The organism is Brevundimonas sp. KH_025 (assembly GCF_057839885.1).
Genome location: NZ_CM174501.1, coordinates 2,776,992 through 2,831,824, shown reverse-complemented (window position 1 = coordinate 2,831,824; position 54,833 = coordinate 2,776,992). Strand labels below are relative to the sequence as shown.

General features: G+C 68.9%; 53 protein-coding genes and 2 pseudogenes (2 of these 55 cut by a window edge). 33 read left to right on the top strand and 22 right to left on the bottom strand.

The genetic code is table 11. The features are described 5' to 3' along the window. Positions 1-545 carry the 5' portion of a signal recognition particle-docking protein FtsY gene (ftsY, locus tag AC3IS2_RS13985; RefSeq protein WP_489198389.1) on the bottom strand. The gene continues 391 nt to the left of window position 1, outside the view, so only the first 545 of its 936 coding nucleotides appear in the window; the start codon lies at positions 543-545; its stop codon lies off the left edge, out of view. A gap of 134 nt (positions 546-679) precedes the next feature. Here ftsY and AC3IS2_RS13980 point away from each other — a divergent pair, with 134 nt between their 5' ends. Beyond that, positions 680-2,731: an NAD(+) synthase gene (locus tag AC3IS2_RS13980; RefSeq protein ID WP_489198388.1), complete on the top strand. Its 2,052-nt coding sequence runs from the start codon at positions 680-682 to the stop codon at positions 2,729-2,731. Between the two features lie 99 nt (positions 2,732-2,830). Continuing rightward, entirely contained in the window at positions 2,831-3,055 is a 225-nt protein-coding gene (locus AC3IS2_RS13975; protein WP_441455129.1) for an alkylphosphonate utilization protein, read from the top strand. A 121-nt stretch (positions 3,056-3,176) separates the two neighbouring features. Here the strand turns inward: AC3IS2_RS13975 and AC3IS2_RS13970 are convergent, their stop codons facing one another. The 3 genes from AC3IS2_RS13970 to AC3IS2_RS13960 form a co-directional block, all read right to left on the bottom strand. Continuing rightward, on the bottom strand, positions 3,177-4,052 hold the full coding sequence (locus AC3IS2_RS13970; RefSeq protein WP_489198387.1) for an alpha/beta fold hydrolase: 876 nt from the start codon (positions 4,050-4,052) through the stop codon (positions 3,177-3,179). A gap of 67 nt (positions 4,053-4,119) precedes the next feature. Beyond that, positions 4,120-4,626, bottom strand: coding sequence for a D-glycero-alpha-D-manno-heptose-1,7-bisphosphate 7-phosphatase (locus AC3IS2_RS13965; RefSeq protein WP_489198386.1), 507 nt, complete (start codon positions 4,624-4,626; stop codon positions 4,120-4,122). Then, complete coding sequence (locus AC3IS2_RS13960; protein WP_489198385.1) at positions 4,623-5,729, bottom strand: AGE family epimerase/isomerase; 1,107 nt, start codon at positions 5,727-5,729, stop codon at positions 4,623-4,625. Before AC3IS2_RS13960 ends, AC3IS2_RS13965 begins: the two co-directional genes overlap by 4 nt. Before the next feature lie 200 nt (positions 5,730-5,929). On the opposite strand from AC3IS2_RS13960, the gene AC3IS2_RS13955 reads away from it, so the two are divergent. After that, entirely contained in the window at positions 5,930-7,090 is a 1,161-nt protein-coding gene (locus tag AC3IS2_RS13955) for a DegT/DnrJ/EryC1/StrS family aminotransferase (protein ID WP_489198384.1), read from the top strand. 5 nt (positions 7,091-7,095) lie between these two features. Then, positions 7,096-8,028 (top strand): Gfo/Idh/MocA family oxidoreductase, encoded by a 933-nt coding sequence (locus AC3IS2_RS13950; RefSeq protein ID WP_489198383.1) that lies wholly within the window; start codon positions 7,096-7,098, stop codon positions 8,026-8,028. On the opposite strand, the gene AC3IS2_RS13945 is transcribed toward AC3IS2_RS13950, so the two are convergent. The 3 genes from AC3IS2_RS13945 to AC3IS2_RS13935 form a co-directional block, all read right to left on the bottom strand. Then, positions 8,029-9,699, bottom strand: coding sequence for an MHYT domain-containing protein (locus AC3IS2_RS13945; RefSeq protein ID WP_489198381.1), 1,671 nt, complete (start codon positions 9,697-9,699; stop codon positions 8,029-8,031). It abuts the gene before it with no gap. A 103-nt stretch (positions 9,700-9,802) separates the two neighbouring features. Beyond that, positions 9,803-10,270, bottom strand: coding sequence for a MaoC family dehydratase (locus AC3IS2_RS13940; RefSeq protein ID WP_489198379.1), 468 nt, complete (start codon positions 10,268-10,270; stop codon positions 9,803-9,805). Between the two features lie 60 nt (positions 10,271-10,330). Further along, the gene (locus AC3IS2_RS13935) at positions 10,331-11,305 is read right to left on the bottom strand and encodes a threonine ammonia-lyase (RefSeq protein WP_489198378.1); all 975 of its coding nucleotides are present in this window, start codon (positions 11,303-11,305) and stop codon (positions 10,331-10,333) included. A 57-nt stretch (positions 11,306-11,362) separates the two neighbouring features. On the opposite strand from AC3IS2_RS13935, the gene glpK reads away from it, so the two are divergent. From glpK to AC3IS2_RS13915, 4 genes are all read left to right on the top strand, one after another. Continuing rightward, positions 11,363-12,871: a glycerol kinase GlpK gene (gene glpK, locus AC3IS2_RS13930; RefSeq protein WP_489198377.1), complete on the top strand. Its 1,509-nt coding sequence runs from the start codon at positions 11,363-11,365 to the stop codon at positions 12,869-12,871. Beyond that, positions 12,868-13,956, top strand: a complete 1,089-nt coding sequence (locus tag AC3IS2_RS13925) for a phosphotransferase family protein (protein WP_489198376.1) — start codon at positions 12,868-12,870, stop codon at positions 13,954-13,956. The genes glpK and AC3IS2_RS13925 overlap by 4 nt, the downstream gene beginning before the upstream one ends. A gap of 91 nt (positions 13,957-14,047) precedes the next feature. Beyond that, the gene (locus tag AC3IS2_RS13920) at positions 14,048-14,521 is read left to right on the top strand and encodes an Rrf2 family transcriptional regulator (protein ID WP_489198375.1); all 474 of its coding nucleotides are present in this window, start codon (positions 14,048-14,050) and stop codon (positions 14,519-14,521) included. A 10-nt stretch (positions 14,522-14,531) separates the two neighbouring features. Continuing rightward, entirely contained in the window at positions 14,532-15,332 is an 801-nt protein-coding gene (locus tag AC3IS2_RS13915; protein ID WP_489198374.1) for an SDR family NAD(P)-dependent oxidoreductase, read from the top strand. A 15-nt stretch (positions 15,333-15,347) separates the two neighbouring features. Here the strand turns inward: AC3IS2_RS13915 and AC3IS2_RS13910 are convergent, their stop codons facing one another. Beyond that, a complete protein-coding gene (locus AC3IS2_RS13910) occupies positions 15,348-16,046 on the bottom strand; it encodes a MarC family protein (RefSeq protein WP_489198373.1) in 699 nt (232 codons plus the stop codon). A gap of 97 nt (positions 16,047-16,143) precedes the next feature. Here AC3IS2_RS13910 and pyrF point away from each other — a divergent pair, with 97 nt between their 5' ends. Further along, the gene (gene pyrF, locus AC3IS2_RS13905; protein WP_489198372.1) at positions 16,144-16,878 is read left to right on the top strand and encodes an orotidine-5'-phosphate decarboxylase; all 735 of its coding nucleotides are present in this window, start codon (positions 16,144-16,146) and stop codon (positions 16,876-16,878) included. A 104-nt stretch (positions 16,879-16,982) separates the two neighbouring features. Here pyrF and AC3IS2_RS13900 read toward each other — a convergent pair whose 3' ends face one another. Together AC3IS2_RS13900 and AC3IS2_RS13895 are read right to left on the bottom strand one after the other, a co-directional pair. Continuing rightward, entirely contained in the window at positions 16,983-17,810 is an 828-nt protein-coding gene (locus tag AC3IS2_RS13900; protein WP_489198371.1) for a hypothetical protein, read from the bottom strand. Between the two features lie 84 nt (positions 17,811-17,894). Next, positions 17,895-18,155, bottom strand: coding sequence for a DUF1674 domain-containing protein (locus AC3IS2_RS13895; RefSeq protein WP_489198370.1), 261 nt, complete (start codon positions 18,153-18,155; stop codon positions 17,895-17,897). A gap of 86 nt (positions 18,156-18,241) precedes the next feature. Between AC3IS2_RS13895 and htpX the strand changes: the two genes are divergently transcribed. The 14 genes and pseudogenes from htpX (at position 18,242) to pnp (ending at position 34,249) form a co-directional block, all read left to right on the top strand. Next, entirely contained in the window at positions 18,242-19,228 is a 987-nt protein-coding gene (gene htpX / locus AC3IS2_RS13890; protein WP_489198369.1) for a zinc metalloprotease HtpX, read from the top strand. A 42-nt stretch (positions 19,229-19,270) separates the two neighbouring features. Next, a complete protein-coding gene (gene trmB / locus AC3IS2_RS13885; protein WP_489198368.1) occupies positions 19,271-20,035 on the top strand; it encodes a tRNA (guanosine(46)-N7)-methyltransferase TrmB in 765 nt (254 codons plus the stop codon). 266 nt (positions 20,036-20,301) lie between these two features. Further along, positions 20,302-20,775: pseudogene (locus AC3IS2_RS13880) on the top strand (Tar ligand binding domain-containing protein); the annotation flags it as partial. Between the two features lie 93 nt (positions 20,776-20,868). After that, positions 20,869-22,233: pseudogene (locus AC3IS2_RS13875) on the top strand (methyl-accepting chemotaxis protein); the annotation flags it as partial. Between the two features lie 139 nt (positions 22,234-22,372). Continuing rightward, a complete protein-coding gene (gene rimP / locus AC3IS2_RS13870) occupies positions 22,373-22,975 on the top strand; it encodes a ribosome maturation factor RimP (protein WP_489198367.1) in 603 nt (200 codons plus the stop codon). Next, positions 22,975-24,705: a transcription termination factor NusA gene (gene nusA / locus AC3IS2_RS13865; protein WP_489198366.1), complete on the top strand. Its 1,731-nt coding sequence runs from the start codon at positions 22,975-22,977 to the stop codon at positions 24,703-24,705. Before rimP ends, nusA begins: the two co-directional genes overlap by 1 nt. Before the next feature lie 18 nt (positions 24,706-24,723). Next, positions 24,724-25,428 (top strand): RNA-binding protein, encoded by a 705-nt coding sequence (locus AC3IS2_RS13860; protein ID WP_489198365.1) that lies wholly within the window; start codon positions 24,724-24,726, stop codon positions 25,426-25,428. A gap of 79 nt (positions 25,429-25,507) precedes the next feature. Continuing rightward, the gene (infB, locus tag AC3IS2_RS13855) at positions 25,508-28,549 is read left to right on the top strand and encodes a translation initiation factor IF-2 (RefSeq protein WP_489198364.1); all 3,042 of its coding nucleotides are present in this window, start codon (positions 25,508-25,510) and stop codon (positions 28,547-28,549) included. A gap of 146 nt (positions 28,550-28,695) precedes the next feature. Continuing rightward, positions 28,696-29,232, top strand: a complete 537-nt coding sequence (locus AC3IS2_RS13850) for a hypothetical protein (protein WP_489198363.1) — start codon at positions 28,696-28,698, stop codon at positions 29,230-29,232. Positions 29,233-29,239: 7 nt separating this feature from the next. Then, positions 29,240-29,944, top strand: a complete 705-nt coding sequence (locus AC3IS2_RS13845; protein WP_489198362.1) for a DUF2459 domain-containing protein — start codon at positions 29,240-29,242, stop codon at positions 29,942-29,944. A 63-nt stretch (positions 29,945-30,007) separates the two neighbouring features. Continuing rightward, positions 30,008-30,469, top strand: a complete 462-nt coding sequence (gene rbfA, locus AC3IS2_RS13840; protein WP_489198361.1) for a 30S ribosome-binding factor RbfA — start codon at positions 30,008-30,010, stop codon at positions 30,467-30,469. Then, the gene (truB, locus tag AC3IS2_RS13835) at positions 30,469-31,401 is read left to right on the top strand and encodes a tRNA pseudouridine(55) synthase TruB (protein WP_489198360.1); all 933 of its coding nucleotides are present in this window, start codon (positions 30,469-30,471) and stop codon (positions 31,399-31,401) included. Before rbfA ends, truB begins: the two co-directional genes overlap by 1 nt. A 47-nt stretch (positions 31,402-31,448) precedes the next feature. Then, positions 31,449-31,718, top strand: a complete 270-nt coding sequence (gene rpsO, locus AC3IS2_RS13830) for a 30S ribosomal protein S15 (protein ID WP_207824097.1) — start codon at positions 31,449-31,451, stop codon at positions 31,716-31,718. A gap of 296 nt (positions 31,719-32,014) precedes the next feature. Next, on the top strand, positions 32,015-34,249 hold the full coding sequence (pnp, locus tag AC3IS2_RS13825; RefSeq protein ID WP_489198359.1) for a polyribonucleotide nucleotidyltransferase: 2,235 nt from the start codon (positions 32,015-32,017) through the stop codon (positions 34,247-34,249). 305 nt (positions 34,250-34,554) lie between these two features. Here pnp and AC3IS2_RS13820 read toward each other — a convergent pair whose 3' ends face one another. Beyond that, the gene (locus tag AC3IS2_RS13820; protein WP_489198358.1) at positions 34,555-35,004 is read right to left on the bottom strand and encodes a hypothetical protein; all 450 of its coding nucleotides are present in this window, start codon (positions 35,002-35,004) and stop codon (positions 34,555-34,557) included. A 68-nt stretch (positions 35,005-35,072) separates the two neighbouring features. Beyond that, positions 35,073-35,789, bottom strand: a complete 717-nt coding sequence (rph, locus tag AC3IS2_RS13815; protein WP_489198357.1) for a ribonuclease PH — start codon at positions 35,787-35,789, stop codon at positions 35,073-35,075. Positions 35,790-35,839: 50 nt separating this feature from the next. Between rph and hrcA the strand changes: the two genes are divergently transcribed. Continuing rightward, positions 35,840-36,928, top strand: coding sequence for a heat-inducible transcriptional repressor HrcA (gene hrcA, locus AC3IS2_RS13810; RefSeq protein WP_431566285.1), 1,089 nt, complete (start codon positions 35,840-35,842; stop codon positions 36,926-36,928). Next, positions 36,925-37,569 (top strand): nucleotide exchange factor GrpE, encoded by a 645-nt coding sequence (grpE, locus tag AC3IS2_RS13805; protein WP_489198356.1) that lies wholly within the window; start codon positions 36,925-36,927, stop codon positions 37,567-37,569. Before hrcA ends, grpE begins: the two co-directional genes overlap by 4 nt. Before the next feature lie 91 nt (positions 37,570-37,660). Here the strand turns inward: grpE and AC3IS2_RS13800 are convergent, their stop codons facing one another. Further along, positions 37,661-38,563, bottom strand: a complete 903-nt coding sequence (locus AC3IS2_RS13800) for a dienelactone hydrolase family protein (RefSeq protein WP_489198355.1) — start codon at positions 38,561-38,563, stop codon at positions 37,661-37,663. A gap of 74 nt (positions 38,564-38,637) precedes the next feature. Beyond that, positions 38,638-39,255 carry an alpha-ketoglutarate-dependent dioxygenase AlkB gene (locus AC3IS2_RS13795; protein WP_489198354.1) on the bottom strand — a complete coding sequence of 206 codons (618 nt, stop codon included), beginning with the start codon at positions 39,253-39,255 and terminating at the stop codon, positions 38,638-38,640. Positions 39,256-39,698: 443 nt separating this feature from the next. Here AC3IS2_RS13795 and dnaK point away from each other — a divergent pair, with 443 nt between their 5' ends. The 3 genes from dnaK to dapB all read left to right on the top strand — a co-directional run bounded on the left by dnaK (position 39,699) and on the right by dapB (position 43,860). Then, positions 39,699-41,612 (top strand): molecular chaperone DnaK, encoded by a 1,914-nt coding sequence (dnaK, locus tag AC3IS2_RS13790; RefSeq protein ID WP_489198353.1) that lies wholly within the window; start codon positions 39,699-39,701, stop codon positions 41,610-41,612. A gap of 293 nt (positions 41,613-41,905) precedes the next feature. Continuing rightward, positions 41,906-43,114 (top strand): molecular chaperone DnaJ, encoded by a 1,209-nt coding sequence (gene dnaJ / locus AC3IS2_RS13785; protein ID WP_489198352.1) that lies wholly within the window; start codon positions 41,906-41,908, stop codon positions 43,112-43,114. Next, positions 43,111-43,860, top strand: a complete 750-nt coding sequence (gene dapB / locus AC3IS2_RS13780) for a 4-hydroxy-tetrahydrodipicolinate reductase (RefSeq protein WP_489198351.1) — start codon at positions 43,111-43,113, stop codon at positions 43,858-43,860. Before dnaJ ends, dapB begins: the two co-directional genes overlap by 4 nt. 80 nt (positions 43,861-43,940) lie before the next feature. Here dapB and mmcB read toward each other — a convergent pair whose 3' ends face one another. The 3 genes from mmcB to thpR are packed head-to-tail and all read right to left on the bottom strand — an operon-like array spanning position 43,941 to position 45,516. Next, positions 43,941-44,387: a DNA repair putative endonuclease MmcB gene (mmcB, locus tag AC3IS2_RS13775; RefSeq protein ID WP_489198350.1), complete on the bottom strand. Its 447-nt coding sequence runs from the start codon at positions 44,385-44,387 to the stop codon at positions 43,941-43,943. Positions 44,388-44,413: 26 nt separating this feature from the next. Next, a complete protein-coding gene (locus tag AC3IS2_RS13770) occupies positions 44,414-44,980 on the bottom strand; it encodes a GNAT family N-acetyltransferase (RefSeq protein WP_489198349.1) in 567 nt (188 codons plus the stop codon). Then, on the bottom strand, positions 44,977-45,516 hold the full coding sequence (gene thpR / locus AC3IS2_RS13765; protein WP_489198348.1) for an RNA 2',3'-cyclic phosphodiesterase: 540 nt from the start codon (positions 45,514-45,516) through the stop codon (positions 44,977-44,979). Before thpR ends, AC3IS2_RS13770 begins: the two co-directional genes overlap by 4 nt. 125 nt (positions 45,517-45,641) lie before the next feature. On the opposite strand from thpR, the gene AC3IS2_RS13760 reads away from it, so the two are divergent. Further along, the gene (locus AC3IS2_RS13760; RefSeq protein WP_489198346.1) at positions 45,642-46,391 is read left to right on the top strand and encodes a Bax inhibitor-1/YccA family protein; all 750 of its coding nucleotides are present in this window, start codon (positions 45,642-45,644) and stop codon (positions 46,389-46,391) included. 241 nt (positions 46,392-46,632) lie between these two features. Here AC3IS2_RS13760 and AC3IS2_RS13755 read toward each other — a convergent pair whose 3' ends face one another. Continuing rightward, positions 46,633-46,971, bottom strand: coding sequence for a DUF2794 domain-containing protein (locus tag AC3IS2_RS13755; protein ID WP_489198345.1), 339 nt, complete (start codon positions 46,969-46,971; stop codon positions 46,633-46,635). A 133-nt stretch (positions 46,972-47,104) separates the two neighbouring features. Here AC3IS2_RS13755 and AC3IS2_RS13750 point away from each other — a divergent pair, with 133 nt between their 5' ends. From AC3IS2_RS13750 to AC3IS2_RS13740, 3 genes are all read left to right on the top strand, one after another. Beyond that, the gene (locus AC3IS2_RS13750; RefSeq protein WP_489200158.1) at positions 47,105-47,902 is read left to right on the top strand and encodes an enoyl-ACP reductase FabI; all 798 of its coding nucleotides are present in this window, start codon (positions 47,105-47,107) and stop codon (positions 47,900-47,902) included. 94 nt (positions 47,903-47,996) lie between these two features. Then, a complete protein-coding gene (locus tag AC3IS2_RS13745) occupies positions 47,997-49,172 on the top strand; it encodes a benzoate/H(+) symporter BenE family transporter (RefSeq protein ID WP_489198344.1) in 1,176 nt (391 codons plus the stop codon). 99 nt (positions 49,173-49,271) lie between these two features. Then, the gene (locus tag AC3IS2_RS13740; protein WP_114817138.1) at positions 49,272-49,445 is read left to right on the top strand and encodes a YegP family protein; all 174 of its coding nucleotides are present in this window, start codon (positions 49,272-49,274) and stop codon (positions 49,443-49,445) included. Positions 49,446-49,484: 39 nt separating this feature from the next. On the opposite strand, the gene AC3IS2_RS13735 is transcribed toward AC3IS2_RS13740, so the two are convergent. The 4 genes from AC3IS2_RS13735 to ffh all read right to left on the bottom strand — a co-directional run bounded on the left by AC3IS2_RS13735 (position 49,485) and on the right by ffh (position 53,023). Beyond that, positions 49,485-50,189 carry a glutathione S-transferase C-terminal domain-containing protein gene (locus tag AC3IS2_RS13735; RefSeq protein ID WP_489198343.1) on the bottom strand — a complete coding sequence of 235 codons (705 nt, stop codon included), beginning with the start codon at positions 50,187-50,189 and terminating at the stop codon, positions 49,485-49,487. Between the two features lie 81 nt (positions 50,190-50,270). Then, positions 50,271-50,798: a ribosome maturation factor RimM gene (gene rimM, locus AC3IS2_RS13730; RefSeq protein WP_489198342.1), complete on the bottom strand. Its 528-nt coding sequence runs from the start codon at positions 50,796-50,798 to the stop codon at positions 50,271-50,273. A gap of 110 nt (positions 50,799-50,908) precedes the next feature. Continuing rightward, positions 50,909-51,448 (bottom strand): 30S ribosomal protein S16, encoded by a 540-nt coding sequence (gene rpsP, locus AC3IS2_RS13725; RefSeq protein ID WP_489198341.1) that lies wholly within the window; start codon positions 51,446-51,448, stop codon positions 50,909-50,911. A 27-nt stretch (positions 51,449-51,475) separates the two neighbouring features. Beyond that, positions 51,476-53,023 (bottom strand): signal recognition particle protein, encoded by a 1,548-nt coding sequence (gene ffh / locus AC3IS2_RS13720; RefSeq protein ID WP_489198340.1) that lies wholly within the window; start codon positions 53,021-53,023, stop codon positions 51,476-51,478. Positions 53,024-53,320: 297 nt separating this feature from the next. Here ffh and ppc point away from each other — a divergent pair, with 297 nt between their 5' ends. Further along, on the top strand, positions 53,321-54,833 hold the 5' portion of the coding sequence (gene ppc, locus AC3IS2_RS13715) for a phosphoenolpyruvate carboxylase (RefSeq protein WP_489198339.1). Its footprint extends 1,184 nt past the window's final position; 1,513 of the gene's 2,697 nt are visible here — the first part of the coding sequence; its start codon is at positions 53,321-53,323; its stop codon lies beyond the right edge, outside the window.

Here is a 54,833-nt window from a genome sequence, read left to right as displayed (position 1 = left end):
TAGGCGTCGAAGGCCAGGCCGGCGGCGTCGGCGCCGTCGCGGCGGCTCTCGAAATCGGCTCCGGCGCGTTCGGCCCAGACCTTGAGCTGTTCGCGGGCGGCGGCGCGGAAGGTGTCGCCGGCGACGATCATCACCTTGGCGCCCTTGGCGGTCAGGTCCGAGGCGATCTTGCCGAGCGTCGTGGTCTTGCCCGAGCCGTTCACGCCGACGAACAGGACGACATAGGGCTTGGGTCCGCCGAGGGGGTCAAACGTCGCCTGACGCGGCAGCAGTTCGGCGGCCACGGCCTCGGCCAGGGCCTCCTTGATCTCGCGCTCGTCGGACGACTTGCCGAAGCGCAGCTCGCGGAAGCGCTCGACGATGCGGGCCGAGGCGGCGGGGCCCAGGTCGCTCTCGATCAGGTGCTCTTCCAGACGCTCCAGCGCCTCGTCGGACAGAGGCTCCTTCACGAAGGTCGAGACGACCTGTTCGGTCATCTGTTTGGAGGAGCGGGACAGACCCGCGCTCAGTCGCTGGAACCAGCCTTTTTTGGGCGTATCGCTCATGGCCTGAGCCTTAGCCGACGCCGGTTCGCAGGTCACTACAAACCGCTAGTCCTTTGGCTTCACCGCGCAACCCTATATTGATCCATCAGCCCTAGGGTTCTGGAGCCCGCATCGCGGGATGAGCGGAAAGATTGATGGCGAAGTCCGAGACGCATCCCTTCCACGCCCCGCGCGCCCACGGCTTCGTCCGCGTCGCCGCCGCGACCCCGGTGGTCCATGTCGCCGACCCGGCCGCCAATGCGGACGAGCATAAGCGGCTGATCCGTCAGGCGGGCGAAGCGGGCGTGGACCTGCTGGTCTTCCCCGAGCTGTCGCTGAGCGCCTATGCCATCGACGACCTGCTGATGCAGGCGGCGCTGCTGGAAGAGGTCGAGCGTCGCATCGCCGAGCTGGCCGAGGTCGCGGACCAGGCGGGCGTGATCGCCGTGGTCGGCGCGCCGATCCGCAACGGCGACGCCCTGTTCAACTGCGCCGTGGTGCTGGGCGGCGGCGAGGTTCTGGGCGTCGTGCCCAAGACCTACCTGCCCAACTACCGTGAGTATTACGAGAAGCGCTGGTTTGCGCCGGCCGCCAGTCGGTCCGAGGACAGTGTGGTCCTGAACGGTGAGAGCGTCGATTTCGCTCCGGGTCTGGTCTTCGAGGCGACCAACCGGCCGGGCTTTGTCTTCGCCGTCGAGATCTGCGAGGACTTCTGGGCGCCGCAGCCGCCCTCGACGCGGGCGGCGCTGGCCGGGGCGCGCATTCTTTGCAACCTGTCGGCCTCCAACATCGTCATCGGCAAGGCCGACGAGCGCGCCTTGCTGTGCGCCAGCCAGTCCAGCCGGACCCTGTCGGCCTATGTCTTCGCCGCCTCGGGTTGGGGCGAAAGCACGACCGACCTGGCCTGGGACGGTCAGGCGACCATTCATGAATTGGGCGCGAAACTGGCCGAGGGCGAGCGGTTCGCGCTTGAAAGCCATCTGACGGTGGCCGACGTGGACGTCGAGCGGATCGGGCTGGACCGGCTGCGTAACGGCACCTTCGCCGACTGCGCCCGGCTGGAAGGCGAGGCCGCGACCGTGGTCCCGTTCGAGACCGGGGAGGGGCCCGCCGGCGCCCTGATCCGACCGCTGGACCGCTTCCCCTTCGTGCCGGACGATCCGGCGCGTCTGGATCAGGACTGCTTCGAGGCCTTCAACATTCAGGTGCAGGGCCTGATGCGTCGGATGACGGCGACGGGGTCCAAGACCCTGGTGATCGGCGTCTCGGGCGGGCTGGATTCGACGCAGGCGCTGCTGGTGGCGTGCCGTGCTTTCGATCGGCTGAAGCTGCCGCGCACCGGGATTCTGGGCTTCACCCTGCCGGGCTTCGCGACGTCTGACGGCACCAAGTCCAACGCCTGGGCGCTGATGCAGGCCCTGGGCGTCACGGGGGCCGAGATCGACATCCGTCCCGCCGCCGAACAGATGCTGCGCGACATCGGCCACGCCTTCGCCGACGGCCAGCCGGTCCACGACATCACCTTCGAGAACGTCCAGGCGGGTCTGCGCACCGATTATCTGTTCCGCCTGGCCAGTCAGAACCAGGGCTTCGTGCTCGGCACCGGCGACCTGTCGGAGCTGGCGCTCGGCTGGTGCACCTACGGCGTCGGCGACCACATGAGCCACTACAACGTCAACGGCGGGGTGGCGAAGACCCTGATCCAGCACCTGATCCGCTGGGTCGCCGACGGCGAACTGATCGGGGCTGAGGCCGCGCCCATCCTGCACGCCATCCTGGCCACCGAGATTTCGCCCGAGCTGGTGCCGGCGGGCGCCGACGGGGCGATCCAGTCGACGCAGAGCATCGTCGGCCCCTATGCGCTGAACGACTTCTTCCTGTTCTACATCAGCCGGTTCGGCCTGAAGCCGTCCAAGGTCGCCTTCCTCGTCCATCAGGCCTGGGGCGACGCGGCGACCGGGCATTGGCCGGTCGGTCTGCCGGAGGCCGAGCGGGTCGCCTATGATCTGCCGACCATCAAGGCCTGGCTGAGGAAGTTCCTGATCCGCTTCTTCCAGACCAGCCAGTTCAAGCGCTCGGCCGTGCCGAACGGGCCGAAGGTGGTGACCGGCGGCTCGCTGTCGCCGCGCGGCGACTGGAGGGCGCCGTCGGACTCCTCGGCCCGCGTCTGGCTGGATGAACTGGGCAACAATGTTCCCGACGCCTGACGGCGCCGGATTTGAGGCCTATCGCGCTTCGCGCTACTTGAGGCCGATTCTATTTCTGCGGGTTCGCCGTCGTGCGCGCCCGGCTACTGCGAGACGACCATGACCGACGACGTGACCAAGGACTCCAACGGCAACATCCTGGCCGACGGCGACAGCGTGACCCTGATCAAGGACCTGAAGGTCAAGGGCTCGGGCGGGGTGACGCTGAAGCGTGGGACCATGGTCAAGAACATCCGCCTGACCGGCGACACCGACGAGATCGAGGCCAATGTCGAGAAGGTGCGCGGCCTCGTGCTGCGGACGGAGTTCGTCAAGAAGGCCTAAGCCACGCCGTCATCCCGGAAGCGGCGTCAGCCGCTATCCGGGACCGCAACAGGCTCGACCTTCAAACGACTGCGCTTCCGGCGGTCCCGGCTCTTCGCTGCGCTGCGGCCGGGATGACGGGCTAGGCGACCCCCGCCAGGAACTCGAAGATGGCCGCTCTGGCCTCCGCCTCGTCCAGCATCGGGGCGTGGCCGATGCCCGGGACCTCGGCGTAGGCCATGGTCGGCGCGGCTTTGCGCATCTTGGCGACGATGGCCGGGCTGAGCAGGTCCGAGGTTCCGCCGCGCAGCAGCAGGGTCGGCTTCTTGCGCGCCAGGGCCCGGAAACAGGACCAGAGATTGGGGATCAGGGCCTTGGCCCCCGCCGCCTTGATCGGCGCCGAGATGTCGGGGTCGTAGTCCAGCACCGGCGCGCCTTCGGTGCCCTCGCGGAAGATGCGGCGGGCGAAGGCGGCCCAGTCGGCGTCGGTATAGTGGGGCAGGGCCGTCTCGTTGATGCGTTTGGCGTAGGCGGCGGCGTCGTCCCAGGTTTCGATGACGACCGGCTGGCCGGCATAGGCGGCGATGCGGGCCAGGCCCTCGGCGGCCAGCTCCGGCCCCACGTCGTTGATGACGGCGGCGGCGATGGCCTTGGGCTTGATCGCCGTCAGCGCCATGGTGATCAGCCCGCCCATCGAGGTGCCGAGGAAGACGGCCTTCTCGATCCCCAGCTGTTCCATCAGGGCGACGACGTCCTTGGCGTAGACGTCGGGCGTATAGGTCATGGGGTCGGGCGCGCGGTCGGACCGGCCGCGGCCGCGCACGTCCACCGCCAGGACGCGGCGGCCGCTCTGGGCGATCAGGGCGGCGATGACCTCGAAGTCGGCGCTGTTGCGGGTCAGGCCGTGGATGGCGATGACGGGCAGTTTCGCCGGGCCGTCGGCGGGGGCGTAGTCGCGGGCGTACAGGCTCAGCCCGTCCGGCGAGGTCCAGCGGCGTTCAGCATATCCGGCGGTCATCAGGCGTTTCTCCCGGCTGCGTGTCCAGCTTGGCGGCTAGCCTAATTCACCAGATGCAGAATTGCGATCAGGACGACAGGGCGGCGGCGACCAGATCGTCCAGATTGCCGCCCTCGAAGCGATAGCCGGCCACGCCCGCGCGCCGCGCCGCCTCCATGTCCGAGGGCTGGTCGCCGATCATCAGCGAGCGCGCCGGGTCGAGGTCGTGCTCGGCGACGGCCTTCAGCAGCATGCCCGGATTGGGCTTGCGGTCGGGGTGATCGGGATGGCGATAGCGTTCGTCCACGGCCTCGGCGTGGAAGGGGCAGGCGTAGACCGCGTCGATGCGGGCGCCGGCCTCGGCCAGACGTTCGACCAGCAGGGCGTTGAAGCCGTGCATGGTGGCCTCATCGAACATGCCGCGCGCCACGCCCGACTGGTTGGTGACGATGACCGTGACGTAGCCGGCCTCGTTCAGTCGCTTCACCGCCTCGGCGGCGCCGGGGATCAGGACCAACTGGTCGGGGCGGTGCGGATAGCCGCTGTCGACGATCAGCACGCCGTCGCGGTCGAGAAAAGCAGCAGGCCGGCTCATGCAGGCTCCGTCAGCAGGGCCGAGAAGGCGGTCATCAGGTGGTAGAGGGTCGAGGCGGGAACCGAGGCGTCCTGCGGGCGCCCTTGCGCGTCGTAGCTGTCGATCCACAGGCCGGGCGTGGGGGCGGCCAGATGGGTGGCGAAGACGCCGTCGATAAGGGCGAGGGCGCGGGGGGTCTGGTCGCGCAGCAGAAGGGTGCGAATAGCCTCGGTCTGGCCCCACAGGCGACGCCCGCCGTCGCGGACAACGCCGATGCGGTCGACCTCGCGGATCATCATGCCCTGGCGGTCGAAGCCGTTGGTCAGGGCTGAGGCGAAGAGCGCCTGGGCCTGCCGGTCATGCCCGTCGAGGCCAAGGCGGCGGGCCTGGTCCAGCAGCCAGATCCACTCCATGTGATGGCCGGGTTCGACCACCTGCCCGGCGCCGCCGGGCGCGATCGCCCAGTCGGCGGCGAAATATTCGCCCAGCACGGCGGCGCTCGGGTCGAAGAAGCGGGCGGCGAACAGGTCCAGCACGCGCCGCGCCGCCGCCTCGAAGGCCGGATCGGGCGCGACGGCCCGCCAGGCCAGAAGGGCCTCCAGCATGTGCATGTGCGGGTTCTGGCGGCGCGGCAGGACGGGCGGCAGGGCTTCCTGCCAGCCGCCGTGGACCGGGTCGGCCATCTGCGCCTCGACGGCGGCCAGGGTCGACAGGGCCAGAGGCAGGGCGCGTTCGTCCTTCAGCACCCGATGGGCGGCGGCCAGGGCGAACAGGACGAAGGCCAGGTCGTAGAGGTCGGGCGTGGCGTCGATGACGGCGCCCGCGTCGTCGGTCGCGCGCACCCACAGGCCGTCGTCTCGGCGGTGGTCTCGGATCAGGGCGTCCAGCCCGCGCTGCGCCACGGATGCGCCTTCGGCCCAGCCCAGGGCGGCGGCTTCGGCGAAGACATAGATCTGGCGCGCCTGCACCCGGGTGCGGCGGGGGACGCCCGTGACGGGGCGGCCGTCGAAGTCCAGCTTCTCGAAGAAGCGGCCCTCGGCGTCGATCCCGGCCTCCGCCCACAGCGGCAGGGCCTGGCGGAACAGCCAGTCGCGGACCCGATCTTGTGCGGTCGAAAACGTCATCTTCCGTCGGGCTTAGGCAGGCTTGCGGGCTTTGCCAAGCGCGGCTTTCGTTGCAACCGGCAACGCGAAGTGACCCTCGCGGGTTTGTCTAGCAGCCCCGGGCTTTGGTAGGACGCGCTCAAGATAGTTGATCCGCCTTCGCGCCCGCGCGCCGAACCCGAGTTCCGCCAGCGCGGCCCCCACCGAGAGAGCGACCCTTCATGACCATTCCCTTCATCGACCTTCAGGCCCAGCGCCTTCGCCTCGGCGGCAAGATCGAGGCCGCCGTTCAGGAGGCCGTCGTCGGCGGCGCCTGGGTCATGGGCCCGCAGGTGCGCCAGTTCGAGGCCGACCTGGCCGCCTTCGGCGCCGCCAAGCACGCCCTGGGCTGCGCCAACGGCACCGACGCCCTGGCCCTGCCGCTGATGGCCTGGGGCGTGGGACGCGGCGACGCGGTCTTCGTGCCCAGCTTCACCTTCGCCGCCACCGCCGAGGTGGTGCCGTGGTTCGACGCCGAGCCGGTCTTCATCGACGTGGACGAGGCCACCTACAACATGAGCCCCGCCCATCTGGAGGCCGCCGTCGAGGCGACGCTGAAGGAGGGCCGCCTGACGCCGCGCGTGGTCATCGCCGTCGACCTGTTCGGCCAGCCCGCCGACTATCCGGCGATCAAGGCGATCTGCGACAAGTACGGCCTGAAGCTGATCGCGGACTCGGCCCAGGGTTTCGGCTGCACCATCAACGGCGAACACCCGCTGAAGTGGGCCGACATCACCACCACCAGCTTCTTCCCGGCCAAGCCCCTGGGTTGCTACGGCGACGGCGGGGCGGTGCTGACCAATGACGACGACCTGGCCCAGCTGATCGATTCCATCCGTGTTCACGGCAAGGCGGTGGCGGTCGATCTGAAGGACAAGACCTTCGACCACGACCCCAAATACCTGAACATGCGCGTCGGCCTGAACAGCCGCCTGGACACCATCCAGGCCGCCGTCCTGATCGAGAAGCTGAAGGTCTTCGGCCAGGAGATCGAGTGGCGCAACCGCATCGCCGCCCGCTACAACGCGGGTCTGCGCCCCCACGTCGCCGCCGTGCCGGACGTGCCGGCCGGCAATGTCTCGAACTGGGCGCAGTACACCATCGAGCATGAGGACCGCGACGGCCTGGCCGCGCACCTGAAGGCACAGGGCGTGCCGACGGCGGTCTATTACCCGATCCCGCTGCACCTGCAGCCGGCCTATGACATGTATCCGCGCGGGCCGCAGGGTCTGCCGGTGACGGAGCGTCTGATGCAGCGCGTCATCAGCCTGCCGATGCACGCCGACCTGGACGAAGCGACCCAGGACCGCATCATCGCCGCCGTCGCCAGCTTCAAGGCCTGATCCCCATGACCCAGCAAGCCCCCCTCAAGATCGGCGTCGCCGGCGCCGGCGTCATGGGCCGCAACCATGCGCGCGTCCTGTCCGATCTGCGCGGCGTCGAACTGACGACCGTCTTTGATCCCGACGCCGTGACGGCCGAGGGCGTCGCCGCCGCCTATGGCGCGACCGCCGTGACGACGGCGCAAGCGTTTGTCGCCGCCGGCCTGGACGCCGCCGTCATCGCCACGCCGAACCGCTATCACGCCGACCTGGGCACAGCCCTGCTGAACGCGGGCGTCCATGTCCTGGTCGAAAAGCCGATCGCGGCCACGACCGCCGACGCCCAGGCCATGATCGACGCCGCCAAGGCCAACAACCGCGTCCTGATGGTCGGCCATGTCGAGCGCTTCAATCCGGCGGTCGAGACGGTCAAGCGCGCCGTCGAGGGCGACGAGATCATCTCCATCCAGATCACCCGCGTCGGCCCCTTCCCGCCGCGCATGGGCGAGGTCGGGGTGGTCATCGACCTGGCCGTGCACGACATCGACATCATCCGCCACCTGACCGGCTCCGAGATCATCGAGGTCCAGCCGCAGCTGGTCCGCACCCGCGCCGAGCGCGAGGACACGGCCCTGCTGCAGTTCCGCACCGAGAACGGGGTGATCGCCCACATCACCACCAACTGGGTCACGCCCTACAAGACCCGCACCCTGCAGGTGGCGACCAAGACCAAGTTCATCGTCGCCGATCTGATCACCCGCCAGGTGACCGAGTATTTCGGCCAGCAGCCGGACGGCTCCTACTCGACCCGGATGCTGCACTCCTGGCCCGCCGAACCGCTGCGCAAGGAGCACGAGGCCTTCGTCCACGCCATCCGCACCGGCGAGACGGCGGCGGTCACGGGCGAGGATGGTCTGCGCAATCTGGAAGTCGCCCTGCGCTGCCTGGGCGAGGGCTGATCAGGAGGCGGCAGCGCCGGGCCGGAACACCAGCCGGCAATGCAGGCGGCCGTCGGCGTAGTCCATGCTCGCCGCGCCGCGCAGCGTGCCCCGGATGCTGGTGTTGATTAGGCGTGAGCCGAAACCGGACTGGGTCGGCGCCGCGACCACGGGGCCGCCGTGCTCGATCCAGTCCAGCGTGACCATGCCGTCGTCGTGGACGCCGCTCCAGGTGACTTCGACCCAGCCGCCAGACTCGCCCGGATTGCTCAGGGCGCCGTACTTGGCGGCGTTGGTGACGAGCTCGTGCAGGACCAGCCCCATGGACAGCGACTGCTCGGCTTCCAGGGTCACGTCGGGCCCCTCCATACGCAGCTGATCCTCGGCGAAGGGGCGGAACTCCTGCCGCACCAGATCGCGCAGGCCGGCCCGTTCCCAGCCGTTGGCGGTCAGCAGGTTGTGGGTGTCGGACAGGGCGATCAGCCGCGCCTCGAACAGACGCATGAAGTCCTCGACGCTGTTCGAGCGTCGGGCGGTCAGGGCGGCGATGGACTGGATGGTGGCCAGGGTGTTCTTCACCCGGTGATTCAGCTCGTTGATCAGCAGGCGCTGGCGATGCTCGCTGGTGGCCAGGGCGGCGAAGGCCTGGCGCCGATCGGTGACGTCGGTGACGACCCCGGCCAGCTTGAGCGGCCGCCCCGAGCGCGAGCGGATCAGTCGGCCGCGCAACTGCAACCAGCGCCCGCTGTCCCGCATCTGATATTCGGCGGCGTATTCGCCGTCGCCCTTGAGGGCGCGCTCCAGCATCGCCGCGCGCCGGGGCAGGTCTTCTGGCTTCAGCTTGCGAGCGAAGTCGCGCGCGGCGAACGGCTCGCCGCGGGCCAGGCCGAGGAATTTGCGCGCCCGGCCGGACAGCCAGAGGGTTTTTCCCGGAAGGGACAGCTCCCAATAGCCCACCCCGCCTGCGTCGATGATCGAGATCAGCTTGTCGCGCTGGCCGATCATGGAGGCCGCCAGCGCCAGGAAGAGGATGATGATGGTCACGGCGGCGATCCCGATGGCGAGCATCAGGGGCGGGGCGCCGGTCGGGTGAACGGTTGCGGCCGTATCGATCGAGGTCAGCCGCAGGGCCGCCATGGCGAAATAGTGCATCCCCTCGACCGCCAGCCCCAGGACCACCGCCGCCGTCAGACGCCATAGGGGCGAGCGATCGCGGTCGGCCGCGAACAGGGCGGCGATGGAGGCGAACAGGGCGATGGCCGCCGAGACGATCACCAGTCCGGGCGCATAGGTCATGGTGACTGTGGTTCTGAGCGCCGCCATGCCGACATAGTGCATGGCGCAGATGCTGGCCCCCATGACCACGCCCGCCCCGACGGTGCGGCGGACGCCGCGTCCCCGGGCGGCGATCAGAAAGGCGAGGCTGGAGCCGACGACGGCCAGCAGGAAGGAGGCGACGGTCAGCGTCAGATCATACCGCACCGGGGCGCCGGGATCGAAGCCCAGCATGGCGATGAAATGCATCGACCAGATGCCGCCGCCCATGGCGGTCGCCGCCGTCGCCAGCCAGGCCAGCCGTGCGGCGCCCTGACGCCCGCGCACCTGCTGGAACAGGTCCAGCGCCGTCCAGGCCGCGAAGACGGCCACCAGAACGGACAGGCCGCCGAAGGCGGAGACCATGTGTAGGTGCACGAGCCTCTCCCGTCCCGATCCGTATGGCGATGCGTCTTGAGCTATAGAAACGACGTTCCGTGAATAATCCGTGCCCGGCGCCGCATCGTCGGGCGAGCCGGGTTCAAGCCGCGACCACCTGCATCCCCAGCCATTCGGCGATCAGGGCGGGCTTGTCGCCGTTCTCGATCTCGACGGTCAGTTCGTGTTTCAGCAACCAGCGGGTCACGCCGTCCTGGGCCCCCTTGTCCTCGGCGGACAGCAGCTTGAAGCGGCCGCGGACCTTCGACCCAGCGGGAACGGGCGACAGGAAGCGCAGTTTGTCGAAGCCGTAGTTGACGCCCATGACCACGCCCTCCAGCGGCGCGACGGCGTCATAGCTCATGGCCGAGGCCAGGCTGAGGGTCAGGAAGCCGTGGGCGATGGTCCCGCCGAAGGGGGTGGCCCTGGCCCGCTCGGGGTCGACGTGGATGAACTGTTCGTCCTCGGTGATGCGGGCGAAGGCGTCGATGCGGGCCTGATCGACTTCGATCCAGCGGCTGACGCCGACCTCCTGGCCGATCAGGGATTGAAGCTCGCTCGGTTTCGTCATGACGCCCTCCCGTTTTGCCCAGCCTTGCCCGCGTCGCGAGGGGGCGCAAGAGGGCGCGCGTCAGCCGTTGAAGCGCCCCTCGATGATCGCGCTGAACAGGCCCGGATCGACGTTGCCGCCGGACAGGACGACGCCGGTGGTCAGACCTTTCGCCGCGACCTTGCCCGACAGCAGGGCGGCCAGGGACACGGCGCCGCCCGGCTCGACGACCAGCTTCAACCAGCGGAAGGCGAAGCGCATGGCGTCCGCCACCTCGGCGTCGGTGACGGTGGCGGCCTGCGCCAGCCGCCGGTTGATCGGCCAGGTCAGCTCGCCGGGCATGGGCGCCATCAGGGCGTCGCAGATCGACGGGGCGCCCTGCGGACAGGCGAGCCGCTCGCCGGCTTCCAGTGAGCGGCGGGTGTCGTCGAAGGCTTCGGGTTCGACGACGACGACGCGGGTCTCGGGGCTCTGTTCGGCCATGACCAGATTGAGCCCGGCGATCAGACCGCCGCCCGAGGCGCCGCACAGCAGCTGGTCCATCGGGATGCCCGCCTGCTCCAGCATCTCCAGCCCGACCGTGCCCTGGCCCTCGATGATGAAGGGATCGTCGAAGGGCGGGACCAGCACTGATCCGCGCTCGGCCGCGATCTCGGCGCCGATGGCCTCGCGGCTCTCGCTCCAGCGGTCGTAGAAGCGCACCTCGCCGCCGAAGGCGCGCACCCCCTCGACCTTCACCGTCGGACTGTCGGACGGCATGACGATCAGGGCGCGGGTTCTGACGGCTTGGGCCGCCGCCGCCACGCCTTGCGCGTGGTTGCCGGAAGAATAGGCCACGACGCCGCGCGTCTTCTCCTCGGCGCTCAGGCGGCTGATGCGGTTATAGGCCCCGCGAAACTTGAAGGCCCCCGCCACCTGCAGGGTCTCGGCCTTCATCAGCACGCGGCCGCCGACGGCCGCGTTCAGGGCCGGGTGTTCGATCAGCGGCGTGCGCACGGCGGCGGGGGCGATCTGGCGGGCGGCGTCGAGGACGCCTTGGAAGCTGGGCGTATGCATAGGTTCCCTCTTACGCTCAGGCTGCGCCTCTGCATAACTCTCCTCATGCAAGCGAACATGATCCTCGCCATCGACCAGGGCACGACCTCGACGCGGGCCATCGCGTTTGAGGTTTCCCCCCAGGGCGCCTTCCATTCCGTGGCCGTCAGCCAGATCGAGCTGGCGCAGCACTTCCCGCAGTCCGGCTGGGTCGAGCATGACGCGGCCGAGCTCTGGCGCGCGACGCTGCAGACCTGTCGCGAGGTGGTGAGGAAGGCCGGCGGCGTGGATCGCTTCGCCGCCGTGGGCATCACCAACCAGCGTGAGACCTCGGTGCTGTGGGACGCGGCGACGGGCGAGCCGCTGCATCGGGCCATCGTCTGGCAGGACCGGCGCACGTCTGACGTGACCACGCGGCTGGCGGCGGCCGGGCATGAGGCGGCGGTGCAGGCGGCGACCGGCCTGATCCTCGACCCCTATTTCTCGGCCTCGAAATACGCCTGGCTGCTGGACGCCGTGCCGGGGGCGCGCGAGCGGGCGGCGCGGGGCGTGGTCAAACTGGGCACCATAGACGCCTGGCTGATCTGGAAGCTGACGGGCGGGCAGAGCCACGTCACCGACGCCACCAACGCCAGCCGCACCAGTCTGATGGACCTGTCGACGCTGCAATGGCGGGCGGACCTTTGCGACCTGTTCGACGTGCCGATCGAGGCCCTGCCCGAGATCCGGGGCTGCGCCGATCATCTGGGCGATTGCGACGCCAGCCTGTTCGGGCGCGCCCTGCCGATCCACGGCGCGGCGGGAGACCAGCAGGCGGCCCTGGTCGGGCATGGGGCGCTGCAGGCCGGGGACGCCAAGATCACCTATGGCACAGGGGCTTTTCTGGTGGCCAATGTCGGGGCCGCGCCGGTGGTCTCGACCTCGCGGCTGCTGGGGACGCTGGGCTATGCGGTCGGCCAAAAACGTAATGATCAGGTCGCCTATGCGCTGGAAGGCTCGATCTTCTCGGCCGGGTCGGCGATCCAGTGGCTGCGCGACGGGCTGAAGGTGATCTCGGACTCGCGTCAGTCCGAGGCCATGGCCCAGACGTTGAAGGACAATGGCGGGGTCTATCTGGTGCCCGGCTTCACCGGCCTGGGCGCGCCCTGGTGGAAGCCCGAAGCGCGCGGCACGGTCATCGGCCTGACCCGCGACAGCGGCCCGGCCCACTTCGTCCGCGCGGCGCTGGAGAGCCTGGCCTATCAGACCCGCGACCTGCTGGACGCGCTCAAGAAGGACGGGGCGCCGTCGCTGACGCGGCTCAAGGTCGACGGCGGCGTCACCGCCAACGCCTTCGCCATGCAGTTCGTCGCCGACATCTGCGAGGTCGAGGTCGAACGCCCCGCCTTTCAGGAGATGACGGCCATGGGGGCGGCCAGGCTGGCGGCCTTCGGCGTCGGCCTGACGCTGCAGCTTTGGACCGCCCCCGCCGAGGCGCCCGCCGTCTGGCGCCCGCGCATGGGCGAGGCGGAGCGGGCGCGGCTGCTCAAGGGCTGGCGCGGGGCGGTGAGGGCCGCCATCATCGCCGCCGGGGGAGACGAGACATGACCGATAATCTGGACGCCCAAACACTGGATGCTCAGGCCGCCTTTTCCGGCACGCGCGAGGTGGACGAACGCTATCGGCTGGACGAGGCGGCGCTGGACGCCTGGCTGAGCGCGAACGTCGCGGGCTACGCCGGGCCGCTGACGATCCGCCAGTTCAAGGGCGGTCAGTCGAACCCGACCTATGAACTGACCACGCCGGGGCGGGCCTATGTGCTGCGTCGCAAGCCGCCGGGCGTCCTTCTGGCCAGCGCCCACGCCGTGGACCGCGAGTTCACCGTCATCTCGGCCCTGCACGCGCAAGGGTTCCCGGTGGCGCGGCCCTACGCTCTGTGTACGGACGAAGGCGTCGTCGGCTCGATCTTCTATGTGATGGACAAGGTCGAGGGGCGGGTCTTCTGGGACCTGAAGCTGCCGGGGCTGGCCCCCGCCGAACGCCGCGCCATCTATGAGGCGCAGACGGATGCGCTGGCGGCGCTGCACGCCTTTGATCCCGCCGCCATCGGCCTGTCCGACTACGGCAAGCCGGGCAATTATTTCGCCCGGCAGGTCGGGCGCTGGACCAAGCAGTATCGGGCCTCGGAAATCGAGCCTATCGCCGCCATGGACCGGCTGATCGCCTTCCTGCCCGACAGCCTGCCGCCGGAGGGGCCGACGCGGATCGTCCACGGCGACTTCCGTCTCGACAACCTGATTCTCGATCCGGTCGAGGCGCGCGTGCGGGCCGTGCTGGACTGGGAGCTGTCGACCCTGGGCGATCCTATGGCCGACTTCTCCTATCTGCTGATCGCCTGGGTCATTCCGGCCAGCTTGAGGAACGGTCTGGCGGGGGCGGACCTGAAGGCGCTGGGCATCCCCTCGGTCGAGGAGACGGTCGAGCGCTACGCCGCAAAGACGGGGACGGCGGCCCCACAGAACCTCGACTGGCTGTTCGCCTACAACCTGTTCCGGCTGGCGGCCATCTGTCAGGGAATCGCCGGGCGGGTGCGCGACGGCACCGCCGCCAGCGCCCACGCCAGGACCATGGCGGCCCAGGTCGGACCCCTGTCGGACGCGGCCTGGAGCTTCGCCCGCAAGGCCGGCGCGTGAAGCTTGGCAATAATTAGAACAGTTTTTGTTGCGGATCGATTTGTGAAACCGCGTCGGAAGCCCTACCTTCCGGTCTGGAGTACAAGCCGAGATGTCTGACAGCCAAAGATTCCCCGTTGCCGCCCACGCCTTGGCCTATCTGGCCCATAAGGGCGCCTATTCGGCTGCGGACGCGGCGCCCAGCGCCGTGCTGGCCGCCTCGGTGCCGACCAATCCTGTGGTCATCCGTCGGGTGACGGCCCTGCTGGCCAAGGCCGGACTGATCGCCACGCGCCCCGGCGCCTCGGGCGGGTCCTGGCTGCTGCGTCGCCCGGAAGACATCTGCCTGGACGAGGTGCTGAAGGCGGTGAACGGCTGCGCCCACCTGGGTTCGCCCCCCGCCGGGGCCAAGGGCTGCCCCATCGGCGAACATATCCCCCGTCAGGTGTCCAAGGCCCTGACCGCCGCCGATCAGGCCGCGGGCCAGGCCCTGTCGAAGATCACCATCGCCGACCTGCTGGCCCCCGACGCCGCCTCGCTGCGCGATTTCGCGCCGCATCCGGCCTGCGCCAGCGTCGTCGGCTGACGCGCGCCGCTTGGGGGAGCATCGCATCCTGATCACGGGGGCCTCCGCCGGCATCGGCGCGGCCTTGGCGCGCGAGTGCGCCGCGCGAGGATACGACCTGATCCTGACGGCTCGGCGCGAAGAGCCGCTGCTGGCCCTGGCCGAAGAACTGACGGCGAAACACGGCGTCACTGCGAATGTCGTTCCCGCCGATCTGGCCGAACCGGGCGCGCCCGCCGCCCTCGTCGAGGCCGTCGCCGCGCGCGGTCTGAGCGTCGACGGCCTGATCAACAACGCCGGATTCAGCCGCACCACGGGCTTTTTGGCCACCGATCCCGCCGACCACGCTGCCATGATCCGCGTCATGCTGACTGCGCCGGTCGAGCTGAGCCGTCTGCTCCTGCCCGGCATGGTCGCGCGCGGCTGGGGCCGGGTGCTGAACGTGGCCTCGCTGGCGGGGCAGATGCCGGCGACCGGCGGCGACACCCTGTACGGGCCGATCAAGAGTTTCCTGATCAAGGCGTCGCAGGGGTTGTGGCTAGAGGCGCAGGGGACCGGGGTGCACGTCACCGCCCTGTGCCCCGGCTACACCTATACCGAGTTCCACGACGTCAACGGCTCGCGCGCGCAGGTGTCGAGCGCCTATCCGGCCTGGATGTGGATGGACGCCGACCGTGTGGCCCGCATCGGCTGGGAGGCGGTCGAGGCAAATCGGCCCCGCGTCACGCCGGGGTTGGCCAACAATGTCCTGGCGGGGCTGGGCGGTTTGTTGCCCGACGCCCTGGCGTTGCGGATGGTCGGCGGCCACGCCAAGCGGCTGGACCGCCTTTAGGTCCCCCTCGAAGGTCTAGTGGCCGCCGGCGGGGTAGGGCGCCGTGACCCCGATGCTGAACATGCCGGGGATGGCCTCGCCCAGACCGGCGATGATGAACTGGATCGCCAGGGCGCACAGGATCAGGCCCAGGACGCGCACCACGATGGCCATGCCGACGTCGCCGAGGATGCGGCTGATCGGTCCGGTGGCGGCGAAGCAGAAGAAGGTGACGACGCAGGCGGCGATCATGGCGATCAGCGACGAGGCCGTGCCCGCCGCGCCCAGCTTCTCGGCCTCGCCCGCATTGATGATGATGGCCGAGATGGCGCCCGGGCCGATCATCAGCGGAATGGCGAAGGGCACGATCAGGCGCTTGAAGCGGCGCTTGGCGTAGCCGCGCACGTCCTTGGCGTCGGTCACGGCGTCGGCGTCGGCGAAGATCTTGAGGAAGTCCTCGCGCGCCATGTCGAGGCCCAGCAGCAGCAGCAGGATGCCGCCGGCGATGCGGAAGGCGGCCAGCGAGATGCCGAAGAACTGCAGCAGGCCCAGGCCCGTGAAGAAGAAGAAGCCGAGGAAGACGGCGGCGAAACCGCAGATCATGGCCGAGACCGTGATCCGTTGACGCAGCGAGGCCCCGGCGGTGGCGGCGGCGAAGATCGGCACATTGCCGATGGGGTCCAGCAGCGCGAACAGCGCCACGAACAGGTTGACCCCCAGATCGACCGCGTTCATTGCTTCGCCCCGCCCTAAAATCCGCCGCGCGACCCGCGACCCTTCGTCCCACCTATCGGGGCATCCGCACGCGCCTGCAACCCGCCGAGAGCCGGAAATGTCTGAAGCCCATCCTATTGACCTGGCCAATCGCCCCTTCGATCCGCGCGTCATCTGCGCCCTGGACGTGCCGACGACCGACGAGGCGCGGGCCCTGGTCGAGCGGATCGGCGACGCGGTCGGCTTCTACAAGGTCGGGCTGCAGCTGTTCGCCTCGGACGGCATGGGGCTGGCGCGCGAACTGAAGGCGGCGGGGCGTCAGGTGTTTCTGGACTGGAAGCTGCACGACATCGGCGCGACGGTGGAGAAGGCGACGGCGGTGCTGGCGGGCGCGGGCTGCGACCTGCTGACCGTCCACGCCCGGCCCCAGGTCATGGCGGCGGCGGCGCGCGGCGCGGCGGGTTCGGACCTGAAGATTCTGGGCGTCACCGTCCTGACCAGCCTGACCGAGGATGATCTGAAGGCGGACGATCACAGTCTGTCGGCCGCCGATCTGGTCGAACTGCGGGTGCGTCAGGCGCTGGACGCCGGCATCCACGGCGTCGTCTCCAGCCCGCATGAGGCGGCGCGGGTGCGCGAGATCGCTCTGGCGGCGGGGCGCGACGACTTCCTGATCGTGACGCCGGGCGTGCGGCCGACGGGCGCGGCCCTGGATGATCAGGCGCGGGCGGCGACCCCGGCCAGCGCCCTGCAATCGGGCGCGACCCATCTGGTGGTCGGGCGTCCGATCACGGCCTCGGCCGATCCGCGCGCGGCGGCCCAAGCGATTTCGCAGGAGATCGCGCTCGTCTAAAGTTCGATTTCGGCAGAGATCGCGCTGATCTGAGCGCGCTCAAGCCATTGATCCACGTGAAACAAAAAGGGCGGCCTCCTCGCGGGGGCCGCCCTTTGTCTTGATCAGCCCCGCTCGCCGGGCTCTTGCATATAGGGCCGCTCGGTCGGCGATCGGTGGTGGTGCGGCGGCGGGGGCGGGGGCGGCGTGTTGGGCACGGCGTAGTAGCCCTGTTCGAAGTTCACCACCGGGGGCGCGGCCTCGACGCGCGGCGGTTCGACATAGACCTGGGGCCGGGCGACCTCGACCTGGGCCGGGGCGACGCGGACGTCGGCGGGGGCCACATAGACCGGCGGCGGGGCGACGTGGACGCGGGCCGGTTCGACATAGACCGGGGCCGGCTGAACATAGACCGGCGGCGACTCCACATAGACGGGCGGCTGCGAGACATAGACCGGCGGTTGGCTGACATAGACCGGCTCGGGCCGGTAGTGGACCGGCTGGGGCGGCGGGCCGCAGCGGCAGCTCTGATCATAGCCGCCCTGATAGTAGCCTTGCTGATACTGACCCTGGCTGTAGCCGCCGCGCGCCCAGGGATAGCGGCCGTAGCCGTCGACCGTGTAGCCGAAGGGCATGGAGCGGGTGACGCCGCTATAGGCATAGCCGCCGTGACGGATCGGTTGCTGCTGGGGCGCGATGACGACCGGGGGGTGCTGACCCGCGCCGCCGTATCCGTAGCCGTAGCCGTAGGCTTCAACCGGGCCGTAGCCGCCCTGCCAGCCGGTGTCGCTGTAGTAGGTCTGGGCTCGGCTCACGACCATGGGGCTGCGGTCGATATGGATCTGCCGAGCATGGCCGGAGGCGGCGTTGTGGCGGACGTGGCGCGTCTGCGCCTCGGCGGTTCCGGCGACGAGCAGGGCCGCGCCGACAGCGATGTATGCAACAGCCTTCATGGCCACGCTCCTTGTTTCAGCCGCAAAGGTTAATGCGGTTTCGGGGGAAGCGTTCAATATTCTCCCGTGGCGCGAACGGGGGCGTCAGAAGTCGACGGCCAGGCCCTTCTTTTCCCAGTCGCCGTAGCGGGTCGGTTCGGGACCGCGCGGGCCGCCGTGTTCAGTTTCCAGGACGGGGGCCAGAACCCGCTCTTCGCTCGCCTTGCGACGTTCGGCCGCTTCCAGCAGGGCGCGGCGCGCGACCTCGCTCAAGGGGCGCTCGGACGTCGCGTGGGGCACGTCAGCATTGAAGGCGGGCGCGCCTTCAATGTCGTCAGCGGCGGGGGAGGTGGGCTGTTCGGTCACAGGGGATCTGCCTTGAGGGCGGGGATACAGGGCCTCAAATAGACGTTCAGGCCCTCGATGCCACCCCTGACGACGCCCCGGACCCGATGAACCATCTCAAGACCTTCGCCCTGCTGGCCGTGATGACCGCCCTGTTCATGGGGATCGGCTATCTGATCGGCGGCGCGACCGGCATGGTCGTCGCCCTGCTCGCGGCGGCGGGGATGAATCTGTTCAGTTACTGGAACGCCGACAAGATCGTGCTGAAGATGTACCGGGCCCAGGTGGTGGACGAGACCCACCCCAACGCCGTGGTCCGGGCCTATGTCGCCGACGTCAGGCAGATGGCGACGGATGCGGGCCTGCCCCTGCCGACCATCACCATCATTCCCAACGACCAGCCCAACGCCTTCGCCACCGGCCGTAATCCGCAGAACGCGGCGGTGGCCGCCACCAGCGGCCTGCTGGACATGCTGACGCGCGAAGAGGTGCGCGGGGTGATGGCGCACGAACTGGCCCATGTGAAGAACCGCGACACCCTGACCATGACGGTCACGGCCACGGTGGCGGGGGCCATCGCCATGCTGGCCAACTTCGCCATGTTCTTCGGCGGCGGCGACGACCGCGAGCGGCCAGACAGCGGGATGGGCGGCATGATCGGAACCATCGCCCTGATGCTGCTGGCGCCGATGGCGGCGGGACTGGTGCAGATGGCCATCAGCCGCGCCCGTGAATACGAGGCCGACCGCGTCGGGGCCGAGATCGCTGATGATCCCCACGCCCTGGCCTCGGCCCTGCAGAAGATCGAGGCCTACGCCCGCGGCGCGGTGAACGTCCCGGCCGAGCGCAATCCGGCCACGGCTCACATGTTCATCATCAATCCGCTGAACGGGAAGGGCGCCGACAACCTGTTCTCGACCCACCCGGCCACCGGCAACCGCGTCCGCGCCCTGATGGATCTGGGGACCAAGATGGGCATGAGCCGCCGTCCGGCCTCGGCCCCTGTCGCGCCCGCGACGGTCGTGAGCGCCAGCCGGACCAGCGTGCCGACCACGCCCTCGGCGCCGACCGCGCCGCGCGGACCCTGGGGCTGATCGCCTTTGCGCGCGCGGCCTTAAGCGGCTAGAGCGCGCGCCATGACCGACAAGTCCGACCTTCCCTCTGCCGATCAGGCCGACTTCGACCAGGCCTCCTTTGACAAGGGCCGCCCCGAATGGGCGCAGGCCCATGGCCCGCTGCGCTCGTTCGGACGCATCAAGTCGCGCCCGATCAAGGCGCGTCAGGCCGCTCTGTTCGACACCCTGATGCCGCAGATCGCCGTGCCGGATCCGGCCAAGGGGCCGATCGATCCGCAAGCCCTGATGCCGGACGCCAAGGAAGTCTGGCTCGAGATCGGCTTCGGCGGCGGCGAGCATCTGGCCGAACAGGCCGGACGTCACCCCGAGGCCCTGATGATCGGCTGCGAGCCCTTCCTCAACGGCGTGGCCTCGGCCCTGCGTCATGTGGAGGAGGGCGGTCTGAAGAACGTGCGCCTGCACGCCGACGACGCCCGTGCGGTGATGGCGGCCCTGCCGGACGCCTCGCTGGACCGGGTGATGATCCTGTTCCCCGATCCCTGGCACAAGGCGCGCCACAACAAGCGCCGCCTGCTGCAGGACGAGACGGCAGTCGAGATCGCCCGGCTGCTGAAGCCGGGCGGCCGGGTGCGCTTCGTCACCGACTGGCTGGACTACGCCGAATGGGCGCTGGAGCGGCTGGCGCGCACGCCGGGCCTGACGCGCATCGAGACGCCGGGCGAGGACTGGTTCGCCGTCCCCGCTGATCACGTCGTCACCCGCTATGAGGAAAAGAAGCTGGGCGACACGACGCCGATCTTCCTGGAGTTCGAGCGTCAGGCCTAGACCTGTGTCGGTCTCCTGATCCCGGAGCCGACCATGACCTTCAGCCTCTATGACGCCTCCGTGCCGATGTTCGTGCGGGGGCTGAACGCCCTGGTCGGTCTGATCGACAAGGCCGCGGCTTTGGGGCGAACTATCTGACCAGCTTCGCCCTGGTCTGACGTTTCGGCGTTACGTGCAATTACGCACGGAATACCCCGCAAGCCCCGCTTCGCCTGACGTTTACTCGCGTCACCGACCTTTCCTGAGACTTCTGGGAGGGCGTCGCTATGAAATGGACCATCAAGACCCGGTTGCTTGCGTGCCTCGCGGCCTTGGCCGTCGGCATGTTGGCGATCGGGCTGAGCGGTTGGGTTTCCGCGTCCATCACCGGTCAGCGAATGCAGTCGATTCTCGCGGATCGCATCGTTCCGATGCAGCAACTGAAGGCGGCCAGCGACATGTACGCCGTCAACATCGTCGATACGGTCCACAAGGCGCGCTCCGGCGCCGTCAGCCCGGGTGAAGCCCTGGTGGCCGTTGGCGCCGCCAAGGCGAAGATCGCCGAGAACTGGGACGCCTACAAGGCCACGGCGATGACCCCCGAGGAGACGGCCCTGGTCGCCGAAACGGTCGCTGGACTGCCGGTCGCCGACGCGGCCGTCTCCAAGCTCGAGGACATTCTGCGGTCGGGCGACCTGGCGGCGTTGCAAGCCTTCGCCGACCAAGAACTGTACCCCGCCATCGACCCCGTCAGCGCCAAGATCGGCGCCCTGGTTGATCTGCAAGTGGCGGTCGCCCGCCAGGATGGCGCAGCAGCGACGCGTGTCTTCGAGATTTCCATGATGGTGATGGGCGTTATCGCCCTGCTTGCAGGGGGATTGCTGGCGTTCGCCACGAGCGTGGTGCTGAACAAGGTCTCGGGGCCGCTGCAGGCGATGACCGCCGCCATGAGGCGTCTGGCGGACGGCGATCACAGCATCAGCGTGCCAGCCGTCGGACAGCGCGACGAACTGGGCGAGATGGCCGACGCCGTCGTGGTGTTTCGCGACGCCGCCATCAGCAAGATCAAGGCGGACGCCGAGGTGATCGAGGCCAAGGCCAAGGCCGATCATCAACAGCGAATCGCGAGTGAAGCGGCGATCGCCGAGCAACAGGCGCTGGTCGTCCAATCGTTTGGCGTCGCCCTGGAAAAGCTGGCGGAGGGCGACTTGACCTACCGCGTCAGCGACGGGCTGCCGGTGGAGTATCAAAAACTCCAGTCGGACTTCAACGCCGCCATTTCGCAGCTGGAGCAGGCGGTGTCGGTGGTGGTGTCCAACGTCGCCGCCATCCGTTCGGGCGCCGGCGAGATCAGCCAGGCCTCGGACGACCTGTCGCGCCGCACCGAACAGCAGGCCGCCTCGCTGGAGGAGACCGCCGCCGCCCTGGACGAGATCACCGCCACGGTGAACCGCACCGCCGACGGCGCGCGCCAGGCCTCGGGCGTGGTGCAGCAGGCGCGCGGCGACGCCGAGAAGAGCGGCCAGGTGGTGCGCGACGCGGTGGCCGCCATGAGCCAGATCGAGGCCTCCTCGAACCAGATCGGCGACATCATCGGCGTGATCGACGAGATCGCCTTCCAGACCAACCTCCTGGCCCTGAACGCCGGCGTCGAAGCCGCCCGTGCGGGCGACGCGGGTCGCGGCTTCGCGGTCGTGGCCTCCGAAGTCCGGGCCCTGGCCCAGCGCTCGGCCGAGGCGGCCAAGGAGATCAAGACCCTGATCTCGGCCTCGGGCCAGCAGGTCGGCGCGGGCGTCACCCTGGTCGGCCAGACGGGCGAGGCCCTGCAGCGCATCGTCAGCCGCGTGGCCGAGATCGACGGCCTGGTCTCGGAAATCTCGGCCTCGGCCCAGGAGCAGGCCACCGGCCTGCAACAGGTCAACACCGCCGTGAACCAGATGGACCAGGTGACGCAACAAAATGCTGCGATGGTCGAGCAATCGACCGCCGCCAGCCACTCGCTGGCCCAGGAGGCCGACGTCCTGGCCTCCTCGGTGTCGCGCTTCCGCACGGCCCAGGCCGCCGCTCCGGTCGCCGCCGCCCGCAAGCCGGCGGCTCCGGCCCGGACCCCGGCGCGCACGCCGCAGCCGGTGGCCCAGACGGTCGCCGCCCTGCGCGCCGGCGGCGCCGTCCGCAAGCCGACCCTGGCGGTGGTCACGGACGGCTGGGAGGAGTTCTGATCGGCCATGACGACAGCGGGGGCTGACACGGCCCCCGCTTTCGCCTATATGACCGCTCACATCGTTAGACCGGCGTCCAACGGCGTCGTTTCAAGCGGCGGCCCGGACGGACCGCCGCTTTTGTATTTGGACCTGACCCTTGCGCGCCAAGACCGCTGAAGACCGCGCCCTGCTGGAGATGATCGACCCCGTGGCCGAAAGCCTGGGGCTGGCCGTCGTGCGTGTGCGCCTGATGGGCGGCACCCTGCGTCGTCGCCTGCAGATCATGGCCGAGCGCGTGACCGACCACGACATCTCGGTCGAGGAATGCGCCCGCCTGTCGCGCGCCGTGTCGGAAGTGTTTGACGCCGCCGACCCCATCACCGGCGAATATCTGCTGGAAGTCTCGTCGCCCGGCATCGACCGGCCGCTGACCCGACTGATCGATTTCGACCTGTTCGAAGGCTATGAGGCCCGCCTCGAAACCGACCGCATGGTCGAGGGGCGCAAGCGCTTCAAGGGCGTTCTGGCCGGGACCGAGGGCGACAATGTCGCCATCGACCTGGAGGGCGAGGACGACACCGCCCTGATCCCCTTCGAGTGGGTGTCGGACGCCAAGCTGGTGCTGACCGACGAACTGCTGAAGCGGGGCGCGGCCCTGCGCGCGGCGCGCGGCGAACCCGAAGACGACGGCCTGCCGGAAGGCGAGGCCGAGATTGAACAAACGACCAACACCACGACCTCGACCAAGGACAAAGCCTGATGGCCGTCACCGGTATTTCCGCCAACCGCCTCGAACTGCTCTCGATCGCCGACGCCGTCGCGCGTGAGAAGAACATCGACAAGGAAATCGTCATCGAGGCGATCGAGGAGGCGATCCAGAAGGGCGCCAAGTCGCGCTACGGCGCCCACCACGACATCCGCGCCAAGATCGACCACAAGACCGGCGAACTGTCGCTGACCCGCCACGTCACCATCGTGCCGGACGACTGGCAGCCGGAAGACGAGCTGGAAGAATTCAACGACAGCGCCATGGTGCGCCTGACCGACGCCTCCAAGCGCGACCCGGAAGCCGCGGTCGGCAAGGAATACGTCGAGGTCCTGCCGCCGTTCGAATTCGGCCGCGTCCAGACCCAGATGGCCCGCCAGGTCGTGACCGGAAAGGTCCGCGAGGCCGAGCGCGCCAACCAATACGAAGAGTTCAAGGATCGCGTCGGCGAGATCGTCAACGGCACGGTCAAGCGCGTCGAATACGGCAACACCATCGTCGACCTGGGCCGTGGCGAAGGCATCATGCGCCGCGACCAGTCGATCCCGCGCGAGGTGTTCAACGTCGGCGACCGCGTCCGCACCTACATCTACGACGTGCGTCCCGAGGCCAAGGGTCCGCAGGTCATGCTGAGCCGCGCCCACCCGGGCTTCATGGCCAAGCTGTTCGCCCAGGAAGTGCCGGAAGTCTATGACGGCGTGATCGAGATCCGCGCCGCCGCCCGCGACGCCGGTTCGCGCGCCAAGATGGCCGTCCTGTCGAACGACAGCTCGATCGACCCCGTCGGCGCCTGCGTCGGCATGCGCGGCTCGCGCGTTCAGGCGGTCGTCGCCGAACTGCAGGGCGAGAAGATCGACATCATCCAGTGGAACGACGACGAGCCCACCTTCATCGTCAACGCCCTGGCCCCGGCCGAAGTGGCCAAGGTGGTGCTGGACGAAGAAGCCGACCGCGTCGAAGTCGTGGTGCCGGACGAGCAGCTGTCGCTGGCCATCGGCCGTCGCGGCCAGAACGTGCGCCTGGCCTCGCAGCTGACCGGCTGGCAGATCGACATCATCACCGAGTCGCAGGACAGCGAGCGTCGCCAGAAGGAGTTCGCCGAGCGGACCGCCCTGTTCCAGGAAGCCCTGGACGTCGACGAGACCATCGCCCAGCTGCTGGTCACCGAAGGCTTCGCTACGGTCGAGGACCTGGCCTTCGTGGAAGCCTATGAAGTCGCCGAGATCGAAGGCTTCGACGAGGACACCGCCGAAGAACTGCAGACCCGCGCCCGCGAATTCCTGGACCGCAAGGCCGCCGAACTGGACGCCAAGCGCGTCGCTCTCGGCGTCGAGGACGCGGTTCTGGACGTGCCGGGCGTGACCGGCGCCATCGCCGTCGCCCTGGGCGAAGGCGGCGTGAAGACGGTCGAGGACCTGGCCGACCTGGCCACCGACGAAATCCGCGGCGGCTATGAAGTGAAGAACGGCGAGCGGACCAAGGTCCCGGGCGTTCTGGAGAGCTTCAACCTGTCGCAGGAAGACGCCGAACTGCTGATCCTGCACGCTCGCGTGGCGGCCGGCTGGATCGACGCTTCGGAACTGCCGCAGCCGGAACCCGAGCCCGAGTATGAGGAAGAAATCTTCGCCGACGCCGGCGAAGACGGCGCCGAATATGAAGGCGAAGCCGTTGATGTCGATGCGGAGGTCTTCGACGAAGACCTCGAGCCGACCCAAGACGCGTGATGGGAGCCGCAGCTGTCCATGACCCCGAACGAGGCGCTGATCGATAGAGACCGTCAGGACCTGGTGACCCGCCAGGTTCTCGATGAATCTCGCCTGATCCGCTTCGTGCCGGCGCCGGACGGCTCGGTGGCCCCCGATCTCGCACGCAAGCTGCCCGGCCGCGGCCTCTGGGTCGAAGCCTCGCGCGCCTCGGTCGAGACGGCGGTCAAGAAGAACCTGTTCGCCCGCTCGGCCAAGGCACCGCTGAAGCCGGCGGCGGACCTGGCCGACATGGTCGAGAAACTGCTGGTTCGGCGCTGTCTGGACCAGCTGGGTCTTGCCCGGCGCGAAGGCGTGCTTATCTCTGGCTTCGAAAAGAGCGCCGCCGCCATTCGCGGCGGACGGGCGGCTTGGGTCATCGAGGCGGCGGACGGGTCCGCCGACGGTCGCGGCAAGCTTCTGGCCCTTGCGAAACACCCGTCCCCGGCGCCCAAAATCTGCGGCGCTTTCACGGCGGACGATTTGAGTTTGGCCCTTGGGCTGGAAAATGCGATACACGCCGTCCTGCTGAAAGGCGGGCGAGCCGATCGCTGGACCCTAGAGGTCGAGCGGCTGGCGGGATTTCGGCCTCTGCGTCCAGAGAGCTGGCGCCGGGATGGCCCCGGCGACGGCGCCGAGGACGACCGGGGCGGGACCCCGGAACGAGAGCCTGAGGCTTTTGGCGGGCGAGGACCTGTTTCCTGACCAGGGAGCGGGACCACGCCCGGCTATGGGTGTTTGACGAGACGATGGCGGAATTCTCCGCCCCGAGTAAAGCGACCGGATGAGCGACGAAAACGACAAGACCGAAGACGGTAAGACCCCTGCCAACGCGCCTTCTCAAACGGGGCCGCGCGCTCCGCTGAGCCTGAAGCCGCGCGCGGCGGGATCGGTCTCGACCGGCACCGTGAAGCAGAGCTTCAGCCATGGCCGATCCAAGACCGTGGTCGTCGAGACGAAGCGCCGCGCCGGCGCGGTCCCCGGACATCAGCGTCCGCAGGGCTTTGACGTGTCGCGTCCGCGCGCCGATCAGGGCGCGCCCCAGGCGCCGCGTTCCAACGCCCCGCGCGGCGGTCCCGCCGGCGGCGCCCTGTCGGTCGAGGAACAGGAGGCGCGTCGCCGCGCCATCGCCCTGGCCACCCAGGCGCAGGCTGAGCGCGAACGCGCCGCCGTCGCCGAGAAGGCCGCCCGCGAAGCCGCCCAGCGCGACCAGGCCGCCGCCGCCGAGAAGGCCGCGGAAGCCGCCCGCGCCGAAGCCGCCGCCGCCAAGGCCGCGGCCGACGCCGCCCGCGCCGAGGCAGCCAAGCTGACGGCCGCCGCGCCGCCCGCCACCCCGGCCAAGCCCGCCGCGCCGAAGGTCGAACTGCCCAAGGTCGAGCTGCCGAAGCCGATCGTGGCGGCCCCGACGCCTGCGCCGACCCCGGCTCCGGCTGCGCCGGCTCCGCGTCCGGCGCCGCCCGCGCGTCCGGTGGTCAACTTCGGCCAGCGCGCCCCCAAGATCCCGACCGGCCGCGCGCCGATCGAGCGTCCCGCCTTCGGCGGCCGTTCGGCCCGCGAACAGGCCATGGGCGACGGCGAACGGCCGCAGTCCGATCGTCCCCAGGCCACGGAGCGTCCGCAAGGCGCTCGTCCCCAGGGTGATCGTCCGCAGGGCGCCCGTCCGGCCGCCAGCCAGACCGTCCGCTATTCGGCCCTGAACCCGAAGCCGGCCCCCGGCGCCGCCCGTCCCGGCGCGGCCCGCACCGGCCCCGGCGGCCGTCCGGCCCCGAACGCACCGCCGGCCACGCCCGAAGTGGCGCGCCCCAGCCGCGCGCCCGGCACGGGCTTCGGCCGTCCGGTCGGCCGCGACGATGATCGCGACAAGCGTTTCTCGGACGCCGGTCCCGGCAAGGCTGTCAGCCGCACACGCGGCGAGCCCAAGCGCCGCGAAGGCCGCTTGACCATCCAGTCGGTCGCCGGCGACGGCGACACCGCCGAACGCATGCGTTCGCTGGCCTCGGTCCGCCGCGCCCGCGAACGCGAGAAGGAAAAGCGCAAGGGCGGCTCGACCGACGCGCCGAACCGGCCGCGCGAAGTCGTCATCCCTGACGTCATCACCGTGCAGGAGCTGTCCAACCGGATGGCCGTCCGCGGCGTCGACATCATCAAATTCCTGATGCGTCAGGGCATGATGATGAAGATCAACGACGTGATCGATTCCGACACCGCCGAACTGGTGGCCGAGGAATACGGCATGGCCGTCAAGCGCGTCTCGGAATCCGACGTCGAAGAAGGCTTCATCGCCGAGGCCGACGACGAGGACGCGACCACGGTCCGCGCCCCGGTCGTGGCCATCATGGGCCACGTCGACCACGGCAAGACCTCGCTGCTGGACGCCCTGCGCACCACGGACGTCGCAGGCGGCGAAGCCGGCGGCATCACCCAGCACATCGGCGCCTATCAGGTGCGCCTGGAAGACGGCCAGCGCGTCACCTTCCTGGACACCCCGGGCCACGCCGCCTTCTCGGCGATGCGGGCGCGCGGCGCCAATGTCACCGACATCGTGGTTCTGGTCGTGGCCGCCGACGACGGCGTCATGCCGCAGACGGTGGAAGCCATCCAGCACGCCAAGGCGGCCGGCGCTCCCCTGATCGTGGCGGTCAACAAGATCGACAAGCCCGACGCCAACTCGCAGAAGGTCGTCAACGAGCTTCTGCAGTATGAAGTCATCGCGGAAAGCCTGGGCGGCGAAACCCAGATCATCGAGGTGTCGGCCAAGAACCGCACCAACCTCGACGGCCTGCTGGAAGCCATCCTGGTGCAGGCCGAGGTCATGGACCTGCGGGCCAACCCGGACCGTTCGGCCGAAGGCGTGGTCATCGAGGCCAAGCTGGACAAGGGCCGCGGCCCGGTCGCCACCGTCTTGGTCAAGCGCGGCACGCTGAAGCGCGGCGACATCGTCGTGGCCGGCTCCGCCTGGGGCAAGGCGCGCGCCCTGCTGGACGAACGCAACGCCCAACTGACCGAAGCCGGTCCCTCCGTTCCGGTCGAGATCCTCGGCCTGTCGGAAGCGCCGTCGCCGGGCGACGTCTTCGCCGTGGTGGAGAGCGAGGCCCGCGCCCGTGAACTGACCGAATATCGCGAGCGTGCGCGCCGCGAGAAGAACCAGGTCTCGGGCGGTTCGGTGTCGCTGGTCGACATGATGTCGAAGCTGCAGTCGAAGAAGGTCTCGGAACTGCCGGTCGTCATCAAGGCGGACGTGCAGGGTTCGGCCGAAGCCATCGTCGGCTCGCTGGAGAAGATGGGCAACGACGAAGTCCGCGCCCGCACCGTCTATTCGGGCGCCGGCGGCATCACCGAGAGCGACGTCAACCTGGCCAAGTCGGCCGGCGCGCCGATCCTCGGCTTCAATGTTCGTGCGTCCAAGCAGGCGCGCGACCTGGCCGACCGTGAAGGCGTCGAGATCCGCTACTACTCGATCATCTACGACCTGCTGGACGACATGAAGGGCGTGCTCTCGGGCATGCTGGCGCCGCTCCAGCGCGAAACCTTCCTCGGCAACGCCAAGGTGCTGCAGGTCTTCGACATCACCAAGGTCGGCAAGATCGCCGGCTGCCGGGTGTCGGAAGGCGTGGTCCGCAAGGGCGCGCGCGTCCGCATCATCCGCGACGACGTGGTGGTGCTGGAACTGGGCGTCCTCAACACGCTCAAGCGCTTCAAGGACGAGGTCAACGAAGTGCCCTCGGGCCAGGAGTGCGGCATGCAGTTCCAGGGCTTCCAGGACATCAAGGAAGGCGACTACATCGAGTGCTTCACCGTCGAAGAGGTCAAGCGCACCCTCGACTAGGGCGTTTGACGGTTCGATCCGGGCATTGGGGCGCGATCTCGAAGGAGGTCGCGCCCTTCGTCTTTTCGGGCCGAGGCTTCACGGCGGCCGTCGGCCCCGTTAGGGTTCGCCCGTCGCCGGGGGGCGTGTTCATCGACGGGTTCGCCATGCGCCGCCACATCCTGATCTCGGCTCTGATCGCCGCCGCCGTCCCCGCCGCTTTTGGGGCGGGGCCCGCCGCCGCCTCCACGCGCTTTCTGGCCTTTGACGCGCGCGACCGCACGACCCAGGCCCTGACGCGCGGCGTGACCCTGGAGGTCGAGCGCGGCCTGTTCGGCGCCGTGGCGGTGCGCAATCTGTTCTCCAGCAGCTCGCGCGGGTCGGCCCGTTTCACGCCGGGCGGTCCGGACGCCGTGCGTCGCGCCCTGCCGGCGGGCGCCAGCGAGAGCGGCGTCTACGCCATCGTGCAGGAAGGCGACGGCCGTGGCCTGGCCCGCGCCCTGTGTCCCGGGGCGGAGGAGAGCTGGGTGGTGGTGGGCCGGGTTCGGGCGGGCCGCCCCATGACCATGCACGCCGTCGGGCGTTGGGCTGACGGCCAGTACCGCCACTGCGTCCAGCTGAACTACGACTATCGCGGCGAATGGGCGACGCAGGCCGGCAGCAGTCCGGCGCGGGACGTCCCTGCGGCCTTCGGTCCGAACTGAAGACGACGTGCCGGGCCGGTTCCTGATCGCGGCCCTGATCGGCCTGGTCGCGGCCCTGTGGACCCTGACCCGGCCCGGCGATCCGGCCCTCTATCCGGCGGCGCCGGACGAGGCGGAGGTGACCGTCCATCTGCTCGACAACGGCTTTCACGCCGATCTGGCCGTGCCGCGCGCGGCCCTGGCCGAGGGGGGCGGGCCGCTGGCCGAGGCGGTCGCCAGCCTGGCGCCTGGCGGCTGGGTCCTGATCGGCTGGGGCGACGCGACCTTCTATGTCGATCAGAACCCGATCCGGGACCGGCTGCCCGACGGCGCCCGCGCCTTCCTGAAGCCGGGCAACGCCTCCGTGGTCATGCTGGACCCCGAGGCGGAGGATCCCGCGGTTCGCTTCGGGCCGGAGGTCCGGCGGTCGTTGCGGCTGTCGCGTGAGGGCATGGCGGCCTTGCGGGCGCGGGTGCAGGTCTCGCTGGCGCCCGATGCGGCGGGCCGTCCCGTCGTGGCGGCGGCGCGGCCCGGCGACGACGCCCGCTTCTTCAAGAGCCGCGAGACCTTCTGGATCGGCCACCTGTGCAATCACTGGACGGCGGAGCTGCTGTCGGCGGCGGGACTGCCGATCCGGCCCTATCGCGCCGTGACCTCGGGCGAGGTGATGCGGACCGCCGCCCGCGCGGACCAGGACGCGGCCAAGCTGGACTTGAAGCCCGTCCGCGACTAGACCGCGCCCTTCGCTTTTTCAGCCGGCGTCCGATCCCCGGCGAGCGAACAAGGGAGGCGCGCCATGAGCCGCAAACAGCATACCCGTAACGCCACCGGCCCGATGGGCCCGTCGCAGCGCCAGCTGCGCGCCGGCGAACTGATCCGTCACGCCCTGGTCGACGTGCTGCGCGAGCAGGAGGTCCACGACGAGGCCCTGCTGGGCGTGTCGATCACCGTGACCGAGGTGCGGCTGTCGCCAGACCTGAAGCACGCCACCTGCTTCGTCGAGCCTCTGGGCGCCGGCGTCGAGGCGGCCGTGACGGCGGGCCACGAGTCCGCGATCATCAAGGCGCTGAACGCCCACGCCAAATTCCTGCGCGGCCAGCTGGGCCGCCACATCGACATGAAGTTCACCCCGGACCTGAAGTTCCGCCACGACGAGAGCTTCGACGCCGCCAGCCACATCGACCGGCTGATGGACGACCCGCGCGTGCGCGCCGACCTGGAACGTGCGGAAGGCGACGAAGACGAAGGCCAAGCCTGATGGCGCGTCGCAAGAACGGCGAGATCGTCAACGGCTGGGTCTGCCTGGACAAGCCGTTCGAGATGGGGTCGACCGAGGCGGTGACCAAGGTCCGCCGTCTGTTCGACGCCCAGAAGGCGGGCCACGCCGGGACGCTGGACCCGCTGGCCTCGGGCGTCCTGCCCATCGCTTTGGGAGAGGCGACCAAGACGGTGCCCTTCATGATGGACGCCGAGAAGGTCTATCGCTTCACCATCCACTGGGGCATTTCGACCGACAGCATCGACCGCGAAGGCGAGATCATCGCCCGCTCGGACGTCCGACCCTCGGTCGAGGCGGTCAAGGCGGCGCTGCTGTCCTTCGTCGGCGAGATCGACCAGGCGCCGCCGCAGTTCTCGGCCATCCGCGTCAATGGCGAACGTGCCTACGACCTGGCGCGCGACGGGGTGCAGTTCGAGCTGGAGACCCGCAAGGTGACGATCTTTGAGGCGGCCGTGACCGACGCCCCGGACGCCGACCACGTCGAGATCACCATGCGCACCGGCAAGGGCGTCTATGTCCGCTCGCTGGCCCGCGACCTGGCCGCCATGCTGGGCGCGGAAGGGCATGTTTCGGCCCTGCGGCGCGAGCGGGTGGGGCCGTTCACCGCCGAGAACGCCGTCACACTGGATTTTCTCGTCGATCTGGCGCATAAGGGCGCCGCCTTGGAAGGCTTGCTGCCCGTTTCGACCGCTCTGGACGACATCCCGGATCTGGCCGTCACGGAACAGGACGCCTTCTCGCTGAGGCAGGGACGGCCGATCGTTCTGCTCCCCCGTCAGGTTGAAACCTTGAAGAGCCAGCTTCCAGCCGGTTCGCGCACGGTGTCGGCCTTCGTGGGAGAGACCCTGGTCGCGCTCTGCACCATGCGGGCCGGACGGCTAGAACCCGACCGTGTTTTCAATCTCCCCTAGCGCTCGTTTTCGGGCGGCGCGACAGGGCTCCAACATGGAGACTTTCGATGTCGATTACGGCTCAACGCAAGGGCGAAGTCATCGCTGACAACGCTCGTTCGGCTGCAGACACCGGCTCGGCCGAGGTCCAGGTCGCGATCCTTTCGGAACGCATCGCCAACCTGACCGAGCACTTCAAGACCCACAAGAAAGACAACCACTCGCGTCGCGGCCTTCTGAAGATGGTCTCGCAGCGTCGTCGTCTTCTTGACCACCTGACCAAGGTCGATCGCGAGCGTTATGTCGCTCTGATCACCAAGCTGGGCCTGCGTCGCTAAGGCGGCCGACCGGCAGCGGATAGATTTCTCGAGGCGCGGGCGGACACGTCCGCGCCTCGTTCCGCACCTAGAGCCTTTTCCGGAGCGGACGCGGTCCGCCTCGGAAAACGCTCGGACCAACGAGCTTCCTGCGCGCCGCGGGTCTAATCGGCGCAGACGCGAGGGCCAGGACGGTCCTTGCTCCATCCGCCCGGACGCGATGGCGCGACCGGGTTCTCGGGGACCGAGGGACTGAACAGCCCGAGGCTCCACACACCCCCGTCGGGAATACGCCCGTGGGAGACGAAAGAAGAAAAATGTTCGACATCAAACGCAAGACGATCGAGTGGGCCGGCCGCCCGCTGACGCTGGAAACCGGCCGCATCGCCCGTCAGGCTGACGGCGCCGTGCTGGCGACCTACGGCGAGACCGTGGTCCTGGCCACCGTCGTCTATGGCCGCCAGCCCAAGCCGGGCCTGGATTTCTTCCCGCTGACCGTCAACTACCAAGAGAAGACGTTCGCCGCCGGCAAGATCCCGGGCGGCTACTTCAAGCGTGAAGGCCGTCCGTCGGAAAAAGAGACCCTGGTCTCGCGCCTGATCGACCGTCCGATCCGCCCCCTGTTCGTCAAGGGCTTCAAGAACGAGACCCAGGTCGTCATCACCGTGCTGCAGCACGACATGGAGAATGACCCGGACATCGTCGGCATGGTCGCCGCCTCGGCCGCCCTGACCATCTCGGGCGTGCCTTTCATGGGCCCGATCGGCGCCGCCCGCGTCGGCCTGATCGACGGCGAGCTGGTCCTGAACCCCGCCATCGACACCATCGCTGACTCCGCGCTCGACCTGGTCGTCGCCGGTACGCAAGACGCCCTGATGATGGTCGAATCCGAAGCCAAGGAGCTGTCGGAAGAGAAGATGCTCGAGGCCCTGATGTTCGCACACGCGGGCATGCAGCCGGTCATCGACGCCATCATCGAACTGGCCGAACACGCCGCCAAGGAGCCGTTCGACTTCCAGGCCGAAGATCACTCGGACGTCGTCGCCTCGATCAAGAAGCTGGTCGGCGAAGACATCAAGGCCGCCTACGCCCACCCGGGCAAGTATGAGCGCCGCTCGGGCGTCGACGCGGCCAAGAAGACCGCCGCCGCGGCCCTGGTGAAGACCGACGAGAACCCCGAGGGCGTCGACTCGTCCAAGTTCTCGGCCGCCTTCAAGGAATGCGAAGCCGACGTCCTGCGTCGCGACATCATCGAGAACGCTCACCGCGTCGACGGCCGCGCCCTCGACAAGGTCCGCGCCATCGTCTCGGAAGTCGGCGTCCTGCCGCGCACCCACGGTTCGTCGCTGTTCACGCGCGGCGAAACCCAGGCCCTGGTCGTCGCCACCCTCGGCACCGGCGAGGACGAGCAGTACATCGACAGCCTGTCGGGCACCTACAAGGAGTCCTTCCTGCTGCACTACAACTTCCCCCCCTATTCGGTGGGTGAAGCCGGCCGCATGGGTTCGCCCGGCCGCCGCGAAATCGGTCACGGCAAGCTGGCCTGGCGCGCGATCCGTCCGATGCTGCCGACCAAGGAAGACTTCCCCTACACCATCCGTCTGGTCTCCGAGATCACCGAGTCCAACGGCTCGTCCTCGATGGCCACGGTCTGCGGTTCGTCGCTGGCCCTGATGGACGCCGGCGTGCCGCTGGTCCGTCCGGTCTCGGGCATCGCCATGGGTCTGATCCTGGAGCCGTCGGGCGAGTTCGCCATCCTGTCCGACATCCTGGGCGACGAAGACCACCTGGGCGACATGGACTTCAAGGTCGCTGGCACCTCGGAAGGCATCACCAGCCTTCAGATGGACATCAAGGTCGCCGGCATCACCAAGGAGATCATGGAGCAGGCTCTGACGCAGGCTTCGGCCGGCCGCCTGCACATCCTCGACGAAATGTCGAAGGCCATGGACGCGCCGCGCGCCGAACTGGGCGAGCATGCTCCCAAGATCGAAACCATCAAGATCCCGGTCGACAAGATCCGTGAAGTGATCGGTTCGGGCGGCAAGGTGATCCGCGAGATCGTCGAGAAGACCGGCGCCAAGATCGACATCGGCGATGACGGCACCATCAAGGTCGCCGCCAACGACCAGGAGAAGATCGACGCCGCCAAGAACTGGATCAACTCCATCGCCGCTGAGCCGGAAATGGGCGCGATCTACACCGGCAAGGTGGTCAAAGTCGTCGACTTCGGCGCCTTCGTGAACTTCTTCGGCGCCAAGGACGGTCTGGTCCACGTGTCCCAGATCGCTCTGGAACGCGTCGCCAACCCGGCCGACGTCCTGTCGGAAGGCCAAGAGGTCAAGGTCAAGTTCCTGGGCTTCGACGATCGCGGCAAGACCAAGCTGTCGATGAAGGTCGTCGACCAGGCCACGGGCGAAGACATCACCGACAAGATCAACGCCGAGCGCGCTGAACGCGGTGAACCCGCCCTGTCGGAAGACACCGGCGGCCGTCCGAAGCGTGAAGGCGGCGATCGCGGTGGCGATCGTGGCCGTCGCCGTCGCGACTAAGCCTTACGGCTGAAATGAAGAAGGCCCCGCTGGAAACAGCGGGGCCTTTTTTCTTTGTTAGGGCGCTATCGCACGCGACGCGGTCGCGCGCTGCTTGAGCGCGGCTTCTCCCTCCCCGTTCGGGGAGGGAGGCTGAGGCCGTCAGGCCGAAGTCGGGTGGGGGCGGCGTCGCAGATCAGCCGCAACGTCTCATCTCGGCCAAGCTCTATGTAAATCGGGCGTGGCGTTCCGTTTCGCCAAGCCCTCCCCACCCGGTCGCTAGCGCGACCACCCTCCCCGAACGGGGAGGGTGAGGCGGCGGCGCCTTACGCCCCACATTCCTTCGGCTTCTGCTCATCCGGGCCGTACATGGCGCAGGAGCGGTCGATCTCGCCCTGAATCATGTCGCAGGGGTTGGCGTTGTGGCACGGCGGACGGGACGCCGGGCTGACGGCGATGCAGCGTTCGACCAGGCGCTTCGACCGAGCCTCGCCGATTTCGGCCAGGCAGGAGCCGGGCTCGCCCGCGGGCTCTGCGGGCTTGTCGACGACGGGCTCAGGCGCCGGCTCAGTCTTGGGCCTGGGCGGCGCGACGGGGGCGGCAGGCGGCGCCTCCTGGAACGGCACGGCGTCGATCGGTTCCTGCGACAGCTTCGTATCGACGCCCAAGGCCGGCGCCTTGACGGGCGTCGACTGCGGCTGGCCGCAACCGGCCAGAAGGGCGGCCGACAGGGCCAGAAGAGAGGCGGCGAGGGCGGGGCGCATGACGGTCAGCATGGGCGGATCTCCGTTCGCGGAAGACCCCACCATGCCTTGATCGGCCCTCGCGGCCTAGTCCTGGAAAATCAGCGGCCCAGGGCGGCGCGTTGCAGGGCGAACAGGTCGGCGCAGCCGATCCCGGCCAGTTCGAACAGGCGGTCGAACTCGGGACGCGAGAAGCCGCGCTTCTCGCCCGTGGCCTGGATCTCGACGATGCCGCCGGCGCCGGTCAGGACGAAGTTGGAATCGGCCTCGGCGGTGGAGTCTTCCTCATAGTCGAGGTCCAGAACCGGCAGGTCGTTGAAGATGCCGCACGACACGGCGGCGACCTGGTCGATGATCGGGTTGGTCTTCAGCACGCCTTCGTCGGTCAGATAGTTGAGGGCCGAAGACATGGCGACCCAGGCGCCGGTGATCGAGGCGGTGCGGGTGCCGCCGTCGGCCTGGATGACGTCGCAGTCGATCAGCACCTGGCGCTCGCCCAGGGCCTTGAGGTCCACCACGGCGCGCAAGGAGCGGCCGATCAGGCGCTGGATTTCCTGGGTGCGGCCCGACTGCTTGCCGGCGGCGGCTTCGCGACGGCCGCGCGTGTGGGTGGCGCGGGGCAGCATGCCGTATTCGGCCGTGACCCAGCCCTGGCCGGTGTTGCGCATCCAGCCCGGCACCTTTTCCTCGACCGAGGCGGTGCAAAGCACCTTGGTGTGGCCGAACGAGACCAGGCACGAGCCCTCGGCGTAGCGGTTGACGCCGGTCTCCAGCGTGACGGCGCGGAGTTGTTCGGGGGTGCGTTCAGACGGGCGCATGGGATTTCCTTGGAACCAGGGCAGCGCGTGCTTATCCTGAAAGCGTGAGCCTGTATGCCCCCCATCCGTCGCCGTTCGGAAGCGCCCCCGCAGGCCTGGGGACGCTGGACGCCCGTGCGCGCGACATCTTCCGCCGCATCGTCGAGACCTATCTGGAAACGGGCGAGCCGGTCGGGTCGCGCACCATCTCGCGCGGCGGGCTGGCCCTGTCGCCGGCCTCGATCCGCAATACGATGCAGGACCTGACGCTGGCGGGCCTGCTGGCCTCGCCGCATACTTCGGCCGGGCGGGTGCCGACCCATGCGGGCTTGCGCCTGTTCGTCGACGGCCTGCTGGAGGTCGGCGACATCGGTCAGGACGAGCGGCGCGAGATCGACGCACGGCTGGCCGGGAAGGGCCGCAACTTCGAGGAGGCCCTGGACGCAGCGACAAACCTGCTGTCCGGTCTGGCTGGCGGGGCGGGCATCGTCGCCAGCCCGGTGCGCGACGCCGGCGTCAAGCACGTCGAGTTCGTGGCGCTCGGCCACGATCAGGCCCTGGCGGTGCTGGTCGGCGACGACGGCACGGTCGAGAACCGGCTGATGCCCCTGTCGGCGGGGGTGACGCCCTCGACGCTGTCCGAGGCCTCCAATTTCCTGAATGCCCGGCTGAAAGGCCGCCCTCTGGCCGAGGCGCGCACCGAGATGAGCGCCGAACTGGACGCCGCCCGGCGCGAGTTGGACGCCGCCGCCGCGCGTCTGGTCGAGGACGGCCTGGCCGCCTGGTCCGGCGGGGGGGAACGCGACCGGGCCCTGATCGTGCGCGGCCGCGCCAATCTGTTGCAGGACGCGGAAGCCCTCGAGGATCTGGAGCGGGTCCGCGTCCTGTTCGACGATCTGGAGCAGAAGGAACAGCTGATCGGCCTGCTCGACGGGGTCGGCGCGGCCCAGGGCGTGCGCATCTTCATCGGCGCCGAAACACGGTTGTTTTCGCTTTCGGGTTCCGCCGTGATCGCGGCGCCCTATATGACGGGTCGGCAGCGGATGCTGGGCGCCATCGGCGTCATCGGCCCCGCAAGACTGAACTATGCCCGTGTCATACCGTTGGTGGACTATACCGCCCGGGTGCTGGGCCGGATTCTGGACGGACAAGAGACGTGAACGACATCAACGACGCGACCCGGGACCAACTCGAGCAGGACATGGGAGAGTCCGCCATCGACGCCGCAGCCGAAGGCGCGGACGACGGCGACATGGCCGTGGTCGACGCCCTGATCGCCGAGCGCGACCAGTGGAAGGACCGCGCTCTGCGCGCCGTGGCCGACGCCGAGAACACCAAGCGCCGCGCCGAGACCCAGGCCAACGACGCCCGCGCCTACGCCATCCAGCGCTTCGCCAAGGATCTGCTGGGCGTGGCCGACACCCTGGAGCGCGGCCTGCTGTCGGCGCCCAAGGTGCTGGAAGGCGCCGAGGCCGACAGCGCCGCCGCCGCCATGGTCACGGGTCTGGAGCTGACGCAGAAGTCCCTGCTGTCGGCCTTCGACGCCAACGGCCTGACCCGCGTCGCGCCCGAGCCGGGCGAGGCCTTCGACCCGCACCTGCATCAGGCGGTGATGGAACAGCCCTCGGACAGCGTGCCGGGCGGCACGGTGATCCAGACCCTGCAACCCGGCTACGCCCTGTTCGGCCGCACCGTGCGCGCCGCCATGGTGGCGGTCGCGGCCAAGGGTTCCGGCCCGGCCTCGGGCGGCGCCTATTCGGAAGCCAACACGACCGGCGGGAATTTCGACGCCAAGGCGTGAGGTTCCGACCGCTTGAATGACGACGGCCCGGGGCAGACGCTCCGGGCCGTTTTCATTGGGGCTGAGCCCTCCCCCTCGAGAGGGAAGGGGGCTATTTCAGCTTCTGGTCAAAGAAGCCCAGCAACCTTTGCCACCCGTCCTTGGCGTCCGCCTCGCGGTAGCTGGGGCGATAGTCGGCGTGGAAGGCGTGGGGGGCGTTCGGATAGACCACGATCTCGCTGCCCGCGGCCCCGGCCCGGTCCAGCGCCGCGCGCATGGTCTCGACGCTGGCCACGGGGATGCCGCCGTCCTGACCGCCATAGAGACCCAGGACCGGGGCCTTGAGATCGGCGGCCAGATCGACGGGCCAGGGGCGACCAGCGGTCGCTTGCGCCTCGGTCGCTGTGGCGGCCGGGGCCAGCCGGCCGTACCAGGCGACCCCGGCGTCCAGGGCCGGGAAGCGGGCGCAGGCCTGCCACACCACCTTGCCGCCCCAGCAGAAGCCGGTGATGCCGACCTTGTCGGCCTTGGCCCAGGTCTGCAGCCCGATCCATTCCAGGGTCGCGGCGACGTCGCCCATGACCTGTTCGTAGCCGGCGGCCCCGACGATGGTCATGATGGCCGACATGTCGCTGAGCGGGGCCGGGTCTTCCTTGCGCACGAAGAAGGCGGGGGCGACGGCGGCGTAGCCCGCCTTGGCCAGGCGGCGGCAGACGTCGCGGATGTATTCGTGCACGCCGAAAATCTCGGACACGACAATCACGACGGGGAAGGGGCCTTCGCCGTCGGGCCGGGCCACATAGGCGGGCAGTTCGAACCCGTCGGGCGCAGGATAGGAGACGGTCGCCGTGACCAGTCCGGCGCTGTCGGTGGCGACCGGGCTGGCCGACTGGCTGAGTGCGGCGGGGGCGTAGGCGGCGAAGGCCACGCCGCCGAGGGTCGCGATCCCCAGACTGCGGCGGCTGGGGGCGATCTGGTCGGCGCTCAGGCCCTCGGGCCGAGTGATCAGGGTCATCGCGGGTCTCCGGTGCGGCTTCGGACGTCAGGCCGCGACTGTGGCCCGGCTTGCGACGCTGCGTCGAGTCCCGATCAGCGCGCGCGCCGCAGCGTCAGATTGATCCGCCCTCCGCCGGGGACCAACTGCGACGACCCCGCCAGCAGCCGGTCGATGCCGTGCCGCGCCAGCCTCGCCGGCCCCGTCAGGGCGCAGACGTCGCCGGAGGCCAGCTTCAAGCTCTGCGTCCGACCGCCCTCGGCCGGACCGATGCGGAACACCGCCGTATCGCCCAGCGACACCGACAGGACCGGCGCGCTCAGGTCGGCCTCGTCGCGATCCTGATGCAGACCCATCTTCGCCTCGCCGCGATAGAGGTTGACCAGACAGGCGTCGGGCGGCGCGGGCCAGCCGGTCAGGACGTCCCACAGGTCGAGCAGGGTCTGCGGCATCGGCGGCCAGGGCGCGCCGGTCTCGGGATGGGTCGGCTGATAGCGATAGCCCGCTCGGTCCGAGACCCAGGCCAGCGGCCCCATCCCCGTCATCTCGACCGAAAAGGGCCGCCCGCCCGGCGTCACGGGGCGATAGAAGGGCGCCGCCTCCGCCGCCGCCAGCACCTCGGCCAGCAGAGAGCCTTGCGCCGCCGCGTCGAGCGCGCCGGGCCAGAGGCGAAAGCCGGGCAGGCCGGTGGGGGTTTCGCGGGGCGAGGACATCCTCCCCATCTAAGACCCTTCTCCCGATGGGAGAAGGTGGCCCGCAGGGCCGGATGAGGGGCGTCGATCGCCGTCGGCGTAAGCCGTTGCAGAGGCGGGATCACGGCTTTCGTCGACTGACATCTTGCCCCCTCACCCTTTCGCCGGGCGGATCGCCTTCGGCTCTCCGAGGCTCAACCCCTCTCCCATCGGGAGAGGGGTTAAAGAGGGAAACGCCACCGAATCCGCCCCGAACCGCACGAAACCCTTGCAGGCCCTGCGGTCTTTCCCATATCCGGGCCAGTCTGGAAGAAGCCCCGCAATGGCTGGGGCTTTCGACCGAAACCATTCAACCCGCCCGACCGGACGACCGGAACGGCTTTCAGCCCAACTGGGGGCGGTCACGCGCGGCGCTTTTCGAAGGCCGCCGCATCGCCCGCCGCAAGGAGTGAAAAGACAAGCTCATGGCCAAGATTATCGGCATCGACCTCGGCACGACCAACTCGTGCGTCGCCGTCATGGACGGCAAGAACCCCAAGGTCATCGAAAACGCCGAAGGCAACCGCACGACCCCGTCGGTCGTGGCGATCCAGGACAGCGGCGAAGTGCTCGTCGGCCAGCCTGCGCGTCGCCAGGCGGTCACCAACCCGACCAACACCTTCTTCGCCATCAAGCGCCTGATCGGCCGCAATTTCGATGACCCGGTGGTGGCCAAGGACAAGGGTATGGTGCCCTATGAGATCGTCAAGGGCCCGACGGGCGACGCCTGGGTGCGCGCCCACGGCAAGGACTATTCCCCGCAACAGGTTTCGGCCTTCACCCTCGGCAAGATGAAGGAGGCCGCGGAGGCCTACCTCGGCGAGACCGTGACCCAGGCCGTCATCACCGTTCCGGCCTACTTCAACGACGCCCAGCGTCAGGCCACCAAGGACGCCGGCAAGATCGCCGGCCTGGAAGTCCTGCGCATCATCAACGAGCCGACCGCCGCTGCTCTGGCCTATGGCCTGGAGAAGAACGAAGGCCAGAAGATCGCCGTCTATGACCTGGGCGGCGGCACCTTCGACGTCTCGATCCTGGAGATCGGCGACGGCGTCTTCGAGGTGAAGTCGACCAACGGCGACACCTTCCTGGGCGGCGAGGACTTCGACCTGCGTCTGGTCGACTACCTGGCCGACGAGTTCAAGAAGGAGCAGGGCGTCGACCTGCGCTCCGACAAGCTGGCTCTGCAGCGCCTGAAGGAAGAAGCCGAGAAGGCCAAGAAGGAGCTGTCCTCGACGGCTCAGTACGAGGTCAACCTGCCGTTCATCACCATGAACGCCTCGGGCCCGCTGCACCTGAACATCAAGCTGTCGCGCGCCAAGCTGGAAGCCCTGGTCGACGACCTGATCCAGCGCACGATCGAGCCCTGCGCCAAGGCGCTGAAGGACGCGGGCCTCAAGGCCTCGGACATCGACGAAGTCGTCCTGGTCGGCGGCATGACGCGCATGCCCAAGGTCGTCGAAGCCGTGAAGGCCTTCTTCGGCAAGGAGCCGCACAAGGGCGTGAACCCTGACGAAGTCGTGGCCCTGGGCGCCGCCGTTCAGGCCGGCGTTCTGCAAGGCGACGTCAAGGACGTGCTGCTGCTGGACGTGACCCCGCTGACCCTCGGCATCGAGACCCTGGGCGGCGTCTTCACCCCGCTGATCGAGCGCAACACCACCATCCCGACCAAGAAGAGCCAGGTCTTCTCGACCGCCGACGACAACCAGTCGGCCGTGACGATCCGGGTCTTCCAGGGCGAGCGCCCGATGGCCTCGGACAACAAGGTCCTGGGTCAGTTCGACCTGATGGGCATTCCGCCGGCGCCGCGCGGCATGCCGCAGATCGAGGTCGCCTTCGACATCGACGCCAACGGCATCGTCCACGTCACCGCCAAGGACAAGGCGACCAACAAGGAACAGTCGATCCGCATCCAGGCCAACGGCGGCCTTTCGGACGCCGACATCGACAAGATGGTCAAGGAAGCCGAAGCCAACGCCGCCGCCGACAAGGTCCGCAAGGAACTGGTCGAGGCCACGAACGGCGCCGACAGCCTGATCCATTCGACGGAGAAGGCCCTGTCGGAGCACGGCGACAAGGTCGACGAGGCGACCAAGGCGACCATCCAGTCGGCCCTGGACGACCTGAAGGCGGCCAAGGACAGCTCGGACCCCGAAGCCATCCGCGAGAAGACCAACACCCTGGCCCAGGCCTCGATGAAGCTGGGCGAGGCCATGTACGCTGCCCAGCAGGGCGCCGGTGAAGACGGCGCTTCGGATGACGCCCCCGCCGACGACGGCGTGGTCGACGCCGAGTTCGAGGAAGTCTCCGACGCGGACGACGACAAGAAGAACGCGTAAAACCTGATCCTCCCCCGTCCTTTACGGGGGAGGGGGACCGCCGCAGGCGGTGGAGGGGGCGGCTTCGGGCGTCATCGCTTGGGGCTCGCCCCCTCCACCACTTTGTGGTCCCCCTCCCCCGCTAAAGCAGGGGAGGATTACGGCTTCACGACGCGGGGCCGTTTCATAAAACTTGCATCATTCGACCGGGCGCCCATGTCAGCAGGCATGGTCATTTGGTCATCCGCGCACGCACGATCCTCGGTTCGAGAAGGACGGCGGACATGGCGGGAAAGTAAGAGGACGAACGCCTGATGGCGCAGCGTGACTATTACGAAATTCTGGGGGTCGAGCGCACCATCGACGCGCCCGGCCTGAAGTCGGCCTATCGCAAGCTGGCCATGACCCACCACCCGGACCGCAACGGCGGCTCGGAAGAATCCCTCGCCAAGTTCAAGGAGATCTCCGAGGCCTATACGGTCCTGTCGGACGATCAGAAACGCGCGGCCTATGACCGGTTCGGTCATGCGGGCGTGAACGGCGGCGCCGGCGGCGGCGACCCGTTCGGACGCGGCGGCGGCCAGGGCTTCCACGACATCAACGACATCTTCTCCCAGGTCTTCGGCGACGCCTTCGGGGACGCCTTCGGCGGCCGAGGCGGCGGGCGCCAGCAGCAGGGCGGACCGCGCCGCGGCTCGGACCTGCGCTATGACCTCGAGATCACCCTGGAGCAGGCCTACAAGGGCGCCGAGGTCGAGATCGCGGTTCCCACCACCATGACCTGCGAGGTCTGCGACGGTTCGGGCGCCAAGGCCGGGACCAAGCCCACGATCTGCTCCACCTGCGGCGGCGCCGGGCGCGTGCGTCAGGCCAACGGCTTCTTCCAGGTCGAGCGCACCTGCCCCCGCTGCGGCGGCTCGGGCGAGATGATCGCCGACCCCTGCGGAACTTGCAGCGGCCACGGCCAGGTCCGCAAGAACCGCCAGCTCAACCTCAAGATCCCCGCCGGCGTCGACGACGGCTCGCGGATCCGCCTGTCGGGCGAGGGCGAGGCGGGGCAGCGCGGCGGCCCGCGCGGCGACCTCTATGTCTTCCTGTCGGTGCACGACCATGAATTGTTCGAGCGCGACAACCTGGACCTGCTGGTCACGGTGCCGGTGCCGATGACGGTGGCGGCCCTGGGCGGGACCGTGGACGCGCCCTGCCTGGTGTCCGAGGCCTGCGACGGCAAGTGCAAGGCCACGGTCGAGGTGCCGGCGGGCGCCCAGACCGGCAAGACCGTCCGCATCAAGGGCAAGGGCATGCCCCACCTGAACGGCCGCCAGCGCGGCGATCTGGTGGTCGAGTTGTTCGTCGAGACCCCCGCCGATCTGACCCCGCGTCAGAAGGAGCTGATGCAGGAACTGGCCGCCTCGTTCGGCGAGAGCCAGAACCCGCGCAACACCACCTTCGCCGGCAAGGCCAAGCGCTTCTGGGCCGACATCCTGGGCGGCGACGCCGACAATCCGAAAGAGACTGCGTGAGCGACATCTTCCACGCCGGCATTTCCGGCGCCCGGGGCCGCATGGGCCGCGCCGTTTCACAAGTGCTGGACGCCCGCGAGGACGTGGTGGTCGCCGCCCGGTTCGACCGGGGCGAGACGCCTGGCCTGAACCTGTGCGACGTCATCATCGACTTCTCGACGCCGGAGGCCTCGGTCGATCTGGCGAAAGCCTGCGCCGAGCGCGGCGGTCCGGCCCTGGTCATCGGCTCCACCGGCCTGTCGCCGGAACAGGACGCCGAGATCGAGGCGGCGGCGGAGAAGATCGCCATCGTCCGCAGCGGCAACTTCTCGCTGGGCCTCAACATCCTGATCGGCCTGGTCGAGCACGCGGCCCAACGTCTGGACGGCCGCGACTGGGACATCGAGGTGCTGGAGACCCATCACCGGCGCAAGGTGGACGCCCCTTCGGGCACCGCCCTGATGCTGGGCGAGGCCGCCGCCAGCGGCCGAGGCCGCGATCTGGAAGACCTCAAGACCGCCCCCTATGACGGCATCACCGGCCCGCGCGAGCCGGGCAAGATCGGCTTCGCCTCCCTGCGCGCCGGCGGCGTCATTGGCGAGCACACGGTGCTGTTCGGCTCGGAAGACGAGCTGCTGACCCTGTCGCATTCGGCCATCGACCGTTCCCTGTTCGCCAAGGGCGCCGTCGCCGCCGCCGCCTGGGTCCGCAACCGCCGCCCTGGCCTCTACGACATGCAGGATGTTCTGGGTTTTCGTCAGGCGTAGAGCCTGACGGGCGCTATCGCGCGCGACGCGGTCGCGCGGTGCTTGAGCGCAAGGTTTGCTTTCCCTCGAAGGGGAGGGGGTCAGTCCCGCATGGTCCTGAGCGCGCCCAGCCGGGCGAAGGCCAGGGTCAGGGCCTTCCGGCGCGCAGGGGCCAGCGGCGTGGCGGGGGCGTCGCGCACCACGGCCCCGCCGAAGCCGTCGGCGACGATCAGGCCCGGTTCGTCCGGCAGGACGGCCTGGGGAAATTCGGGCGCGACGGCGAAGAAGAAGGCGTCGCAGAACGGCCCGTACTCCTGCCATTTGCGGTCGACGCGATAGTCGTCGATCCCAGACTTCACCTCGCAGATGATGATGTCGCCCCTGGGTCCCAGGGCCATGACGTCGGCGCGCCGCCCGTTGGGAAGGCCCACCTCCAGCAGCGGCGCATAGCCCATGTCCAGCATCAGCCGCGCCGCCCCGCGCGTCACCGACAGGGTGGTCTCGGGTCGGCTGAAGACCAGTTCGACATGCAGGGCGGAGGCGGCCATGCCGCCTTTATGTTCCGCCTATGTTCCTATCGCAAGCGCTGGCGGTTGGCGCGCCACTGATCCCGCGTCTGACCCCACAGATTGACCTTGTGGTGCTGGAACGGCGGCGGCATGACGCCCGGGCCTTGATTGCTCGAACCGAGGCGCAGGGCGACCTTCTCGGAGCCCTGATTGTCGGGGTCGATGCAGTGGATGACGTCGGGCCAGTCCAGGACGTCGAAGGCGTAGTCCATGGTCGCGGCGGCGGCCTCGACTGCATAGCCCTTGCCGGTCGCGTCGCGGTGCAGGCTCCAGCCCACCTCGCGGCCCGGCCAGTCATAGGGGTGCAGCGGCCCGATCCGACCCTGCCAAATCCCCGTCGCCTTTTCGATCACCGAGAACATCCCCTCGCCCTGCAAGGCCCACATGCCGGCGATGGAGGCGATGTTGCGCCAGACCTCGTGCTTGGACTGCACCCCGCCGATGAAGCGGGTCGTCTCCGCATCGCTCATGAAGTCGGCCCAGCGGGGGAAGTCCTCCAGCGTCGGCGGGCGCAGGAACAGGCGTTCGGTCTCCAGCGTCGGCCCCAGAGGCGAGGTCGGACGCTCGATCACAGCAGATACTCCCGCTCCAGGGCGTAGACGCTGCCGTCCTCGGTCAGGACGCTGGAATAGAGGCCGAAGCGGTCGATGCGGATCGGCGGCGATTTCAGCAGGTTGTGGCCGGCGATCCAGGCTCCGATGCGGTCGGGGTTCGTCTGCGGCTTCAGATAGGCCAGGGTGACGTGGGGCCGGTATTCGCGCCGTTCCGGCGGCACGCCCGCGCGCTCGCCTGCCGAGCGACAGCGCCCGGCCAGGACGTTCAGCGGCTCCGACGGCTCCAGTCCCGCCCACAGGGTGTGGGTGCGGTGGGCGTCGCCGAAGGCGCCCACGCCCTTCAGCGTGATCTCGAAAGGCCCGCCGCCCTCGGCCCGGCTCAGTTCCGAGGCCAGATCGTCGGCCGTGCGCTCGTCCGCGTCGCCGTAGAAGGCCAGCGTCACATGCAGGGCGTCCAGCGGCCGCCAGCGCGCGCCGGGCAGGCCGGATTGTCGTCGCTGAAGGGTCTCGGCGACGTCCTCGGGAATGGCGACGGCGGTGAACAGGCGCAACATGCGACCCTTGGTAGCGCCCGGAACGCGATGCTGGAAGTCGGGTTTTCCTTGCAAGACGGCTCGTCCGTCCCGATATTTCCAGCCAAGGTCGGCGCTTGCTGGCCATATTGGAGAGAATTTTCGCGATGAGCGACTTCAACAAGGGCTATGCGCGCCCGCTTCCGCAGTCGGCGGACATGTCCGTCGACGCCGGTCTGCGCGCCTTCATGCTGGGCGTCTACAACAAGCTGGCCCTCGGCCTCGTGGTCGCCGGCGCCCTGGCCTACGTCACCGGCAATTTTGAGCCCGTGCAACGCCTTCTCTATTTCCAGGCGGCCAACGGCCGCATCGGCCTGACCATGCTGGGGATGATCATCCAGTTCTCGCCGCTGGTCATGCTGTTCGGTTCGATGTTCTTCATGAAGAACCCGACGGCCAAGGGCGTGAACATGCTCTACTGGGCCGTGGTTTCGACCATCGGCGCGGGTCTGGGCGTCCTGTTCCTGCGCTACACCGGCGGTTCGCTGGCCTCGACCTTCTTCGTCACGGCGGCGGCCTTCGCGGGCCTCAGCCTGGTCGGCTACACGACCAAGAAGGATCTGACCGCCATGGGCAGCTTCCTGATCATGGGCGTGATTGGCCTGGTCATCGCCTCGATCGTCAACATCTTCATGCAGTCGGGCACGATGTACCTGATCATCTCGGGCCTCGGCGTCCTGATCTTCTCGGGTCTGATCGCCTATGACACCCAGCGCCTGAAGATGACCTACTACGCGCTCGGCGGTAATCAGGAAGCCATGGGCGTGGCCACGGGCTTCGGCGCCCTGAGCCTGTTCATCAACTTCGTGAACCTGTTCCAGTTCCTGCTGGCCTTCATGGGCGGCAGCCGGGAATAGAAGAGCATCTTAGCGCGCTATGGCCGTGACGCGGTCACGGCCGACTTGAGCGCTGGCCTCAAGTAGCCCGAAGGGCGATAGGCCCAAAAAGAATGAAGGCCCCGGCGGAAACGTCGGGGCCTTTTTCTTACCTCGTCATCCCGGCCGTAGCCGCAGGCGAAGAGCCGGGACCGCCCAGGACATCGCCATCAGTGCTTTTTGCGGTCCCGGATAGCGGCGACGCCGCTTCCGGGATGACGGTTCACTCCACCACGCTGAACTTGCGGCTGTCGAACACCCGCAGCACCTGGGCCAGGTCGCGGCCGCGCTTCAGCACATGGCCGCCTTCGCCGATCACGGCCCATTGCCCCTGTTTCAGGCGCAGGGCCGGGCGCTTCTCGATCCGGTAGAGCGGGGCGTCGCCCGAGCGGCGGAAGACGGCGAATTCGGCCACCTCCTTGTGGCCGATCATGGCGTAGTCGCGCCATTCCCCGGCGGCGACCATGCGGCCATAGACCCGCAGCATCAGGCCCAGCTCCTGCCGGTCGAAGAAGACCGGCCCGGCCTGCGACGCGTCTGAACTGTGCAGATCAAGGCTCATCACCCTTCAACTTAGGAGGCTCCGCGCCGAACGCCAGCGGCGCCGCGACTTGTCACCCGCGCCGCACCCGTCCAAAAGGCGGAACAAGTTCTAGATACGGAGACGACCCATGGCGACGAGCGAAGGCTGGGATATGCCGACCGGCGAACTCATGAAGGGCAAGAAGGGCCTGATCATGGGGGTCGCGAACTCCAGTTCCATCGCCTGGGGCATCGCCTCGCAGCTCGCCGCCCAGGGCGCCGAGCTGGCCTTCACCTACCTCGGCGAAAGCCTTGAGCGCCGCGTGCGCCCCCTGGCCGAGAGCGTCGGCGCCAAGCTGCTTATCCAGGCCGACGTCACCGACGACGCCTCGATGGATGTCGCCTTCGCCGAGCTGGAAAAAGAGTTCGGCACGATCGACTTCGTCGTCCACTCGGTGGCCTTCGCCAACAAGGACGAGCTGAAGGGCTCCTTCGTCGACAACACCACCCGCGACAGCTTCCTGCTGGCCATGAACATCTCGGCCTTCAGCTTCGTCGACGTGGCCAAGCGTTCGGCCAAGCTGATGCCCAACGGCGGCTCGATGATCACCCTGACCTACCTCGGGTCCGAGCGGGTCATCCCCAACTACAACACCATGGGCGTGGCCAAGGCCGCCCTGGAAGCCGCGACCCGCTACATCGCCCGCGACCTGGGTCCGAAGAACATCCGCGTCAACGCCATCTCGGCGGGCGCGATGCGCACCCTGTCGCTGGCCGGCATCTCGGGCGGGCGCGGCCTGCACTCCAAGTCGGCCCAGTTCTCGCTGATCAAGGAAGAAACCTCGATGGAAGGCGTCGCCGGCGCCGCCCTGTGGCTGTGCTCGGACCTGGGCCGCTCGACCACGGGCGAGGTCGTCCACGTCGATGCCGGCTTCCACGCTGTCGGCCTGCCGGACGACGTCGAGGGCTGAACCCGTCCGGGTTCGGAACAAGATCAAGGGCCGCCGGGCGCACCGGCGGCCCTTTTTGCTTTCAGGGCGCCGCAGCCCGGCCTAGCTTCGCTGCATGAGTTCGTTGCGCCTGCCGCCCCCCGCCAGCTTCTCCGCCGCCGCCGTGGCGACCGTCATCGGCTTCGGCGGCACCGTAGCCCTGGTGGTGCAGGCAGGACAGACGCTGGGGGCCTCGCCCGCTCAAATCATCTCCATGGTCACGGCGCTCTGCCTCGGCATCGGCCTGCCGGGCGCGGTGCTGAGCTGGCGGCTGAAGATGCCTGTCGTCCTGGCCTGGTCGACGCCGGGCGCGGCCCTGCTGGCGGCCTCGACGCTGGAGTTGGGCTGGAGCACCGCCGTCGGCGCCTTCGTCATCGCCGGGCTGCTGATGGTGCTGACGGGGCTGATTCCAGCCCTGGGACGGCTGGCCGAGCGCATTCCGGCGGCGGTCGCCTCGGCCATGCTGGCGGGGGTGCTGCTGCCCTTCTGTCTGAAGCTGTTTCTCGTCTTCCCCACCGACATGGCGCTGGCGGGAGGCCTGTTGGCGGTCTTTCTGATCATGCGCCGCGTCGCCGCCGCCTGGGCCCTGCCCGCCGTTCTGGTCGCGGCCTTTGCGGTCCTGGCTCTGCGCGGTCAGGTCGGCCTGCCCGCCGGGACCGGCCTGTTCGGCCAGCTGTCGCCGGTCACGCCCGCCTTTGACTGGAAGGCGGCGATCAGCCTGGCCCTGCCGCTTTATCTGGTGACGCTGGCGTCGCAGAACCTGCCCGGCCTGGTGGTGCTGCGCGCCGCCGGATACGCCCCGCCCGCCGGAAAGCTGATCTTCTGGGGCGGGCTGACCAGCACCATACTGGCCCCCTTCGGCGCCCACGGCGTCAATCTGGCCGCCATCACCGCCGCGATCTGCACCGGACCCGAGGCCCACCCGGATCAGGACCGGCGCTGGACCGTCGGCGTCATCTACGGCCTGTTTTACCTAGTCGTCGCCCTGTTCGCCGCGCCGCTGGCCGGCCTGTTCATCGCCATGCCGACGGGGGCGCTGGCGGGCATCACCGGCCTGGCCTTGATCGCGCCGCTGACGGGGTCGCTGAGCGGCATGATGGGGGTGGTCGAGGATCGCGAGGCGGCGGTGCTGACGTTCGCCGCCACGGCGTCGGGGGTGGCCCTGTTCGGGGTCGGGTCGGCCTTCTGGGGCCTGGCGGTCGGCTTCGTCGCCCTGGCCGCGCGGCGCTGGATCCGTCCGCGCCGCCTCTGAACTGATCACGGCACTGTGAGCGAACGGCGGCTTTCCACGCCAAGCCAGACTGTGAGAGCGTCGCCCCTGGTCGACACCCGGCCCAGCAGAGAGGCGACGATGGCGCACAAGTTCGAAGTCTATCAGGACAAGGCCGGCGAGTTCCGCGTCCGGTTCAAATACAACTCCGAGATCATCTTCTCGACCGAGGGCTATTCCGACAAGTCGGGCGCCAAGCGGGCCATCGAGTCGATCAAGAAGCACGTCGGCGACGCCCCGACCGAAGAAGTCTAAAGTCTACGGGGGCGCGACGTCCGCGCCCCCGCCATATCTCTACGGTCGCGCCGGGATGTGCAGCCCGCGCTGCACCGCCGGTCGCGCCAACCCCCGCTCCAGCCAGGCGGCGACGCGCGGGAAGTCCTTAAAGCCGACCAGATCGCCCGCCTCATAGAAGCCGATCAGGTTGCGCACCCAGCCCAGGATGGCGATGTCGGCGATGGTGTAGTCGTCGCCCATGATCCAGTCGCGGCCCTCAAGACGACTTTCCAGCACGCCCAACAGACGCCGGGACTCGGCGACATAGCGGTCGCGCGGCCGCTTGTCCTCGAACTCCCGCCCGGCGAACTTGTGGAAGAAGCCGAGCTGGCCGAACATCGGACCGATCGAGGCCATCTGGAAGAAGACCCATTGCAGGGTCTCGTAGCGCGCCGCCGGATCGGCGGGCAGGAACCGTCCCGTCTTCTCGGCCAGATAGACCAGGATGGCCCCGGATTCGAACAGGGGCAGGGGCCTGCCGCCCGGGCCGTCGGGGTCGATGATGGCCGGGATCTTGCCGTTGGGGTTCAGCGACAGATAGTCGGGCGTCCAGGTCTGGTTCTGGCCGATGTCGACCAGATGCGGCTCATAGGCCAGGCCCAGCTCCTCCAGCAGGATGGAGATCTTGACCCCGTTCGGCGTCGGCAGGGAATAGAGCTGCAGCCGCTCGGGATGGGCCGGCGGATACTGGCGGGTGATCGGAAAGGCGGACAGGTCGGCCATGGGGCGCTCCGGGCGGGTTGAACCTCCCATGTTGGAAGCCAGACCGTCCGCCGCAATAGCCACCGCGTCTGTGGCGGTAAATCAGCCCTCGTCGCGCTCGTCCACCTCGGTGGGGCGCACGATGCGCAGCCAGCCCTCAGCGATACGCAGGTCCGGCGTCGCCTCACGGGTGAAGGGCAGGTACCAGGTCGGACCGCCTTCCTTCGGGGCGATCTCCAGCATGTCCGAGGCGCCGAAATTCTGCACCGACTTGACCGTGCCGACGGCTGTGTCGTCGAGATCGCGCGCCTCAAGGCCCACCAGATCGGTCAGGTAGAACTCGTCTTCCTCCGGCTCCGGCAGGCGGTCGCGCGGCACGAACAGTTTCTGGCCGCGCGCGGCGTCGGCCTGTTCCTTGACGGTGATCTCCTTGACCCGGGCCACCACCCCCGCCTTGTCGGGGCGGGCCGAGAGCAGGGTCAGGGCGGGCGTGCCGTCCGCCTTCAGCAGGGGCTGATAGTCCAGCAGGGCCATGGGGTCGGCGGTGAAGGCGGTGATCCGCACCTCGCCCTTTACGCCGAAGGCGCCGCCGACCTGGCCGACGAGGATCAGTTTTTCAGCACCGCTCATCGCAGGCTCCGTTTGGCAATTGTCAGGGCCAGATAGCAGAAAAGCAGCGCCCGGGATCGGACGCTGCTTTCCATTTCCGCATCCCGGTCGGAACCGGGAAGCCGAAGGGTTTAGCCCTCGGCGTTTTCTTCGGTGGCTTCAGCAGCCGGAGCTTCTTCAGCAGCAGCTTCAACCGGAGCTTCTTCGACGACCGGAGCGTTCTTGGCGGCTTCGGCGGCGGCGGCAGCTTCTTCCTTGGCGCGGGCGGCGGCTTCAGCAGCTTCGACCTTGGCGGCGGCTTCAGCTTCCAGACGGTCGGCTTCGCGCTGGGCGCGCTCGGCGGCGCGTTCCTGGGCCTTCTTGCCCGGAGCGCCCTTGTTCGGGTTGTTCGACTGGGTCCAGGCGACCTTGCCGACCAGGGCTTCGTCTTGCGACTGGCTGATGAAGCGCGCGACGCGGTCCGTCGGTTGAGCGCCCTTGGCCAGCCATTCCGAGATGCGGTCAGCCTTCAGCGTGACGCGCGGGGTAGCGCTGTCCTTGGGCAGCATCGGGTTGTAGCTGCCGACGCGCTCGATGAACTTGCCGTCGCGCGGGGCGTGCGAGTCAGCAACGACGATGTAGTAGTAGGGGCGCTTCTTGGCGCCGCCGCGGGCCAGACGAATCTTCAGCATTTTCAGTCTCTTTCTAGAAAGTCGAAATCAGTTCTTTTTCGGGAAGCCCGGCAGGCCCGGAAGGCCCCCCGGAAGTTGTCCGCCGCCCAGTCCGGCGAGCCGGTCCTGAATGGCTTTCATTTCGTCGGCGCTGGGTTCGGCCATCTTGCCGCCGCCCAGGGCCTTGAGGCGGGCCATGTCGGGGCCGCCCATGCCGGGGAGGCCGGGCATTCCGCCGCCGCCTCCGCCGAGGCCGCCCATCATGGCGGCCATCTTCTGCAGGTTCTTGCCGCCGCCCTTGGACAGGGACTTGACCATGTCGGCCATCTGCCGGTGCTGCTTCAGCAGGCGGTTGATGTCCTGGACCTCGACGCCGGCGCCGGCGGCGACGCGCTTCTTGCGGCTGGCGTTCAGCAGGTCGGGCTTCTTGCGCTCGGCCTTGGTCATGGAGCTGATGATGGCTTCCTGACGGGCGATCATCTTGTCGTTGACGTTGCTGTCGGCCATCTGGGCCTTCAGCTTGGCCACGCCGGGCAGCATGCCCATGATGCCCTGAAGCCCGCCCATCTTCTTCATCTGCTGCAGCTGGGCGGCCAGGTCGTCCAGATCAAACTGACCCTTGGCCAGCTTGCGGGCCATCTTCTCGGCCTTGGCCTGGTCCAGCTCGCCCGCGGCCTTTTCGACCAGGGCGACGATGTCGCCTTGCCCCAGGATGCGGCCGGCGACGCGGCGGGCGTCGAAGACGTCCAGGGCGTCGACCTTTTCGCCGGCGCCCAGATACTTGATCGGCAGGCCGGTGACGGCGCGCATCGACAGCATGGCGCCGCCGCGGCCGTCGCCGTCGGCGCGGGTCAGCACCAGGCCGGTCAGCGGCAGGCGCTCGTGGAAGGCGGCGGCGGTGCGAACCGCGTCCTGACCCGTCAGGCTGTCGGCGACCAGCAGGGTCTCGACCGGATTGGCGACGCGGGCGACCTCGGCCACCTCGGCCATCAGGGCCTCGTCCAGCGTGATGCGGCCGGCGGTGTCGAGGATCAGGACATCGAAGCCCTGGAGTTTGGCCGATTGCAGCGCGCGCTTGGCGATCTCGACCGCCGACTGGCCCGCCACGATGGGCAGGGTCGCGACCTCGATCTGCTGACCCAGGGTCGCCAGCTGCTCCATGGCCGCCGGACGACGCGTGTCCAGCGAGGCCATCATGACCTTCTTGCGGTCGAACTTGGTCAGGCGCAGCGCCAGCTTGGCCGAGGTCGTGGTCTTGCCCGAGCCCTGCAGGCCGGCCATCAGGATCACGGCCGGCGGTGCGGCGTTGATATTGATCGGGGTCGGCTCTTCGCCGCCCAGCATCTCGACCAGACCGTCATAGACGATCTTGACCACCTGATCGGCCGGCTTGACCGAACGGATGACCTCTTCGCCAGTCGCCTGTTCCTTGGCGCGGCTGATGAAGTCCTTGACCACCGGCAGGGCGACGTCGGCCTCGAGCAGGGCGACGCGGACTTCGCGCAGCGCTTCCTCGACATCCTTTTCGGACAGGGCGCCGCGGCCGGTGATCCGGTCGAAGACGCCTGTCAGTCGCTCGTTCAGAGCCTCGAACATTCAAAACCTTTCATGCGCGAACCTTGACCTCCATAGAGAAACGGCCTCTGGCGACGATCACGTCGGCAGAGGGTCCTCGCCTGCCTCGTCCCGATCGAGCGGGGGTCGTGCAGGTGGAGGCGCAGGTTCAATTGCGCCGGAAGCCGCGGCTTATGGAGCATCCGCGAGCAAATGTCGACTCTCGCGTCGGAGCCTCAACAACCGCACAAAGGGTTTCAGCGTTGACCGTTGGGACTAGCCGGTTCGGATTCCGCTGATACGGTTCCGCTTCCAGCCTCCCCGCTGAAGGATGATGCGATGATCCAGGCCGCCGACGATGCCCTGCGCGACGAGGTCCGCCTGCTGGGCGCCCTGCTCGGCGAAGTGATCCGCGACGAGGGCGGGCAGGAACTCTACGACCGTATCGAGGCGGTGCGTCAGGCCTCGGTGGCCTATCACCGCGACCCGGCCTCGCATGACGCCTCGCAACTGGAGGCTCTGCTGAAGGACCTGTCGCTGGATCAGGCCATCGGCCTGACCCACGGCTTCGCCGCCTTCTCCCTGCTGGCCAATGTCGCCGAGGACCGGGCGGGCAAGCGCCGTGCGCGCGAACAGGTCGAGGCCGGCGAACGGGCCGACACCCCCGAGGGCGCGCTGAATCGGCTCGATGCAGCCGGTGTGAACCGAGCGGCGGTGCGCGACCTGCTGTCCCAGGCCCTGATCTCGCCGGTCCTGACCGCCCATCCGTCCGAAGTGCGCAGGAAGAGCGTCATCGACCGCATCGCCGCCGTCGGCGCCCTGCTGGACGGCTGCGACCGCGACGGGATCGCCTGTTCGCCTGCCAGGTTGAAGGCGGCCCTGCGGCGCCAGATCGTCATCCTGTGGGCCACGCGCCTGACCCGCGCCTCGGGTCTGGTGGTGCAAGACGAGATCAACACCGTCACCGACTGGCTGCAGCGCATCTTCCTGCGCGTCGCCCCGGCCCAGCTGGCCCAGTGGCGCGCCCTGCTGGACGCGCCCGACCTGCCGCCCTTCGTCCGCATCGGCACCTGGGTCGGCGGCGACCGCGACGGCAATCCCAATGTCGACGCCGCGGTGATGAGCGCCGCCTTCCGCACCCAGTCGCGCGCCGTGCTGCGCTTCTATCTGGAGGAGGTGAACGCCCTGGGCGAGGAGCTCAGCCTCTCGGCCGACCTGACCGCCGTCACGCCCGAACTGGCGGCGCTGGTTGGAACCTCGGGCGACGCCTCGATCCAGCGCGCGGACGAGCCCTATCGCCGGGCGCTGAGCCAGATCTACGCCCGACTGTCGGCGACCCATCTGGCCCTGACCGGCGGCCCCGCCCCCCTGCCGGCCCAGTTCGACGCCCCCGCCTATGCCGGCCCCGCCGCCTTCCGCGCCGACCTGGCCGTGCTGCACGACAGTCTGGTGCGCACCCACGGCCCCGTCTTCGCCGACGATCGGTTGGCGCGGCTGATCACGGCGGCCGACGTCTTCGGCTTCCACATGGCGACGCTGGACCTGCGTCAGAACTCCGACGTGCATGAGCGGGTCGTTGCCAACCTGCTGAAGGTGGCGGGCGTCTGTCCCGACTACGCCGCCCTGGACGAGGAGGCCCGTCTGTCCCTGCTGGCCCGCGAACTGGCCAACCCCCGGCCTCTGTTCTCGCCCTATGCCGTCTATGCCGCCGAGACTCTGAAGGAGCGCGCCATCCTGCAGGCGGCGGCCCAGGCCCTGGCCGCCTTCGGCCCGCAGGCGATCCGCACCCATATCGTCTCCAAGACCGACGCGGCGTCCGACATGCTGGAGGTCTATCTGCTGCTGAAGGAGG

Bases quoted from the DNA above. Each gene is read 5' to 3' on its own strand.
- AC3IS2_RS13980 (WP_489198388.1), top strand. From the start codon at position 680: ATGGCGAAGTCCGAGACGCATCCCTTCCACGCCCCGCGCGCCCACGGC.
- AC3IS2_RS13975 (WP_441455129.1), top strand. From the start codon at position 2,831: ATGACCGACGACGTGACCAAGGACTCCAACGGCAACATCCTGGCCGAC.
- AC3IS2_RS13970 (WP_489198387.1), bottom strand. From the start codon at position 4,052: ATGACCGCCGGATATGCTGAACGCCGCTGGACCTCGCCGGACGGGCTG.
- AC3IS2_RS13965 (WP_489198386.1), bottom strand. From the start codon at position 4,626: ATGAGCCGGCCTGCTGCTTTTCTCGACCGCGACGGCGTGCTGATCGTC.
- AC3IS2_RS13960 (WP_489198385.1), bottom strand. From the start codon at position 5,729: ATGACGTTTTCGACCGCACAAGATCGGGTCCGCGACTGGCTGTTCCGC.
- AC3IS2_RS13955 (WP_489198384.1), top strand. From the start codon at position 5,930: ATGACCATTCCCTTCATCGACCTTCAGGCCCAGCGCCTTCGCCTCGGC.
- AC3IS2_RS13950 (WP_489198383.1), top strand. From the start codon at position 7,096: ATGACCCAGCAAGCCCCCCTCAAGATCGGCGTCGCCGGCGCCGGCGTC.
- AC3IS2_RS13940 (WP_489198379.1), bottom strand. From the start codon at position 10,270: ATGACGAAACCGAGCGAGCTTCAATCCCTGATCGGCCAGGAGGTCGGC.
- AC3IS2_RS13935 (WP_489198378.1), bottom strand. From the start codon at position 11,305: ATGCATACGCCCAGCTTCCAAGGCGTCCTCGACGCCGCCCGCCAGATC.
- glpK (WP_489198377.1), top strand. From the start codon at position 11,363: ATGATCCTCGCCATCGACCAGGGCACGACCTCGACGCGGGCCATCGCG.
- AC3IS2_RS13925 (WP_489198376.1), top strand. From the start codon at position 12,868: ATGACCGATAATCTGGACGCCCAAACACTGGATGCTCAGGCCGCCTTT.
- AC3IS2_RS13920 (WP_489198375.1), top strand. From the start codon at position 14,048: ATGTCTGACAGCCAAAGATTCCCCGTTGCCGCCCACGCCTTGGCCTAT.
- AC3IS2_RS13910 (WP_489198373.1), bottom strand. From the start codon at position 16,046: ATGAACGCGGTCGATCTGGGGGTCAACCTGTTCGTGGCGCTGTTCGCG.
- pyrF (WP_489198372.1), top strand. From the start codon at position 16,144: ATGTCTGAAGCCCATCCTATTGACCTGGCCAATCGCCCCTTCGATCCG.
- AC3IS2_RS13900 (WP_489198371.1), bottom strand. From the start codon at position 17,810: ATGAAGGCTGTTGCATACATCGCTGTCGGCGCGGCCCTGCTCGTCGCC.
- htpX (WP_489198369.1), top strand. From the start codon at position 18,242: ATGAACCATCTCAAGACCTTCGCCCTGCTGGCCGTGATGACCGCCCTG.
- trmB (WP_489198368.1), top strand. From the start codon at position 19,271: ATGACCGACAAGTCCGACCTTCCCTCTGCCGATCAGGCCGACTTCGAC.
- nusA (WP_489198366.1), top strand. From the start codon at position 22,975: ATGGCCGTCACCGGTATTTCCGCCAACCGCCTCGAACTGCTCTCGATC.
- AC3IS2_RS13860 (WP_489198365.1), top strand. From the start codon at position 24,724: ATGACCCCGAACGAGGCGCTGATCGATAGAGACCGTCAGGACCTGGTG.
- infB (WP_489198364.1), top strand. From the start codon at position 25,508: ATGAGCGACGAAAACGACAAGACCGAAGACGGTAAGACCCCTGCCAAC.
- AC3IS2_RS13850 (WP_489198363.1), top strand. From the start codon at position 28,696: ATGCGCCGCCACATCCTGATCTCGGCTCTGATCGCCGCCGCCGTCCCC.
- rbfA (WP_489198361.1), top strand. From the start codon at position 30,008: ATGAGCCGCAAACAGCATACCCGTAACGCCACCGGCCCGATGGGCCCG.
- truB (WP_489198360.1), top strand. From the start codon at position 30,469: ATGGCGCGTCGCAAGAACGGCGAGATCGTCAACGGCTGGGTCTGCCTG.
- rpsO (WP_207824097.1), top strand. From the start codon at position 31,449: ATGTCGATTACGGCTCAACGCAAGGGCGAAGTCATCGCTGACAACGCT.
- pnp (WP_489198359.1), top strand. From the start codon at position 32,015: ATGTTCGACATCAAACGCAAGACGATCGAGTGGGCCGGCCGCCCGCTG.
- AC3IS2_RS13820 (WP_489198358.1), bottom strand. From the start codon at position 35,004: ATGCTGACCGTCATGCGCCCCGCCCTCGCCGCCTCTCTTCTGGCCCTG.
- rph (WP_489198357.1), bottom strand. From the start codon at position 35,789: ATGCGCCCGTCTGAACGCACCCCCGAACAACTCCGCGCCGTCACGCTG.
- AC3IS2_RS13800 (WP_489198355.1), bottom strand. From the start codon at position 38,563: ATGACCCTGATCACTCGGCCCGAGGGCCTGAGCGCCGACCAGATCGCC.
- AC3IS2_RS13795 (WP_489198354.1), bottom strand. From the start codon at position 39,255: ATGTCCTCGCCCCGCGAAACCCCCACCGGCCTGCCCGGCTTTCGCCTC.
- dnaK (WP_489198353.1), top strand. From the start codon at position 39,699: ATGGCCAAGATTATCGGCATCGACCTCGGCACGACCAACTCGTGCGTC.
- dnaJ (WP_489198352.1), top strand. From the start codon at position 41,906: ATGGCGCAGCGTGACTATTACGAAATTCTGGGGGTCGAGCGCACCATC.
- mmcB (WP_489198350.1), bottom strand. From the start codon at position 44,387: ATGGCCGCCTCCGCCCTGCATGTCGAACTGGTCTTCAGCCGACCCGAG.
- thpR (WP_489198348.1), bottom strand. From the start codon at position 45,516: ATGTTGCGCCTGTTCACCGCCGTCGCCATTCCCGAGGACGTCGCCGAG.
- AC3IS2_RS13760 (WP_489198346.1), top strand. From the start codon at position 45,642: ATGAGCGACTTCAACAAGGGCTATGCGCGCCCGCTTCCGCAGTCGGCG.
- AC3IS2_RS13755 (WP_489198345.1), bottom strand. From the start codon at position 46,971: ATGAGCCTTGATCTGCACAGTTCAGACGCGTCGCAGGCCGGGCCGGTC.
- AC3IS2_RS13750 (WP_489200158.1), top strand. From the start codon at position 47,105: ATGCCGACCGGCGAACTCATGAAGGGCAAGAAGGGCCTGATCATGGGG.
- AC3IS2_RS13745 (WP_489198344.1), top strand. From the start codon at position 47,997: ATGAGTTCGTTGCGCCTGCCGCCCCCCGCCAGCTTCTCCGCCGCCGCC.
- AC3IS2_RS13740 (WP_114817138.1), top strand. From the start codon at position 49,272: ATGGCGCACAAGTTCGAAGTCTATCAGGACAAGGCCGGCGAGTTCCGC.
- AC3IS2_RS13735 (WP_489198343.1), bottom strand. From the start codon at position 50,189: ATGGCCGACCTGTCCGCCTTTCCGATCACCCGCCAGTATCCGCCGGCC.
- rimM (WP_489198342.1), bottom strand. From the start codon at position 50,798: ATGAGCGGTGCTGAAAAACTGATCCTCGTCGGCCAGGTCGGCGGCGCC.
- rpsP (WP_489198341.1), bottom strand. From the start codon at position 51,448: ATGCTGAAGATTCGTCTGGCCCGCGGCGGCGCCAAGAAGCGCCCCTAC.
- ffh (WP_489198340.1), bottom strand. From the start codon at position 53,023: ATGTTCGAGGCTCTGAACGAGCGACTGACAGGCGTCTTCGACCGGATC.